47 protein-coding genes and 3 pseudogenes (1 of these 50 cut by a window edge) are annotated in these 46721 nt (G+C 57.3%); 22 read left to right on the top strand and 28 right to left on the bottom strand.

Annotated elements, in window-relative coordinates; all coding sequences use genetic code 11:
* Positions 1–203 precede the first annotated feature (203 nt).
* Positions 204–1025: a class D beta-lactamase gene (gene blaOXA, locus BK658_RS19950; protein WP_259740112.1), complete on the top strand. Its 822-nt coding sequence runs from the start codon at positions 204–206 to the stop codon at positions 1023–1025.
* Positions 1026–1153: 128 nt separating this feature from the next.
* Here the strand turns inward: blaOXA and BK658_RS19945 are convergent, their stop codons facing one another.
* Entirely contained in the window at positions 1154–2053 is a 900-nt protein-coding gene (locus BK658_RS19945) for a LysR family transcriptional regulator (RefSeq protein ID WP_123583772.1), read from the bottom strand.
* A 139-nt stretch (positions 2054–2192) separates the two neighbouring features.
* Here BK658_RS19945 and BK658_RS19940 point away from each other — a divergent pair, with 139 nt between their 5' ends.
* Complete coding sequence (locus BK658_RS19940; protein ID WP_123583771.1) at positions 2193–2807, top strand: FMN-dependent NADH-azoreductase; 615 nt, start codon at positions 2193–2195, stop codon at positions 2805–2807.
* Positions 2808–2936: 129 nt separating this feature from the next.
* Here BK658_RS19940 and BK658_RS19935 read toward each other — a convergent pair whose 3' ends face one another.
* Entirely contained in the window at positions 2937–3743 is an 807-nt protein-coding gene (locus tag BK658_RS19935; RefSeq protein WP_123583770.1) for a helix-turn-helix transcriptional regulator, read from the bottom strand.
* A 96-nt stretch (positions 3744–3839) separates the two neighbouring features.
* Here BK658_RS19935 and BK658_RS19930 point away from each other — a divergent pair, with 96 nt between their 5' ends.
* Positions 3840–4796 (top strand): threonine dehydratase, encoded by a 957-nt coding sequence (locus BK658_RS19930; RefSeq protein WP_123583769.1) that lies wholly within the window; start codon positions 3840–3842, stop codon positions 4794–4796.
* A 40-nt stretch (positions 4797–4836) separates the two neighbouring features.
* Here BK658_RS19930 and BK658_RS19925 read toward each other — a convergent pair whose 3' ends face one another.
* Together BK658_RS19925 and BK658_RS30370 are read right to left on the bottom strand one after the other, a co-directional pair.
* The gene (locus tag BK658_RS19925; protein ID WP_123583768.1) at positions 4837–5997 is read right to left on the bottom strand and encodes an IS30 family transposase; all 1161 of its coding nucleotides are present in this window, start codon (positions 5995–5997) and stop codon (positions 4837–4839) included.
* 252 nt (positions 5998–6249) lie between these two features.
* Entirely contained in the window at positions 6250–7290 is a 1041-nt protein-coding gene (locus BK658_RS30370) for a hypothetical protein (RefSeq protein WP_259740111.1), read from the bottom strand.
* 131 nt (positions 7291–7421) lie between these two features.
* On the opposite strand from BK658_RS30370, the gene BK658_RS19915 reads away from it, so the two are divergent.
* Positions 7422–7982 carry a hypothetical protein gene (locus BK658_RS19915; RefSeq protein ID WP_123583767.1) on the top strand — a complete coding sequence of 187 codons (561 nt, stop codon included), beginning with the start codon at positions 7422–7424 and terminating at the stop codon, positions 7980–7982.
* A 49-nt stretch (positions 7983–8031) separates the two neighbouring features.
* Positions 8032–8382: a hypothetical protein gene (locus BK658_RS19910; protein ID WP_123583766.1), complete on the top strand. Its 351-nt coding sequence runs from the start codon at positions 8032–8034 to the stop codon at positions 8380–8382.
* 280 nt (positions 8383–8662) lie between these two features.
* On the opposite strand, the gene BK658_RS19905 is transcribed toward BK658_RS19910, so the two are convergent.
* The 5 genes and pseudogenes from BK658_RS19905 to BK658_RS19885 form a co-directional block, all read right to left on the bottom strand.
* Positions 8663–9208: a DUF2867 domain-containing protein gene (locus BK658_RS19905; protein ID WP_123583765.1), complete on the bottom strand. Its 546-nt coding sequence runs from the start codon at positions 9206–9208 to the stop codon at positions 8663–8665.
* 408 nt (positions 9209–9616) lie between these two features.
* Positions 9617–9892 (bottom strand): annotated as a pseudogene (locus tag BK658_RS30130) (glutathione S-transferase family protein); the annotation flags it as partial.
* A 109-nt stretch (positions 9893–10001) separates the two neighbouring features.
* Complete coding sequence (locus tag BK658_RS19895; RefSeq protein WP_123583764.1) at positions 10002–11390, bottom strand: heavy metal sensor histidine kinase; 1389 nt, start codon at positions 11388–11390, stop codon at positions 10002–10004.
* Positions 11387–12058: a heavy metal response regulator transcription factor gene (locus BK658_RS19890; RefSeq protein WP_019689699.1), complete on the bottom strand. Its 672-nt coding sequence runs from the start codon at positions 12056–12058 to the stop codon at positions 11387–11389. The genes BK658_RS19895 and BK658_RS19890 overlap by 4 nt, the downstream gene beginning before the upstream one ends.
* Positions 12059–12202: 144 nt before the next feature.
* Positions 12203–12457: a DUF2790 domain-containing protein gene (locus BK658_RS19885; RefSeq protein ID WP_123583763.1), complete on the bottom strand. Its 255-nt coding sequence runs from the start codon at positions 12455–12457 to the stop codon at positions 12203–12205.
* Between the two features lie 290 nt (positions 12458–12747).
* On the opposite strand from BK658_RS19885, the gene BK658_RS19880 reads away from it, so the two are divergent.
* Positions 12748–13062, top strand: a complete 315-nt coding sequence (locus BK658_RS19880; RefSeq protein ID WP_123583762.1) for a DUF3303 domain-containing protein — start codon at positions 12748–12750, stop codon at positions 13060–13062.
* Between the two features lie 46 nt (positions 13063–13108).
* On the opposite strand, the gene BK658_RS19875 is transcribed toward BK658_RS19880, so the two are convergent.
* On the bottom strand, positions 13109–14014 hold the full coding sequence (locus BK658_RS19875) for a LysR family transcriptional regulator (RefSeq protein WP_123583761.1): 906 nt from the start codon (positions 14012–14014) through the stop codon (positions 13109–13111).
* A gap of 121 nt (positions 14015–14135) precedes the next feature.
* Between BK658_RS19875 and BK658_RS19870 the strand changes: the two genes are divergently transcribed.
* Both BK658_RS19870 and BK658_RS19865 read left to right on the top strand, forming a co-directional pair.
* Positions 14136–14576 (top strand): DoxX family protein, encoded by a 441-nt coding sequence (locus tag BK658_RS19870; protein ID WP_123583760.1) that lies wholly within the window; start codon positions 14136–14138, stop codon positions 14574–14576.
* A 75-nt stretch (positions 14577–14651) separates the two neighbouring features.
* Complete coding sequence (locus BK658_RS19865) at positions 14652–15575, top strand: NADP-dependent oxidoreductase (RefSeq protein ID WP_123583759.1); 924 nt, start codon at positions 14652–14654, stop codon at positions 15573–15575.
* A gap of 349 nt (positions 15576–15924) precedes the next feature.
* Here the strand turns inward: BK658_RS19865 and BK658_RS19860 are convergent, their stop codons facing one another.
* On the bottom strand, positions 15925–16716 hold the full coding sequence (locus BK658_RS19860) for a response regulator transcription factor (protein WP_123583758.1): 792 nt from the start codon (positions 16714–16716) through the stop codon (positions 15925–15927).
* Between the two features lie 140 nt (positions 16717–16856).
* On the opposite strand from BK658_RS19860, the gene BK658_RS19855 reads away from it, so the two are divergent.
* Together BK658_RS19855 and BK658_RS19850 are read left to right on the top strand one after the other, a co-directional pair.
* Complete coding sequence (locus tag BK658_RS19855) at positions 16857–17966, top strand: extracellular solute-binding protein (RefSeq protein ID WP_123583757.1); 1110 nt, start codon at positions 16857–16859, stop codon at positions 17964–17966.
* A 158-nt stretch (positions 17967–18124) separates the two neighbouring features.
* Complete coding sequence (locus BK658_RS19850) at positions 18125–18382, top strand: hypothetical protein (RefSeq protein ID WP_123583756.1); 258 nt, start codon at positions 18125–18127, stop codon at positions 18380–18382.
* A 56-nt stretch (positions 18383–18438) separates the two neighbouring features.
* On the opposite strand, the gene BK658_RS19845 is transcribed toward BK658_RS19850, so the two are convergent.
* Positions 18439–18939: a GNAT family N-acetyltransferase gene (locus BK658_RS19845; protein WP_123583755.1), complete on the bottom strand. Its 501-nt coding sequence runs from the start codon at positions 18937–18939 to the stop codon at positions 18439–18441.
* Between the two features lie 171 nt (positions 18940–19110).
* Here BK658_RS19845 and BK658_RS19840 point away from each other — a divergent pair, with 171 nt between their 5' ends.
* The 3 genes from BK658_RS19840 (at position 19111) to BK658_RS19830 (ending at position 23652) form a co-directional block, all read left to right on the top strand.
* Positions 19111–19980 (top strand): AraC family transcriptional regulator, encoded by an 870-nt coding sequence (locus tag BK658_RS19840; protein WP_123583754.1) that lies wholly within the window; start codon positions 19111–19113, stop codon positions 19978–19980.
* Between the two features lie 224 nt (positions 19981–20204).
* Positions 20205–21932, top strand: a complete 1728-nt coding sequence (ggt, locus tag BK658_RS19835) for a gamma-glutamyltransferase (RefSeq protein ID WP_123583753.1) — start codon at positions 20205–20207, stop codon at positions 21930–21932.
* Positions 21933–22122: 190 nt separating this feature from the next.
* Entirely contained in the window at positions 22123–23652 is a 1530-nt protein-coding gene (locus tag BK658_RS19830; protein ID WP_185019863.1) for a sensor domain-containing diguanylate cyclase, read from the top strand.
* 23 nt (positions 23653–23675) lie between these two features.
* Here BK658_RS19830 and BK658_RS19825 read toward each other — a convergent pair whose 3' ends face one another.
* Complete coding sequence (locus tag BK658_RS19825) at positions 23676–24695, bottom strand: SDR family oxidoreductase (RefSeq protein ID WP_123583751.1); 1020 nt, start codon at positions 24693–24695, stop codon at positions 23676–23678.
* Between the two features lie 111 nt (positions 24696–24806).
* Between BK658_RS19825 and BK658_RS19820 the strand changes: the two genes are divergently transcribed.
* Positions 24807–25688: a LysR family transcriptional regulator gene (locus BK658_RS19820; protein WP_123583796.1), complete on the top strand. Its 882-nt coding sequence runs from the start codon at positions 24807–24809 to the stop codon at positions 25686–25688.
* A gap of 316 nt (positions 25689–26004) precedes the next feature.
* A complete protein-coding gene (gene mqo, locus BK658_RS19815) occupies positions 26005–27654 on the top strand; it encodes a malate dehydrogenase (quinone) (RefSeq protein ID WP_123583750.1) in 1650 nt (549 codons plus the stop codon).
* Positions 27655–27978: 324 nt separating this feature from the next.
* Here the strand turns inward: mqo and BK658_RS19810 are convergent, their stop codons facing one another.
* The 4 genes from BK658_RS19810 to BK658_RS19795 form a co-directional block, all read right to left on the bottom strand.
* Positions 27979–28659: a glutathione S-transferase family protein gene (locus BK658_RS19810; RefSeq protein ID WP_123583749.1), complete on the bottom strand. Its 681-nt coding sequence runs from the start codon at positions 28657–28659 to the stop codon at positions 27979–27981.
* 202 nt (positions 28660–28861) lie between these two features.
* Complete coding sequence (locus tag BK658_RS19805) at positions 28862–29071, bottom strand: DUF1059 domain-containing protein (protein WP_054598376.1); 210 nt, start codon at positions 29069–29071, stop codon at positions 28862–28864.
* A gap of 144 nt (positions 29072–29215) precedes the next feature.
* Positions 29216–30067, bottom strand: a complete 852-nt coding sequence (locus BK658_RS19800; protein ID WP_123583748.1) for a CAP domain-containing protein — start codon at positions 30065–30067, stop codon at positions 29216–29218.
* A gap of 95 nt (positions 30068–30162) precedes the next feature.
* Complete coding sequence (locus tag BK658_RS19795) at positions 30163–31620, bottom strand: MFS transporter (RefSeq protein WP_221178614.1); 1458 nt, start codon at positions 31618–31620, stop codon at positions 30163–30165.
* Positions 31621–31761: 141 nt separating this feature from the next.
* Here BK658_RS19795 and BK658_RS19790 point away from each other — a divergent pair, with 141 nt between their 5' ends.
* Complete coding sequence (locus BK658_RS19790) at positions 31762–32745, top strand: LysR family transcriptional regulator (protein WP_123583746.1); 984 nt, start codon at positions 31762–31764, stop codon at positions 32743–32745.
* A 324-nt stretch (positions 32746–33069) separates the two neighbouring features.
* Here BK658_RS19790 and BK658_RS19785 read toward each other — a convergent pair whose 3' ends face one another.
* A complete protein-coding gene (locus BK658_RS19785) occupies positions 33070–33711 on the bottom strand; it encodes an FMN-dependent NADH-azoreductase (protein WP_123583745.1) in 642 nt (213 codons plus the stop codon).
* Between the two features lie 98 nt (positions 33712–33809).
* Between BK658_RS19785 and BK658_RS19780 the strand changes: the two genes are divergently transcribed.
* The 5 genes and pseudogenes from BK658_RS19780 to BK658_RS19765 all read left to right on the top strand — a co-directional run bounded on the left by BK658_RS19780 (position 33810) and on the right by BK658_RS19765 (position 37260).
* A complete protein-coding gene (locus BK658_RS19780; protein ID WP_123583744.1) occupies positions 33810–34664 on the top strand; it encodes a LysR substrate-binding domain-containing protein in 855 nt (284 codons plus the stop codon).
* A gap of 324 nt (positions 34665–34988) precedes the next feature.
* A complete protein-coding gene (locus BK658_RS19775; protein ID WP_123583743.1) occupies positions 34989–35642 on the top strand; it encodes a hypothetical protein in 654 nt (217 codons plus the stop codon).
* Positions 35643–35783: 141 nt separating this feature from the next.
* Positions 35784–36038 carry a hypothetical protein gene (locus BK658_RS29845; protein WP_148049734.1) on the top strand — a complete coding sequence of 85 codons (255 nt, stop codon included), beginning with the start codon at positions 35784–35786 and terminating at the stop codon, positions 36036–36038.
* Between the two features lie 277 nt (positions 36039–36315).
* Positions 36316–36551: pseudogene (locus tag BK658_RS19770) on the top strand (LysE family translocator); the annotation flags it as partial.
* An 85-nt stretch (positions 36552–36636) separates the two neighbouring features.
* Positions 36637–37260, top strand: coding sequence for a glutathione S-transferase family protein (locus BK658_RS19765; RefSeq protein WP_123583742.1), 624 nt, complete (start codon positions 36637–36639; stop codon positions 37258–37260).
* Positions 37261–37308: 48 nt separating this feature from the next.
* On the opposite strand, the pseudogene BK658_RS30835 reads toward BK658_RS19765, so the two are convergent.
* The 9 genes and pseudogenes from BK658_RS30835 to BK658_RS19725 form a co-directional block, all read right to left on the bottom strand.
* Positions 37309–37428 (bottom strand): annotated as a pseudogene (locus BK658_RS30835) (aldo/keto reductase); the annotation flags it as partial.
* 234 nt (positions 37429–37662) lie between these two features.
* Positions 37663–38685 carry a sensor histidine kinase gene (locus BK658_RS19755; protein ID WP_123583741.1) on the bottom strand — a complete coding sequence of 341 codons (1023 nt, stop codon included), beginning with the start codon at positions 38683–38685 and terminating at the stop codon, positions 37663–37665.
* Positions 38686–38694: 9 nt separating this feature from the next.
* Positions 38695–40170, bottom strand: coding sequence for an ATPase domain-containing protein (locus tag BK658_RS19750; RefSeq protein ID WP_123583740.1), 1476 nt, complete (start codon positions 40168–40170; stop codon positions 38695–38697).
* Positions 40167–40601, bottom strand: a complete 435-nt coding sequence (locus tag BK658_RS19745) for a hypothetical protein (RefSeq protein ID WP_259740110.1) — start codon at positions 40599–40601, stop codon at positions 40167–40169. The genes BK658_RS19750 and BK658_RS19745 overlap by 4 nt, the downstream gene beginning before the upstream one ends.
* Before the next feature lie 258 nt (positions 40602–40859).
* Positions 40860–41036, bottom strand: coding sequence for a hypothetical protein (locus tag BK658_RS30045; protein ID WP_185019862.1), 177 nt, complete (start codon positions 41034–41036; stop codon positions 40860–40862).
* Complete coding sequence (locus tag BK658_RS19740) at positions 41033–42031, bottom strand: NADP-dependent oxidoreductase (protein ID WP_123583739.1); 999 nt, start codon at positions 42029–42031, stop codon at positions 41033–41035. Before BK658_RS19740 ends, BK658_RS30045 begins: the two co-directional genes overlap by 4 nt.
* Positions 42032–42099: 68 nt before the next feature.
* Positions 42100–42969, bottom strand: a complete 870-nt coding sequence (locus tag BK658_RS19735; RefSeq protein ID WP_123583738.1) for an alpha/beta fold hydrolase — start codon at positions 42967–42969, stop codon at positions 42100–42102.
* A gap of 84 nt (positions 42970–43053) precedes the next feature.
* Positions 43054–43842: an SDR family NAD(P)-dependent oxidoreductase gene (locus BK658_RS19730; protein ID WP_123583737.1), complete on the bottom strand. Its 789-nt coding sequence runs from the start codon at positions 43840–43842 to the stop codon at positions 43054–43056.
* Between the two features lie 52 nt (positions 43843–43894).
* On the bottom strand, positions 43895–44995 hold the full coding sequence (locus BK658_RS19725) for an alkene reductase (RefSeq protein WP_123583736.1): 1101 nt from the start codon (positions 44993–44995) through the stop codon (positions 43895–43897).
* A gap of 149 nt (positions 44996–45144) precedes the next feature.
* Between BK658_RS19725 and BK658_RS19720 the strand changes: the two genes are divergently transcribed.
* Positions 45145–45732 carry a TetR/AcrR family transcriptional regulator gene (locus tag BK658_RS19720; protein ID WP_185019861.1) on the top strand — a complete coding sequence of 196 codons (588 nt, stop codon included), beginning with the start codon at positions 45145–45147 and terminating at the stop codon, positions 45730–45732.
* 222 nt (positions 45733–45954) lie between these two features.
* Here the strand turns inward: BK658_RS19720 and BK658_RS19715 are convergent, their stop codons facing one another.
* Positions 45955–46721 carry the 3' portion of a helix-turn-helix domain-containing protein gene (locus BK658_RS19715; RefSeq protein WP_123583734.1) on the bottom strand. The gene runs 82 nt beyond the window's last position, so only the last 767 of its 849 coding nucleotides appear in the window; its start codon lies beyond the right edge, outside the window; it ends in the stop codon at positions 45955–45957.

Genomic DNA, 46721 nt, shown 5'->3' with positions numbered 1-46721 from the left:
TCGCGACTCTCAGTTTTCGACGTATTCAGCGCGTTTTCACACAGCCTGGACCCGAAGCTGACATTGATACAGTGCCTGCCGGTAGAATTCGCTCGGACTGATGAGTTGCATCCGCACCAGCGGGCAGGCAACAGTTTTGCCCTACGGTCGCTCAAGGCTTTTGAGAGGGGCTTATGGGGCCGCCTACTAAAGGAATAGAACGCATGTTCATGCGCAGTGTTGCATTGGGTTTATGGATTCTGGGATTCAGCATTTCAGCAGCACAGGCCGGGACTATCTGCACCATCGTGGCAGATGCCAAAAGCGGTGACGTTTTGCAGCAAGAGGGTGATTGCTACCGTCGCGTGACTCCTGCCTCAACATTCAAGATCGCGATAAGCCTGATGGGCTTCGACGCGGCTTTTTTGCGAGACGAACATTTCCCGACCTTGCCATACCATCCCGGTGATCCTGATTGGGGAGGCGCTGCCTGGCTGGAGCCTACAGATGCAGTTCGATGGTTTCAGTATTCTGTGGTGTGGTTCTCTCAACGCGTTACTCATGCGCTTGGAGAGGCAACGGTCAAGCGATATGCCGAAGCATTCGATTACGGGAATACCGACCTGTCCGGTGATCCTGGAAAAAACAATGGCCTTGATCGTGCCTGGATCAGTTCCTCTTTGAAGATTTCCCCTCACGAACAAATCACTTTTTTGAAGAGACTGGTGAATCGCCAATTGCCAGTGAGCCCACATGCCTTTGATATGACGAGTCGGATTTCGCAAATTGCCCAACGGCCCGACGGTTGGAATGTCCACGGCAAAACAGGCACGGCCTTCCCTCGAATGGAGGATGGGAGCAGCGATGAAGCCCACGGATACGGCTGGTTTGTCGGCTGGGCGACAAAGGATGAGCATTCGCTGGTTTTCGCCCGTCTAGCTCAAGACGATCATGCGCAATCCGTACCCGCGGGACTACGAGTGCGCGATGTATTGATGGAGCAATGGCCTCAGCTAGCGAACTCGCTAATGAAAAGAGATGACTGAAACGTGGCGGGGAGGCCGGCCAGATGATTCTCAGATTTATTTTTCATTGCACAACCGGTTCGATTAACCGCATCAGCCCTTTGGCCAATGGGATAACCAAACCGCTGACGTGAGTCGTCTTCGTATCATCACCTGCACAGACGATGGGTCAGGTCATTCAGAAGCCATCGGCCTGCTTTCCCTAAAGAGCGATTTTGCATGTGTGCTGCGTAGATCGTCAGTGTGTCTGGTGTGCGCTGAAGTTCGGCGGCTAACTCAAGCGGCAGGAGGCGTCCTGAAGCCAGATGATCCGCAATCAGATGCTCTGGCATTCGGCACCAACCGAACCCGGCGAGCAAAAAATCCATCCGCCGTGCCAAATCTACAAACCGCCACTGGTGACTGCCCATCACCCCATAGCTAGGACCGTCGGGGGAAACCGGATCGGAAAGTACCAGTTGCACGTAAGGCTTGAGGTCTGCACTTGTTGCCCGACGGCCTAACATAGCCAGGGGATGCCCGCTGGCTATTACTGGCTTCAAGTCGACGCTGAGCAGCGGCAGTGCGACGACATCGTCGGGCACTGTCGGAATCAATGTGCAAAGCGCCAGCGCCGCATCGCCATTGCGCAAGCGGCGCTCTGCGCCGCCTAAGCCTTCTGTAGAAAAACTCACTGCCAGATGCGGAAAAGCCTCACGGATAGCGCGCAGGCTTTCGATGAGCGGTGCGCTAGGGACTAAAGGGTCTATGGCGAGCGCCAACTCCGGCTCAACCCCTGCTGCCGTACTTGAGGCCATTGCTTCAAACTGGGCAGCGCTTGCCAGCACTGCGCGCGCTTGAACCACCAGCACTCTACCGACCTCAGTGAGCGTTGGACGATGGCTGCTCCGATCAAACAGCCTTACACCTTGAACTGACTCAAGTGTGGCAATCGACTGGCTAATGGCAGATTGAGCACGCCGCAGTTGACGTCCTGTTGCCGAGAAACTGCCTGTATCAGCAATGGTTACAAGGATTCGCAACTGATCCAGGCTGAGATTTCCGATCATGACCCATCACTTAAACAGATGGACTCAATCATATTTACATCACTCCTGCGTATAGATCGTATTGGGTAGAGTGTGTCGCACATCGCCTAGAGCGACAACGCAAAACATACCGCCGCCTCACCGCGCAGGAGTTACTTTCATGTCCAGGCTTCTCACCATTGAAACCAGCCCACGTGGAGATGCTTCAATCTCCCGGCAGCTCACTCGCCGATTTGTGGCCGCGTGGGAAGCTGAGCACCCTAGGGGCGCCGTCAAAATACGGGATCTAACGGACACTTCGCTGACGTTCGTGACGGCCCCTTGGTTGCAGGCTTACTTCACCCCGCAAACCCAACATTCGCCTGAAATGAAAGCCGTGTTGCAGCTATCCGATGAGCTTGCGGCCGAGTTGCTGGAAACCGATCACCTGGTTATTTCAACGCCGGTCTACAATTACAACGTCCCTGCGGCGCTCAAGGCGTGGGTGGATCACGTGGTACGTAAAGGCCTGACCCTGGGCTTTGATGGTAAAGGGCTGGTGACCGGTAAAAAGGCAACGGTGCTGCTCGCCTCGGGAGGTGTATACACCAATGACTCCCCGATTAGAGACCGTGACATTGCGACCCACTATTTGAAACTGATCCTGAGCGTCCTGGGTATCACTGATGTCACCTTTATCGCGGCCGGCGGCGCTAAAGCTGTAGATCTCGGAGACATCAGCATGCACGATTTTCTGGATACATTTGATCATCAAATTCAAAAGTCGCTGGTTTAGCCCGATCGGGCTGTAGAAATCGCCGAGGTAATTGCGCAGGTCGCTTAGATCGAGACACTGATCAATGCTGCGCAGAAGGTGATTGGCTGGTTTGCGCTATTGGCCGAACACCTGCACTAACGACCTCAATTATCCACGCAACTGTACCGGACTTAATCCAAGGCGTTGCCTGAACGTGGTTGCCATGTGCGCCTGGGAGTTAAAACCGCAGGTGTGGGCGATCTCTGCCAGGCTTGCTGTCGAATCGCGTATCAGCGCGCGGGCCTTGGCAAGGCGTCGGTCGATCAGGTAACTGTGCGGGCTCTTGCCCGTCGCGTTCTTGAACGCCCGCATGAAATACCCTTCGGACAATCCAAGTAAGCCCGCCATTGCCGGTATGCCCAGCGGCCCGTCGAGGCCAGCGTCAATGAACTCATCGAGCAGACGCATCCGGCTGCCGGTGATAGAGCCTTGGGGTGGCGCCGAGAATGTTTGATCGCCCGTCGCTCGTTCAGCCAATGCGAGTGCCCAAGTCTCCCAATCGTCCTCCACTGAGGCTTGCAACAACGCGCTGCGCATTCGCAGGGCGAGGGTAATGGCCTGCTGATCAATGCGATTGTTGAATGCACTTTCCCCGACCAACGCATTACCGTCGGTGCGCATTACCCGCAGGTATTCACCGCCCATGGGTGACTCGGACAGCACGTCACAGCCGGCGGGGACGAACGCCAGACCGTTGGGCATGGCATCGAAGGGCAGCACTCGGTCGCTGCCAATGGCGTGAAGGCCTCGCTGGCTGTCGAAGGCAAAGCCAATCGCTGCCTGGGGCGCTACATAACGGGTCGCGTAGGCGGCGCCGGGTAATAATTCAATCGCCCATGGCCCTGCCTCGACTCGACGGACCGGTTCGGGGCGGGGCGTTGGCTGAAGGCGGCTTCGATGGCTCATGAATGCCATAGTAGTGAAGCGGGGGCACAAAAGTCAGGTCAGTTTTTTGAAAGCCTGCATGATGCGCTCGTGTCTAGACTGGGCAAAACCTCAGGGAGACGACTCATGCTCAGACTGACTCGCGACGATATCGAACACGCTGCTCACCACGTGTACCAGGTCATGCCCGCTACCGCTCAATACCCTTGGCCCTTGTTGGCCGAGCGCTTGGGTTGCACTGTTTGGGTCAAGCACGAAAACCACACACCTACAGGTGCTTTCAAGGTGCGTGGCGGCATTACCTTCATGCACTGGCTAAAGCGCGAGCACCCGGGCATCAAGGGTATTGTCACCGCCACCCGCGGCAACCATGGCCAGAGCCTGGCGCTGGCAGCCAGTGCTCTGGGGTTGAGGGCGCTGATTGTAGTGCCGGAGGGTAACTCGGTAGAAAAGAACAATGCCATGCGCGCCTTTGGCGGTGAAGTGGTCGAGTGTGGCCGCGATTTCGATGAAGCCCGTGAAGAGGCCGCGCGCCTGGCGCAAGCGCATAGCCTCTATCTGGTGCCGCCGTTCCATGCCGAGTTGGTCAAAGGCGTGGCCACTTATGCGCTGGAGCTGTTCAAGGCTGCGCCGGATCTGGATACGGTCTACGTGCCGATTGGCTGTGGCTCGGGGATTTGTGGGGTGATCGCCGCCCGCGACGCACTTGGCCTGAACACCCGGGTGGTGGGTGTGGTTTCCACTAATGCCGAGGCCGCAAAGTTGTCGTTTGACGCAGGAGCACTATGCGAAACCGCCTCGGCGAATACCTTTGCTGACGGTCTTGCCGTGCGTAAGCCAATTCCAGAAGCCTTTGCCATCTACGCGCAAGGTGCGCAGCGAATCGTATCGGTCAGTGAGGCGCAGATTGCCGAGGCCATGTGCGTGTATTACACCGATACCCACAATCTTGCTGAAGGGGCGGGTGCGGCGGCCCTTGCGGCGCTGATTCAGGAGCGTGAAGCAATGGCTGGAAGAAGGGTGGGGGTGATTCTGTCCGGTGGGAATGTGGACCGATCGGTGTACGCGAGAGTGATTGCGTGAAGTAAGTCGATGGGGTAGATGACCGCTTTTGGCTGTGGATTCAACCGGTCGACGCAACAGATTGGCTAAATCGTTCAGCGGGTGTTTCGTAGTCTAGTGTTTTCCGAGGGCGGCTATTTAGCTGCCTTGCGACTTCATTGAGCGTGGCTTGCGAGTGACCCGCAAGGTCAGTTCCTTTCGGGAAATACTGCCTTAACAACCCGTTGGTGTTCTCATTCGATCCCCGTTGCCAAGGACGATGAGGATCGCAGAAGTAGACCTTGATGTCGGTAGCCACCGTAAAGCGCTTATGGTCAGCCATCTCTTTGCCGCGATCCCACGTCAGCGATTTGTAGAGTTCTTGGGGTAAGTTGCGGGCGTTTTCGGTCAGGGCGCTGATGACCGTCTCACTATCCTTACCGTCCAATTTCACCAGCATTACGTAGCGGGTATGACGCTCAACAAGAGTGGCAATTTGGCTGTTCCTGCTACCGCACAGCAGGTCGCCTTCCCAGTGACCTGGCACCGCCCGATCCTTAGCCGCGGCCGGGCGTTCGCGGATCGACACCGCGTCAGTGATTCGACCGTGATTTTCTTTCTTCTGCGTGTGATGGCGCGAGCGACGCATGGCCCGCGTGCGCCGTAAATGCTCAAGCAACTCCTTCTTCAGAGCCCCGCGAGCCTGTATGAAGAGCGTGCGATAGATCGTCTCGTGTGACACCTGATAGCTCGTATCGTCCGGGTAGGTACGCTTCAACCAACCGGCAATTTGTTCCGGTGACCACTGCAATTGAAGCTTGTCTGCAACAATTTGCGCCACCGTTCGGTTCTCAACAAGTTTGCAAACCTTAGGTCGATGCGCGCGATCCCAGGCAGCCTGATCAGCTCTATTAGCCCGGTAGCATCCTTGGCCACCGTTGCGTCTGATCTCACGACTGATCGTAGAGGCTGCTCGCCCTAGCAGCGCGGCCATGGAACGGATCGAGTTACCTGCCACCACTGCACGCGAAATCTCTTCGCGCTCAGCCAACGTCAGCGCCAATCTGGACCTGCGGCGTACAGCGGGTCTGATACCGCCTGTTTCCGCCAAGATGCGCTGTATCGATGAATGGTTTCGATCAAATAGTTGGGCGATATGCTGGAGAGAGTCGCCTTTCTGCCAATGATCCCACATCAGTTTTTTCTGGCTTTCGGTGTAATAGATCCGAGGTCTCTGCTTCATCTGCAACACTCCTTCTGCTTACACAGAATTTAGTTGTGTTGCGTCGACCGGTTGAATCCACAGTCGATAGCTGTCACTCATCGATAGGCTATCGGCAAAGATTTTTTTCAAAGCCCGGATCCCTGCCACGTCATGCTGTTGCACGAGGCAAGGTTTCTAACTCTGAGGTGCCGCTGCTGCTACAGGGGCCGCGCCTCTGTCAGGGCTAAGGCGGCGTACGTGCGGTGGTCGGCACCCTCAGACCGACCTCTATTAATTTTGCCAGCAGGCCGCGAAACGCTTGCACACCTCAAAGCGCTGATCCAGATCGGCCATGCGTGCCTGATGCGCGCTCAGTGTTTCCTTCAGCAGTTCTCGCTGGGTTCGGTAGTAGTATTCCAGCATTGCATTATTGGTGGACATCGCCTTGCTACGGTCGGCCGTTTCTCTGTCGGGCAGCAGTTCATCGATCTCGGGGGTGTCGAGCAGGCCCAGTCGGTTGGTGTAGTAATCCTTGTACAACTGCAATGAACGGGCCTTGATGCCCCTCATCTCGTTGGCGAACTGCTCCAGGTTCTGGTGATATTCAGTCCAATAGGCATCGGGCAGGCTGAAGCCGAGGCTCTGTTTACGTTCCACCATCGATTTGTCGAGCACTGCTTTCTGGACCGAAGGGGAATCGTCGGCGTTGGGCTTCATTTTCGCGATGACACTGGCGTCGACGATCTGCGCGATCAGTGCTGCACGCTCCGCCGACTGTGGCTGTGCTTCGGCGGGCTTGGGGAAAATCGGGTTGCGGCCGACGCAGGCGGGCAGGCCTTTGTTGGTCAACGCGATCGGCGAGCGCACAACCTTTCCATCGATCTGGCGCAGACGGCTAAGGGTAATCTGGCAACTGCGACCTACGTAGCGGAAGTTCGCTTCGTACTCGCCGCCGCTCTGCGGGGTAAAGTTGAACGCCACGGTGCACACGCTGCCGGTGCTTAAGGTATTGGCTCGCGCGAACAGTTCATGGCCCGGTTGCAGCCGCACTTCCAGATAGGCCTTGGCATCGTCGGGTGCAGCGGCGCTCATGGCCGCCCGTCGCCGGGTATTGGCGGAGAACAGGTTATTGAGCAGCCCCGTAGTCTGGCCGTCGCAGTGTTCGGCATCGAACAAGTCGAGCGTCGAGTTTTCATTGCTGCTGATAAAGCGCAGCTTCGCTGCATCGGGTCCACCGGCATCCGGATAGGAGCCGTTGAAACTGCACCCGCTAAGTAACAGTGCGGCAATACTTACAGCGCCACGCATGCGCCATCGGGGAAAACTGAACATGTTGATGTATCGTCCTTGATGTACAAGTAGGCGAAAGGCCATCATGCTAATAAAGGTAGTCGCCGCCGTCCAGCGCGCTGTCGGCCCTGAATATATTTTGGATTTTGTTCGTCTCCCACCGAGGTAACGGAATGCTTTACTCGCACCACATCTTTGCAATTGGCCTGATCGGGTTGCTGGCCGGTTGCTCGTCAATGCCTGCTGAAATGGCGTTGAATTCGCCCGTTTACAACGCGCAAAACGCTGGTCTGGTGGTCGGCACGCTGCTGGAAGGCGGCCCCTACGGAACCTACCTTGAATTTCGTGATATCAAGAGTGACAAGACTTATGGTTGGGGACCCAAGGATGATTATTCGGCATGGCTGCCCGCCGGTGACTATGAGGTGAGCCGCCTGGGTCACCGCCGCGGGGTAATGGGGGCTTACTCCAAACCGCTGCATTTCACCGTCACCCAAGGGCAGCTCAATTACCTTGGCGAGATGGTTTACGACTGCTCGGCCGTCGCGCAACCGGTTGCGGTATACGGCGTCATGAATTGTGGGTTCCTCGCGCTTGGCGAATGCACCGTCCCTCGCCCCAGCGTGAACGTATGCGTGGTGGACCGCCAGGATCAAGCCATCAGGCATTTTTTGCAGCAACACCCCGAACAAGCCGCTTTACCCGTGCGTAACGCGGTCATGTCGCGGCGCTAGATATCACGCTTGAAAGCGTCTCTACTTGCCTGGGGCATTGCGTGAGTCGATGAGCAAGGCTACCACTGACAGAAAAGCTTGGCAGTTACCCGAACGCTTTCGTGTTCGCTTAATGTTCGAATGGGGCGGCGGTTGCCTTTGGTGTGGAAACATCATTGCCCTGGATAAATTTTCTGTAGGACCTATTGAAGAGAGGCTACTACTCAGCGACGAAGTCCACGCAATGCTTAATGAGCTTTCACAGTGGCATGACACCTCGCTGAACTGGGATTACCCACCTGATCCCGGCCCTTGGAATGCAGACGATTACGCAAGATTTGATGAGGCTGCCGCTAAATTACTGAAATCCATCCAGCAGGAATTGGGTGAAGAATTCGAGGTGGTGTATGAAAAACTTTAGCTTGTCGGTGTGCGCCTTCGACCTAATTCTGATAACGAAAGAAGGATGCAGCAATAGATCGGTATCCCACCTTCGCGACAGACCGCTTCTGGCCGATTGCGGCCTGCCACGAAGGGCAAAAAACGACCCTTTGCCGTCGGTCATGCTTCCCGGAAGCTGTCGTTCAACGCCGAGCTAACAGGCCGCAACCTATGCCGCGCAGCGGCAGTCTTCGGTTGCGGTCCGGGTTGAGGGAAGGGTTAGACCTCAGTTGGCCGCGCATGATGATTTGGACTTTGGCTTACCCCTCCGTCGCCGACGGCCAGCCGATCCGTGCCGCACTACGAAGATTGGACTGAACGACTAAACGATGAAACGGGGCAATGAGAAAAATATAGAGACGACCTAAGCGATTGTGGCAATGAACAACGGTCGACAGAGTCAAGTGACGTTTAGCTCCCGGCGACGACTGACCGGAACACAGAACAGAGAGCCTGAAGTCCAGGTGCTTGTCGTCTTCTCCAAGAACGACTTCAGTTGGACTTGTGCTGTAGATCTTAAAGATGCCGAGTCGGCCCGCTCCGCTCTCCGCATCCAGTGATGCGAGATGCTTAGCTGTCTTGAGGCCGAAACCGGCTACGAGCGCGTCTCGAACCGTCAAGAGGCTGCTGACCCAAGGCGCTTGGTGAGCGAAGATGAACCTCGCCAACAATTCGGGATTGGTTGACGCTCCGGTGGGAAGCTCGATCGAGTAAGCGTCGGCGAGATTCATCGATGCGTAGGCTTTAGCAATCGCCGACTCCGGAGGAAGCGACACAGATGTTGCGTGATGGTGTTCGGTTGACATGTAGGCGGCCTATGGTTCGTTTCTGAGGTCCAAAATTTCAACCACATGATCTGGCATCTCCTGCGGGAGCATTTGCCTAGCACTGTAATTGGCATTTTCTTGGCTATCCGCCCGAATCGGCCTTGTGCCTTCGGACCAGGACTCGCTATCGAGCGATGACTTGAGGCGATATCTGTACTTCACGAAAAAGAACCTCAGGGCTGTCATTTTTTGGCCCTAGATGAGGGTTCGAGTCCGAATCACAGGAAGCGTAGCATTGAATAGCCCCTGGCTTAGTAGACGCAACCGAACGCCCCACTGATCTCCGACGCTTGTTGGTAATCGCCGGCTGCTTTTGGCCGATTGCTGCCCGTCGCCATGGACAGTAATCGACCCAATACAGGACACAAAACTCTCCCGAAACATAGGTCATGGCGTCCCGTTTCTTCCGTGCAGGCGGTAGCCTGGTCGACGACTCAAGCGCTCGTAATAGTCGCTCACGGCAAGAAGGTCTGGATGAGCAAGCGGTGTTTGAAACCACCGATTAACTGATAGGCCGATCGGTATATCGGCGAGAGAAAACTCGTCGCCGTTGACATAGGCCCCGGTTGAGTCTGGCTGTCGATTGAGGATCTACATGTGCTTCGACGACTTGTTGAAATCTGACGCTTGCCAATCGATCCATTGATCCACCCGCGCTTTGGCGCTATCGCCTTGTAGAGCGGGTTGTCCAGAGTCTGCAGTTGGCTGATGTCTGCCTGTCACGAATGACCGGTTGAATCCACAACCCAACGCTGACCAGCAGACACAACAATTACTGTTCCCGTATCGGGAAAAACAGATCGAAACAGGTCACGCCATTCTCGCTGGTGACGCTGTAGCGGCCGCTGTGCAGTTGCATGATCGTGGCGACGATCGAAAGCCCCAGGCCGTTGGACTGGGCCGAGCGCTCGCGTGATGGGTCAACGCGGTAGAAGCGCTCGAATAATCTCGGAAGGTGTTCCGCCGGGATGGTGGTTCCGTAGTTGCGCACGCGCAGATTGATGCCGTCCTCGGACGGTGTGGCCTGGATCAACAGTTCGGAATGAGGTGCGCCATATTTGATCGCATTGGCGCACAGGTTAGCCAAGGCGCGGCGTAGCAACATTGGCTCGGCCCAGATAAGGCCATCGCCCTCCGCGCGGATGGTCATGTCGACGTCTGCGGCCAGGCCTTCAAAGTAATCGGCTACGCGCTCCAGCTCGTCGGCGGCGCCCAGTTCCTGGCGCTGATCACGAGCGCTACCGGGGTCAGTACGCGCGAGAAACAGGATGTTGTCGAGCATGCGTGCCAGGCGTTCGAGTTCTTCGACATTGGAGGCGAGCAACTGCTGGTAATGCTCAACGCTGCGGTTTTGCTGCATGGCGACCTGGGTTTCACCCAGCAAGTTGTTGATGGGCGTGCGCAGTTCGTGGGCCATGTCGGTCGAGACTTGGCTCAGTTGCGCAAAACCCTTGGCGAGTCGCTCAAGCATGGTGTTGAACGAGTCGATCATCGGCAGCAATTCCTTCGGGGCGCCTTGGCCGTCGAGTCGCTCTGTCAGGTTGCCAATGCCGATACCGTGGGCTTGCTGCGCCAGGCGTCTGACGGGCAACAAACCGCGGTGAACCAGGGCATATCCAGCCAGCGCCAAGACTATCGCCGCGAGGCTGGCGAGGATGTAAACGCTGAGACGATAGCTGGCGAGTACCGCGGTTCGTTCGGTCATCAGGCAGCCAATGGTCAGTTTCAGCTTGCCCGAGTCGATACTCGCGGAGATGGCCGCGAAGGGCGTTCCGTTCACGGCGGGTAGATGCTGTACATCGATCAGTGACAGGGATTGCTCGATGGCCACGGGAGTGAGGTCGGGAATATCGATATGACGGGGATTGACCTGCAGTAATGGGGCTTCCCCTGTAACGCCAATAGTGAGTATGTACTCGCGATTGCCCAGCATGTTCTGAAACAACACAGGTTTGGTCCTGATCAGTTCCAGCGTATTGCTGCCATTGAGAAAATTACGCAACTGATCGATGCGGTAGACCAAAGTGGACTCGTCGCGTCGGATCAGTTCGCGCTCAAGATCGCGGTACAGTGCGACGCCGGTGGTGGCCATCAGGGCGAAGGCCAGCAAGGCGAACACCACGGCCAGGCGCAGGGTGAGGGAGTAATGGCGACGGTTCATGGTTGCGTATCGAAGCGGTAGCCAATGCCCCGCACACTGTGGATCAGCTTCAGCTGGAAAGGGTCGTCGATTTTCAGGCGCAGGCGTCTCACCGCTACGTCCACCACGTTGGTGTCGCTGTCAAAGTTCATGTCCCAGACCCGGGAGGCGATCAGTGAACGCGACAGCACCTGATCCTGATGCGTGGCGAACAGGTGCAACAAGGCAAACTCTTTATTTGTCAGTGTCACTCGCACGCCAGCGCGGGTGACGCGGCGTTTGATGACATCAATCTGCAGGTCGGCGATCTGCAGTTGCTCTTCTTCCCGGGTCGGACCCCGGCGGGTCAGGGTGCGCAGGCGTGCGACCAGCTCGGCGAAAGAAAAGGGCTTGATCAGGTAGTCGTCGGCCCCCAGCTCCAGGCCTTTGATTCGGTCGGCGATGTCATCGCGCGCGGTCAGGAACAGTACCGGCGTGTCGGCTTCCTTGCGCAGGCGGCGCAGTACTTCCCAGCCGTCCATTTTCGGCATCATCACATCCAGCACGATGACATCGAAAGGCGTTTCCAGGGCCAGGTATAAACCCTCGACGCCATCGCGGGCCAGGCTGACGGAGTATCCCTGCTCCTGTAGGCCATTGAGTAAGTAATTGCCCGCCTTGGGCTCGTCTTCCACGACAAGGATGTTCATGAGAATGACCTTGGTTCGGTGTCGGTATTCGACCCAAAAAAAACAGGCCTGAAAGCCGAGAGCAGGTCGCGCAATTTTAGCCCAATCATCAGGTTTTGCTGCGTATTGCCTGCTCCCGGACAGTCATGTGCAGATAGCATCCCATCAGTTTTCGTTGGTGCAACGTCCTTGAACCGAATAGTCCAGCACATGCTCCCGACCCTGATGATCCAGGTAATCGAGACGGGCCGGAGTGACGTCGCATTGGTCCGAAATGTCAGTCATGGACAGGACTTTCGCAACGTCCAGGTGGACGAAGAACCCGGTCCTGTCGTGGATCACCGCCGAGGTGTCGCTGGTGCCGGCAAAGGCTGAGCCGGTGGCGAGGAGGGTGGCGAGTCCGAGCGTTAACAGTTTCATGGCAGTATCTCCCTGTCTGAAGTGGGCTGCCTGTTGTTTGGCAGTGAGTTCACGGTAACAAGGCAACTCAAACAGCTGACGAACAGGGCCATTACAAAGTTGTAATGCAATCTTGTCCGAAGCCAAGGCCAAGGCCGATGTGTTGAAGCAGCCTGTCGCTGAGGATGCGGGTCGGTTTTGCAGCACCGGTAGGCGCGAAATCGCACAGTGTCTGCAGGATGGGCGGGCTAGGCGATTGAAGCGAGAAGTTGCATCGAGAACTATCCTTACCTCTCCAGAGGAGGATGGCGATGAAGTACATGATCAGCTGGTTTGAACGGCCACAAGGCTCGCCTGCGGAGTACGAGTGTGCGCAGAAACGGATCCTGGAGGTGTTCGGTCAATGGAAAGCCCCGGACAATTTCAAGATCGAGGTGTTTGTCGTGCGCGTGGGCGAGTGGGGTGGACACATGTTGGTGGACTGCGACGATCCGCTGGCGGTTCACAAGGTTTGCTCGACGTTTCCTGCGTTCGAGTTCCAGGCGCGCCCGGTGGTTGCCGTCGAGGATGCGGTCCGGGTCGAACTCGAAGCAATCGCCTGGCGCGATGGCCTGAAACGCCAGTGATTGTTGCCATTCGGACAACCGGTAAACCCTTTGCTCAACCGGACAGTCACCCGCCCGAGCTTTGTTGAACGAACCGATCAATCAACCACCTTGCGGCGGGGCCTGGCGGCAGATCCGTGCGATAGATGGCGTCAAAGGTATATATCCCGCTTTGGTATTCCGGCATTTTGAGGTGGACGAGTCGGCCAGTATCCAGATCTTCCCGGACCATCGTGATCGGCATGTTTCCCCAGCCAATGCCTTCACGCAGCAACATGTGTTTAGCCCCCAGATCGGCCAGCCTCCACGTGCGGGTACTGAGGACTGCGAAATCCCTGTCTTTTGTCAGGAGCGAACGGTCGGACAGCACAAGCTGGGTGAACTCGCGTCCAGCACCTGGAATATTCGACTCGCTTGAAGCCAGTGGATGATTGGGCGCTGCCACCGGAATCAGCTCAACACTGCCGACCGCAATTCTTTCGATACCATCAATTCCCTCATTCATCGGGCCACTGACACCGACTGACGCGCCGCCGTTGATCACCAGTTGAGTGACGGCGCCGAGCGCCTCCATATGCAAGTGGAGTGCAACCGTAGGAAATTCCTCTCGAAATGATTTGAGTGCGTCCACCACGCGCTCAGCGGGAAGCATCACATCCAGCACGACATGAACTTCAGCTTCGAGCCCCTGAAGCAGGCCTTTTACTTTGGCGCGTAATCCATGAATGCCATTGGCGATGGTTCTGGCTTCGGCCAAAACGGTGCGACCGGCATCGGTGAGCTGGGGTTTACGCGTCGTATGGCGGTCAAACAGCGACACGCCGAGTTGCGTCTCAAGATTGGCGATCGAATAGCTGATGACTGAAGTGGCTCGGTGCAGTTTTCGTGCGGCGGCTGCAAAACTGCCGACCTCGACAACTGTCAGGAACACACGCAGTTGATCGAGAGTGGGAGTGCCCGGGTCTGAGAACATTTCGATTTCCTCGAACGTAATCGTCGAAATTAGTCGGCTATTACGATTGTAGAGTGGGTGGCAGACTTTCCTCAACGCGGCGCTCCATGGTGGATGCGCCCTACTTGATGGAAGAACCACCATGTCCCAATCTGCAGCGACTACTTCCCGCGATACCCATGACCTGTCCAGCTCTGTTGCGACCACCGCCGCGGCGGCATTGGTCGGCCGTGTGCTCCTCAGCGTCATCTTCATCCTCTCGGGCATCTCCAAGCTGAGCGCCCCGGCGATGATGATCGGCTACATCGGTTCGGTGGGTTTGCCGTTCCCGCAACTTGCTCTAGCGTTGGCCATCATCATCGAAATCGGTGGCGGTATTGCGCTGATCGCTGGCTACCGCACCCGTACCGTGGCACTGGTGCTTGCCCTGTTCAGCGTGATCACCGCGCTGGCATTCCATAACAGCCTTGGCGACCAGAACCAGTTCATCCACTTCTTCAAGAACATCGCCATGGCGGGTGGCCTGTTGCAGGTCGTCGCGTTTGGCGCCGGTCGCTTCAGCCTCGACGCCCGTCGTCGCTGAGCCAATGGCGCCGCAGTGGATGAACGCGTGCGGCGCCTCTCGGGGTTATCTTTCGAAATAATCCGAGGATTCACCATGAAAGCCATACGTGTGCATGAATACGGCAACCCGGATGTGCTGCGCCTGGAAGACCTCGCCGACCCGCTTGCGGGCGAGGGCGAGGTGCTGATCGACGTGGAGGGTGCTGGGATCAACCCGATCGATTGGAAGCTTCTTTCGGGCGCCATGAAAGCCTTCATTCCGTTGCCGTTGCCCTACACGCCGGGCTCCGAAGTGGCAGGAACGATTTCCGCGATCGGCAAGGGTGTGAGCGGTTTTGCCGTCGGCGATAAGGTATTTGGTTTCATCGGTCTTGTTGGTGGCTATGCCACAAAGGCTGCCGTCCCGGCAGATCGCTTGGCGCTGAGGCCGCGCAGTCTTTCCGCCCTGCAGGCCAGTGGTGTGGCAGTGGCAGCACTGACGGCCTGGCAAGCATTGCATGAGCATGCGGGGATCAAGGCGGGTCAGCGAGTGCTGATTCAGGGTGCTGCTGGCGGAGTCGGCAGCATGGCCGTGCAAATAGCCAGGCATGCCGGCGCCACGGTCATTGCAACGGCGTCGATCGGTAACCATGGCTATCTGAAAACAATCGGCGCGAATCAGCTGATCGACTACCGTAGCCAGGCCTTCGAGGATGTGGTGACGGATGTGGACATCGAGCTTGACCTGATTGGCGGCGAAACCCAGCGACGTTCCTGGAAGGTATTGAAGCAGGGCGGGGTCCTGGTGTCGCCGGTCAGTGCGCCGGACATGGAATTGGCGAAGGCGCACGGCGTTTCAGCGAAAAACTTCGCCACCCGGGCGGATGGCAAGCAACTCACGGCCATCGCCGAAATGTTTGATGCAGGCCAACTCTCTGTAGAGGTCGAAGTGTTTCCGATCACACAGGTGAAGCAGGCTGTCGAAAAAAGCATGGCCGGGCATCCGCGTGGCAAGATCGTGCTCAATCTTGGCCAGTAAAAGTCAGGCAATAAAAGACCGCTAAAGGCGTAATGCCTGCCAGTTAAGGTGCGCAGCCTGTGGGAGCGGGCTTGCTCGCGAATACGGTGTATCAGTCAACATGGATGTTGAATGTGATGGCCTATTCGCGAGCAAGCTCGCTCCCACAAGGTTTTCGTCATTCAAATCCTTTGGCTAATGCTCTTGGCAAAGACAAGCCCGGCTTCAGCCAATGAGATCGGCACCTGTCGTCAGGACAATTTTTCCAACGTGTGTGCCGGAATCAATCAGCTCGTGAGCGCCGCGCGCATCGCCGCAATGATTGCTTGCATCGCCTGCGCGTTCGAAGATCACGCGACCTACATAAACTTCAATTTGTAGAGAGACTATCCTGTTTGGGCATAAAGAAACGGGCAAATAGTTCGGATTGTGATTTGATATTTAATTTGGCGTAAATATTGCGGCGGTGCACTTTTATCGTTTCTGTCGACAGGGAGAGTTTTCCGGCTATCTCTTTATTGGAGAAACCGCTCAGTAGCAATTTGAGTACGTCACTTTCGCGCGTTGTTATTTGTGTTCCCAGCTGGATAACCGTTTCTGGCCAAACAGGTGGCTCGGTGAGATTTTTTTCTACGTCAATCTCAAAGCACATGCGCTGGTGCATCAATGCAATTACCCATGGCTTGATGATGTCAAGTATTGTTATTTGTTCTTGATTGAAGTGGATGTTGCTACCAAAGGATATACATAACGTTCTGTCGGCGTCGAGCTGGACATTGTACTGCGCTTCATCTACAGAAATGTACTGTGCGAAATATTGATGGTAGTACTCGGTTTTAAGAAAGTACTCCGGCGCAATATCCAGCAGGTGAAAGAAGCCGCTCTGTGGGTTTTCTCGATTGGCTATGTAAAATGGATCCAGCAGATAAAGCCCCTTCACATAGCGATGAACGAATGCGTCTAGCTCTTCTGTATCGGCTACTTCGGGGAGGCTAATAACTTGTACTTGTCGATTGCTGAAAATCAATACAACCCAGTTATCGATCTGCACATATTCATTTAATGTGCGAATGAGTGAACTCCAGAATTCTGGACGGTTCAACTGCATGATCAGCTTTCCAATCGATCGGTGCCAGGCCAGGCTATGAAGGTCGAGTGGCATTTTCTACCCCTTTAGGGTTAGGGATTCGTCGGTCAGAGGTAAGTATTCGTAGGTATTTACTATTCGCTAATGCCCGGTATATTCACTATTCAGGGCTTGGGATGGCCATGAGGGCACATCGTCTTGACAAGGATAGTTGCATGAGAAAATCACCTTTGCGAAGCATTTTTTCAGCCTCGCTTCTCTGTGTAGGGATAAGCACATCTGTGGGGGCTGTAGAGCCTGGGATGTATCTGTATAACTGGTTCGGGTTACTTGCACCGGAGACCCCAAAGGAGTTTGAGCAGGAAACCGGCACCCGCATTCATATGGATGCGTTCGACAGTGCCGAAATCATGCAGAGTAAAGTAATGGCTGGGCGCACGGGGTATGACGTGGTTGTGGCTACCTCCAATGTGTTGCCAAGCCTGATCCAGGCGGGAGTACTTCAGCCGCTGGATCGTAATCAACTGAGTAATTTGTCACATATCGATCCTGATATCTTGTCCCAGGTCGCGGTCAATGATCCTGGCAATCGCTACGCTGTGCCCTATTTATGGGGCACCACCGGCATTGGCTATGACGTTGATAAAGTCAAGGCGGCATTGGGTGAAAATGCTCCGGTGAATAGCTGGGACCTGATCTTCAAAGAAGAAAACATCAGCAAGCTCCAGTCGTGTGGTGTGGCAATGCTTGACTCTCCCAGTGAGATCATTTCGATTGCTTTGCATTACCTTGGGCTCCCTAGCAACAGTAGGAACCCGGATGATTACCAGAAAGCACAAGCCCTGCTGTTGAAAATCCGTCCCTACGTCCTCTATTTCGACTCATCCAGAATCGACTCTGACCTGGCGGATGGCAATATTTGTGCAGTTGTGGGATGGGCTAATGGCGCCCTTGCTGCGCAGGCCATAAACGAGAAGACCCACACTGGACGCAAGATTGCCTACAGCCTTCCTCGCGAGGGCGCGCTGGTATGGTCGGAAAATCTGGTTCTGCTAAAAAACGCACCTCACCCGAAGGAAGGGTTGGCGTTTATTAATTATATGTTGCGACCAGAAGTTATTGCCAAGACCTCAAACCACACTCTGTACCCTAACGCTAATAAAGATGCCACTGAGTTTGTCGAGCGGAAGCTGGCAGATAATCCTTGGGTTTACCCGGATCAAAAGACGATTGCTACACTTATTCCACTTGAGCCACTGCCACTGCCATTGAAGTTGGAGCGTGTCCGCACCCGAGTTTGGAGCAAAGTGAAGACTGGCATTTGATCTGGCTGGAGTGTTGTCTTTATTGAAGAGTTGCTTCTGCTTCCTGCGATAGCCAGCGTTTATTTAAAATGCTGGTCATCACGTAGGGAGCAGGGGCTGCCTTTATCAGCCGACTTACTAAAGGGTTGTCACAGCAGTTCCAGGGAAGGAGAAAAGTCATGCGCCAAGGTGATTGCCAATGCTACGTGGAGTCGGACGAATACAAAGCCTACAAGGAAATTGAAGAACAGATCGCCCATTGCACGCCCGAACAAGCCTGGGCCATGTATTACGTCTCGGCCGGAGTGGTACGTCAAAACATCGCCCTGGCGGTGACGGAGCACATCGCCAGGGGTAACAAGGCACTGCTGGTTGAGTTTCCCGAACTTGCACCGGCTGCTACGGGTCATGTGTTGCCTGCGCGGTCTCTTGGCTGACTTGCATCAGCCCTGAAGGCGCCCGTTCTACAGGTATTGGCCAATCATTCACTGATCTAAATCGAAAGGCCAAACCGATAATCGTGCGCTGTCCCTTCTTGCCGAAAGGCATGTTCGATCGAGAAGCCACACCGTTCGAGTACTTTTGCCGAGCCGATATTGCCAGCGTATACGTTGGCAACCAGTTGTTTAAGGTTCCAATGCAGCTGTGCCTCCTGAATCAGATGCTTCACCGCCAGCGTTGCCAGTCCCTGTCCGCAAGCTCTTTGAGCAATCCGATAGCCGACTTCTGCCGAGCGCTCGGCTATGTCGATGCTTTTCAGGTTCGCTCGACCGACTATATTTCCGTCAGGATCTTCGATGACAAAAGGGTGCCAGGTTCCGGCGGCAAAATCGGATAAATAAGCCGTAATATGGTCGGTGACGCCCTGCACCGAGTAAAAAGCCGAATCGCGTGCGTCAATGTGGCGCTCAAACCAGTCGCGATTGTCCTGTTCAAACGTCAGTAATGCCTCAGCATCAGTACTTTGCAGGGTACGAATTCTGATGGGCTTCATAAGGTCGCTCCTTTTTCTGTCACCGAGGGCAACGCCTTCCGTGTGGTCGCCTGATCGTAAAGCGATGCAGCTTTACTGGCTACCCAAGCGCTTTGAGCAAACGCGGCTAGGCGCATTCACGCCGGCATAGTCGATCCTGTCGCCTACCGTACTTCCCGGAGCCTTTAGCCAGTGTCTGACATGTCGACCAACGCCGCCTATGCGAAACGCTTCAATGCCGTACTCGCCTACATCGACGCCAACCTCGAAGGTGTCCTTTCGGTGAAGGCGTTGAGCCGCGTGGCGAACTTTTCGGAGTTTCACTTCCATCGACAATTCACTGCGTTCGTGGGCGTGCCTGTCTCACGTTATGTGCAACTGATGCGGCTACGACGCGCGGCGCATCGCCTGGCCTCCGTCGCGGATCATTCGGTGCTGGACGCCGCACTCGGTGCGGGCTTTGAAAGTCCCGAGGCATTTTGCAGGGCGTTCAGGCGGGCGTTCGGTATGACGCCGAGTGCGTTCAGGAAGCAACCGAACTGGCAGGTCTGGGGGGCGGTGTTTGCAATTCCTCATTTTTCCAGGAGCATCATCATGCAGGTACGAATCGTAGAATTTTCTGAAGTCAGGGTCGCGGCGCTTGAACACCGTGGGCCAGCCGGGCTCGTCGATGAGAGCGTGCGCAAGTTCATCGAGTGGCGTATGCAGAGCGGACAGTCGCCGGTGGCATCGAGTCGGACTTTTGGCATTCCCTACGGCAACCCCGATACGACACCGCCGGAAGAATTCCGCTTCGCAATCTGCGGCGAGATTCACGAGGCAGTGGCGCCGAATGAGTTTGGCGTGCGCGAGATCGTCATTCCTGGCGGCCGCTGCGTGGTGGTGCGACACGTGGGCTCGACGGATCATATCGGCGAAACGATCTATCCGATTTACCGCGACTGGCTGCCTGGCAGCGGTGAGGAGCTCCGTGACCAACCGCTGTACTTCGATTACCTGAGTGCTTATCCCGAGACACCGCACGATCAGTGGCAGACCGATATTTATATTCCGTTGCAATAGCGGTTGTGGAGCACGTTGCTTTCGACCTGGAGCTGTCGTCGGCGAATGTCTGGTCAGGGTCGGTAGTGTTGAAAAAGTCGACTCTTCGGTAGGCAGCAGGGGCGATAGCCCCTTTGTGAAGATTTGCCGGCTCGGGAATGCCAAAACTGTCCTACAGTTTGTGGGGCGTCGCCATCCGATACGACGTCCCCCTTCCCACAAAACAAAAACAAGAGAATCGACTTATGACATTCGAGCCCCTTGCCAAATCGCTGATAGCGACAGCACTCGCTATTGGCTGCGCCTGCGCACAGGCCGCTTCGCAAGCCCCGGTCGCCGCCGAAAACGGCATGGTGGTCACCGCCCAGCGTCTGGCCACCCACGTTGGCGTCGACGTCCTCAAGGACGGCGGCAACGCAGTTGATGCAGCGGTCGCGGTCGGCTATGCGCTGGCGGTGGTTTACCCCGCGGCAGGCAACATCGGTGGCGGTGGGTTCATGACTATCCAGCTGGCCGATGGCCGCAAGACTTTCCTCGATTTCCGCGAGAAGGCGCCTTTGGCGGCCACCGCGAACATGTACCTCGACAAGGATGGCAACGTTGTCCCGGACCTGAGTTCGAAAGGACATCTGGCCGTCGGCGTGCCGGGAACGGTATCGGGGATGGAACTGGCGCTGAAAAAATACGGCACGATGAAGCGTGCCGATGTCATTGCCCCGGCCATCAAGTACGCCGAGGACGGCTTCGTGCTTGAGCAGGGCGATGTCGACCTGCTCGATACCGCCACCGACCAGTTCAAGAAAGATATTCACGACTCGGGCGCGATCTTCCTGAGCAATGGCGAGCCGCTTCAGGTGGGCCAGAAACTGGTGCAAAAAGACCTGGCCAAGACGCTGCGGGAAATTTCCAGCAAAGGTGCTGACGGCTTCTACAAGGGTTGGGTTGCCCAGGCCATCGTCGACTCAAGCAAGGCCGGCAAGGGCCTCATCACTCAGGCTGACCTCGACAAGTATCAGACCCGCGAGCTGGCGCCGATCGAGTGCGACTACCGTGGCTACCACGTCGTCTCTGCGCCACCGCCAAGTTCGGGCGGGGTGATTATTTGCGAGATCATGAACATCCTCGAAGGCTACCCGATGCCAAGCCTGGGCTTTCACTCGGCGCAGGGGCTGCACTATCAGATCGAGGCCATGCGCCACGCCTATGTCGACCGCAACAGCTATCTGGGCGACCCCGATTTCGTCAAGAACCCGATAGCCCATCTGCTGGACAAAGCGTATGCGGAAAAGCTACGTGGGGCCATCGACCCGCAAAAAGCCGGTATCTCTCGCGATATCAAACCTGGAGTAGCGCCACACGAGGGCAACAACACCACGCATTACTCGATCGTCGACAAGTGGGGTAACGCGGTCTCGGTGACCTATACCCTCAACGATTGGTTTGGGGCAGGGGTCATGGCCAGCAAGACCGGCATCATGCTCAACGACGAAATGGACGATTTCACCTCCAAGGTGGGCGTGCCCAATATGTACGGTCTGGTGCAAGGTGAAGCGAACGCGATCGCTCCAGGCAAAGCACCGCTGTCGTCGATGAGCCCGACCATCGTCACCAAGGACGGCAAGACAGTGATGGTCGTCGGCACGCCGGGAGGCAGCCGGATTATCACCGCGACCTTGCTGACCATCCTCAATGTGATCGACTACGGAATGAATATTCAGGAAGCGGTCGATGCGCCGCGATTCCACCAGCAGTGGTTGCCTGAAGAGACCAATCTCGAAGCCTTCGCGGTCAGCCCGGACACCCGGAAAATCCTCGAAAGCTGGGGGCAGAAGTTCATTGGTCCGCAGGACGCCAACCATCTTGCGGCGATATTGGTCGGCGCGCCGGCACTCGGCGCAAAACCGGTCGGCAAGAACCGCTTCTATGGTGCGAACGATCCGCGGCGTAACACCGGACTGTCGCTGGGTTATTGAGTGAGCGGCGGAGCCCTGTTTCAGGGCTCCGCTGAATGGCGGCTAACTCACCGCTTCGAAGCAACGCAAGCGGTCTTTGGTATGGAAGAAAGATGGCCAATAGCTTTCATTTCAGTCATTTGTACCGCTCGAAGGCGTTTATACTGCGCGGGCTTTTGATAAATGTGCGCTCAACCGCCTGGGTACTCACTTGAAACGCGACCTTCGACTTGCCACTTTGCTGACCTCCCTGGTGTGTGTATCCGTGGTGGTGCTGACTGCCTGGCAGATCTGGACAGCCCGTGAGAACACCCTGAGTGACATCGAAACCGACACGTTGAATTTGACCAATGCGCTCAACACGTACACCGAGGGCACGTTCAAGCAAAGTGAAGTGGTATTGCTGGGGCTGACCGACAGGATCGAGAAAGACGGCACCGGCCCGGAGCAGCTCGAGCGCCTGCGAGTACTGGTTGCTCAGGAGATGAAGGCGCTGACGCAATTGAACAGCGTGGCGCTGTATGACGCTCAGGGGAACTGGATATTCTCGACCAACAAGCATGTTTCACCCAACAGCAACCACGCTGATCGAGCGTTCTTCAAGCATCACCGCGACAATCCGGACCGCGGCATCTTCATCGGTCCGGCGATTCTCAGTCGTGCCACTGGCGTTTGGGTGATTTCGGTCAGTCGACGAATCGATCATCCGGATGGAAGTTTTGCCGGGGTGATCGCCGCCACCTTGAGTCTCGAGCACTTCCTCAAGCTCTATCGAACCATTCAAGTGGGGCAGTTCGGCGCGATTAGCCTGACTTCATCCGAAGGGCGTCTTCTGGTGAGGTATCCCTTCCAGGAGCAGGACATCGGGCGTGACCTATCACCGGCACCGATATTTTCCGAGTACCTGCGCAAGATGTCGTCAGGCACCGTGGATTTTGCTTCAAAAGTCGATGGTGTCCCTCGAATCTACGCGTTCACCAGAAGTGATCAATATCCCCTCGTCACGACGGTTGCGGTGGGCCAGGACGAGGCCATGCACGCGTGGTGGAGCCAGACCAGGCAATCGGTTGCGGTGGTGATGGTGTTGCTGGGACTCCTGATTACGCTTGGGCGTAGATTGATTGCCGACATCAGTCATCGTATTCGGGCAGAGGCAGAGCTGCGAACCACCCAGACTACGCTGATCGAGCTTAACCAGACGCTGGAAGTTCTGGCCAGCGAGGACAAGCTGACCGGTCTTGCCAATCGCCGGCACTTCGATCAGTTTCTGGACATCGAATTCAAGCGCGCCAAGCGCCTGCGAAGTCCTCTGTCGCTGATCCTGATCGATGTGGATTTTTTCAAGCGTTACAACGATCACTATGGGCATCTCGCCGGCGACGAATGCCTGCGCATCATCAGCCAGTCGATCAAGCAGTGCGTGCGCCGTCCAGCTGACATGACCGCCCGCTACGGCGGTGAAGAAATCGCTGTGGTGATGCCCAACACAGACGAGTCGGGCGCCCGTTCGGTTGCCGAGGCCATTCTCCTGGGCATTGCTCACGCGCGACTTGAACACCTGTCGAGCCCTTTCGGTAGCGTGACCGCCAGCCTGGGACTGGCGACTTTTACCACCTACGATAGCGACCATGATGAAAAGTCGCTGATCGATCTGGCCGACCGCGCACTGTATTTGGCAAAGTCCCAGGGCAGAAATCGCTTGAGTGTCGCCGCCGTTGGTCTGCAAGGTGAATCTGCTTAATCCGCGATGGCGCTGGTGCAGTGCTAGCGTTTTTCAAACCAGCCATGATTGCGGTACCAGGCCAGCGTATCGGTAAGGGTCTGTTCGACAGGGCGAAACCGCAGGCCAAGCTCCTGTTCGCTCTTCTGAGGGTTGAAATGCGTGCGCCCGGCTTCACGCACCATCAAGCGCACGGTCGCCTTGCTCAGCAGAATCGGCTTGCCGGTCAGGCGCGCATAGAGCTCTTGCGTAAAAGCCAGCGCGTGCAGTAGTGACAGCGGCAATTGTCGTAGCGGCGTCTTGACGCCCGCGATCTTGCCCAGCAAGGGCACCAACTCAGCCATCGTCATGTGGCGTCCCGCGGCCAGGTAGCGTTCGCCACGTCGCCCATGCTGCGCTGCGGCGATTTGCGCCAATGCCACATCGCGGGCATCGACGACAGAAAAACTGCCGGGAACCAGGCCGGGCAGCTTATTGCGCACGACGTCGTTGAGTAATTGCCCCGAGGAAGTCGGGCCAATATCGGCAGGGCCCCACATCCAGCCAGGCAGGACCATGCAGGCATCCAGGTCGGGATGATCTTCCAGGAACGACAACACGACACGGTCGGCGAGGATCTTGCTGCGATAGTAGTCATCCGCATCGGCTTCGTTGCGCAGGCACGTCTCATCGATCGATGTGCCGGGAGCACCATCGAGCACGGCAATCGAAGAGGTGTGGATGAAGCGGCGGACACCGGTAGCGTAGGCGTGCTCAAGCAGACGCTGTGTGCCTGTCACGTTGATCCTTTCGAGTTCCTCCCAGTGGCTGCCGCCCTTGTAGTTGTCGCGAAAGAACGCTGCCGTGTGAAACACCGTATCGCAGCCTTGCATCGACGCGGCGAAGGCATCGACATCGGCCATGTCACCCACGACCAGTCTCACGCCCTGAAGATCTTTGAACTGTTGTTCGCCTTTGGCTCTTGAACGAACCAGGGCCTTGACCTCGTAGCCATCGGCGACCAGTTCACGCACAAGGTTGTTGCCCAGCAAACCGGTTGCGCCGGTGACGAATGTACTGCGCATGTTTCATCCCTTCATTGACTAAGGCGGATAGATATACCGTTGCCGTCACTCCCGAAAAACAGCGACTGCTGCATAATGGTTTTGCACATTTGCAAAGCAGCGGGCATGTACATGAGTTCAGAAGCGAATTGGGACGATCTGCGTCTGTTGTTGGCAGTCTCGCGAAGGGGCAGCTTTCTTCAGGCTGGCCAATTGCTGGGTATCGCGGCGTCGACGGTGTCCCGACGGATCACTCAGCTTGAGAGTTCACTCGGCGAGCCACTCGTCGAGCGCGGAGTTGAAGGATGCTGGTTGACCTCGCGGGGCCAATCCCTTGTTGAAGTTGCCCTGGCCGCGGAGGAGGGCTTGAGGCGTCAGGCCGCTGCCGGCGCGTCGGTATTACCAACGGAGCTTTGCGGCAGTGTCCTGGTCAGTGTCGGCGAAGGATTTTCGTCTTGTGTGCTGGAGGCCTCGCATCGCTTTACGTCTGCGCATCCGCGTTGCTCGGTGGAATTGCTGGTCACCGCCGACTTTCACAAGATCGTCCGCGGCGTAGCGGATATCGCTATCCGCACAGCGCACCTGGGCGAGCCGTCGCTGGTTTATCGCCCCATGGGCAAGCTCGCTTATGCTGTCTTCGCCGATGCGGCTTATCTGAAGCGCTTTCCAGCGGCGGCTCCAGCCACCGCGGTGAATATCGCCTTGCTCCCGCCGCTGGACATGTTGCCGCAAATGCGTGCGGCACGGGCCGCGGGGCTGGAACGTGCGCAGATCAGAGTGAATTCGTTCGCAGCACAGATCGAAGCGGTAAGGCGAGGGATGGGGGTTGCCGTGTTGCCGCGCATTTTGGCAAAGGACCTGATCGCCGTGTTTCCGGATATCCAGCTGCCGGATATGGAGGTCTATCTGGTGACCCGGCCTCAAGCATTGAAACAGGCCCACATCAAAAGTTTTTTTGCCATTTTGGAACAAGTGCTGCGCGAAGCCCTTTGTGTCGAACGCGTCGAACAGTGAGAAAATTTTGCGTCTTCGTCGATTTGGCAGACCTGAGGTAGAATGTCGCGCTATGGACGCTCTTTTGTTCATTTCTGCGTCCGATAATTTAAAAACAGAATTAGTGTCACCCAAGTAGCTGAAGCCAATGACTAATAAGAAGTCAGCGCGGGAGGGGCCTAAACGTGAGACCGATAGTGTCTGTCGGTCTTATATGTCCACCCATCAGTCTTTCTGAGTACGGTGTTCGACGGCATGCGGCATTGCATGCGGTGAGCCCGGGCAGCTCATGATCAAGAGTGGTGGATGGATGGCGTTCTATCCTAGGTATTACTGAATGTTAAAAAAAGTGAACACGGGGCTACTCGGCTTGGCCATGTCGATGGTCCTTATGCCCTTGCACGCAGCTGAGACAAAGAAAGTCGATGTGCTCCTCATTGGCGGGGGCATCATGAGTTCGACCTTGGGTGTCTATCTCAATGAACTCGAGCCTGGCATGTCCATGGAGATGGTTGAACGTCTCGATGGCGTCGCCGAGGAAAGCTCGAACGGCTGGAACAACGCCGGGACCGGTCACTCTGCCTTGGCCGAGTTGAACTACACGCCAGAAGACAAGAATGGCAAGGTCGAGATTCCGAAAGCCGTTGAAATTAATGAAGGCTTCCAGATCACGCGTCAATTCTGGGCCTGGCAGGTCAAGAATGGTGTCTTGAAGAACCCCCATTCGTTCATCAACTCCACTCCGCACATGAGCTTTGTGTGGGGCGATGACAACATCAAGTTCTTGAAGAAGCGCTACGAAGCCCTTCAGGCGAGCCCGCTGTTCGCCGGCATGCAGTACTCGGAAGACCCGGCGCAGATCAAGAAATGGGTCCCGCTGATGATGGAAGGCCGTGACCCTAATCAAAAGGTTGCGGCGACCTGGACTCCGATTGGTACGGACGTGAACTTCGGCGAGATTACCCGCCAGTTCGTCGGCTATCTGCAAACCAAGCCGAACTTCTCGCTGAAGCTTTCGAGCGAAGTGGAAGATATCAAGCGCAATGAAGATGGCAGCTGGCGCGTTTCCTACAAGAACCTGAAAGACGGTACGGAAACCCAGACCGACGCCAAGTTCGTGTTCATCGGCGCGGGCGGTGGTGCACTGCATCTGCTGCAGAAGTCGGGCATCCCTGAAGCACAAGAGTATGCAGGTTTCCCTGTCGGCGGCTCGTTCCTGGTGACCGATAACCCGGCAATCGCTGAACAGCACATGGCGAAGGCCTACGGCAAGGCGTCGGTTGGTGCACCGCCAATGTCGGTTCCGCACCTGGATACCCGCGTGCTGGATGGTAAGCGTGTCATCCTGTTTGGCCCATTCGCGACCTTCTCCACGAAGTTCCTGAAAGAAGGTTCCTACTTTGACCTGCTGACCAGCACGACCACGCACAACTTCTGGCCTATGACCAAGGTGGGCATCGAGCAGTACCCACTGGTTGAATACCTGGCCGGCCAGCTGATGCTGTCGGACGAAGACCGCATGAATGCCCTGAAGGAATACTTCCCGAACGCCAAGAAGGAAGACTGGCGCCTGTGGCAAGCCGGCCAGCGCGTTCAGATCATCAAGCGTGATGAAGAGAAGGGTGGCGTCCTGAAACTGGGCACCGAGCTTGTCAGCTCCCAGGACGGCAGCATTGCCGGTCTGCTGGGCGCATCGCCAGGTGCGTCCACCGCGGCTCCGATCATGCTGGGCGTGCTTGAGAAGATCTTCAAGGACAAGGTCGCGACCCCTGCCTGGCAGGAAAAGCTGCACCAGATCATCCCGAGCTACGGTACCAAGCTGAACGACAGTCCTGAGCGTGTTTACCAGGAATGGACCTACACCAGTCAAGTCCTGCAACTTGACCCACCCCCTGTGATTGGCAAGGCAGCAGCTGCGCAAACAGCCGCTCCTGCTCAAGCGCAACCACAGAAAGAAAGCAATCCAGCGACTGATATGGCCCTGTAAAACGAAGCCCCGCCAAACACTGTTTGGCGGGGCTTGCGTGCTGGACCGATCAGAAACGATAAAGCCCGGACTCGTGCCGGGCTTTATCGTTTCTGGAATTTGTTCCGGACAAAAAAGAGCCTCAAAGCTCTTTGATGGGGAGGAAGTAGAGCCCAGAGGCTCAAGATGCACATGAAGCAAGTGGTGAGCTTGGTAGGGGTTCAGATCACTCATCACCTACGCACCTGTTGGAGCATTTAACAGGTGCGCAGAACTATCCTAGGAAGGTGGGAGCGTGCGCTCAAGTACCGTTAGTCGAGTGTCGCCGGGGCTTGTACCGGGGCGTCAAGTGATGTCCGGTGCCTGGAGAAACCGTTTGGGGATGGCTTCCACAAACGGGTAGAGCGAAAAGTACGGCCGGGCTTCGTCGATGACTCGCTGGACCGACGGTCTGCGCGTCAACCGGTCGAAATAGGCACTCAAATGCTTGAATTCGCTCGGGAACGGCACGAGCGTGCTGGCATAGAAAAGCGCCGGGGTTGCGGCGCAATCGGCCAGGCTGAAGTCTTGACCGGCCATCCAGATTCGCGACGCCATTCGATGGTCGAGCATGGCGTAGGCCGTCTCCAGCATGGACCGTTGTTTGCTCAAATCAGCGTTGGTGCTGTGCAGGCGATCACTGACAATCTGTTGCAGCGGCCCCTGCACATAGTTGTCGAAAAAGCGGTCCCAGAGACGCACCTCCAGTGCGGTCTCCCAATCGTTCGGAATCAACCGTTGCACACCCGGATAGTAGTGATCCAGGTACTCGATGATGATCGTGGCCTCTGGCAGGGCGCGCTGGCGCAGGTGGTCACTGATGACCGGGAACTTGACCAGTGGCCAGAGGGATTGAAGCTCCGCACGGTCTGCATCGTCTCCCAGGTTGATGATCCGCTTTTCGAATTCGGTAGCGTTTTCGTAAAGCGCGATCAGCACTTTGTGGCAGTACGACGACAGCGGATGGTAGTAAAGAGTCAGCGACATCTTTCAACTCCTCAGTGGTATTGCCCCTCATCATAGTCGCTGGAATGACGGCTCGAAGGGGAACACTGGTCGCCACGACAGAACCGGCAGTTGAGTGGGTTGAGCGAGGCGGGCGACAGGCTTCGATAGACGCGTTAGAACTGCGGGGCTCATCAATATGAGCCCCGCAGACGATTCTGAATCCCCCGTCAAGCCTTCTGCATCAAGCGCGTCGGGCTTCTAGCGGCGGCGTGCCATCGTGAAACATGGTCTTCAGTTGAGCGCGCAGCTCTGGCGAATCGACATGCTTGTGAACACTGACCGCATGCTGCGCGGCGGCATCCAGCAATTCTTTTTCGGAATCGGCGGACAGTGCGACAGAACACTTGATTCCGCTTGGAAATTCACGGCAATCGATATATTTACGCGACATGATGTTCTCCTTCATACGAAGGCAGGCCTGCGCCTGCGTGAACGGACCGCTCGACACGTCACGCAGCCCATCGAACACGAATGCGCGTCGCATCGAGTGTGGTAATCCACACAGTATAGGTCGATCGCCGGATCGCCAAAGTACTTACGGCGTACCGAACATCGCCGTCCAGTAAATGCCCGCATCACTCTTCGGATCAACCGCATACGCCGCGCCCAGCTCGCGGAACTGCGGGTTCATCAGGTTGGCGCAGTGACCGGGGCTGGCCAGCCAGCCATCGATCACTTTGCGCACGGTGTCTTGCCCGGCGGCGATGTTCTCGCCGATCTGCTGGCCGGCATAGCCTGCCAGTTCGGCCCGATCCCCTGGTGTGCGGCCATCGCGGCCCTTGTGGTCGAAGAAGTTTTGATTGGCCATGGCCTGGGTGTGCGCCTGGGCGGCTGTCGCCAGCGTGGCGTTCCAGGCCAGCGGTTGGGTGGCGGCAAAGGATTGAGCGCCGCACTGGCGCGTTTGCTTGCGGGCGCTGTTGATCATCTCGAGCAGCTTCTGTCCCTCGGCCTGCCAGTCGCCCAGGCGGCCGACCAACAATGGGCGCGCGAGCACAATGCGCCACGTAGTTCCTTCGTGGCTCACGCCGATATCGACGAATTGCGGGTCCAGCACAACCTGGCAAAAGCTCTCCCGTACAGCCTTCATGGCCGATGGCGCATCTCGCGGGCCGGACAACGTGATCGCCTGTACGCTGACCATCGGATAGGCCGTACGCGTCAGCGCCTGCTGCAGGTCGCCGATATTGTTGCCGGGCAGGATCAGGCGCGGATCGGCCGCCAGCGGTGGCAGCTCTTGAGACACCAGGCTGGCGCAGCGCTGAACCTGGCTGCGGTAGGTGTTGATCGACTCGACCAGCTGCGATTCTTCGGTTGCCACGGCAGTGGCGGCGAACACCAGCCCCAGCGACAACGTGGCAAGACGCATAACGGATGACAGGACGCGCATGAAACTCTCCCTTGAGCTGACTGCGTCCATGATGCGCGAATTAGCCCCACCCAGCGCAATGCCTTTTTAGGCTGGAGCTGATTTTGTTTTTCGCGTCATGAGACGTCCCCAGGCAGTGTAGAGCGCATTGCCAGAGCACGGCTTCCCTGCGCGATAACGAGCGCAGCGGCGATCAGCGCCAGGGCGACGGCGAAGGTGATCCGCATACCGCTGGCAACGGCCTCGGGACGCGCCGCGGTGATGCCGTTTGTCGCCGATGCGAGCACGAACACTGCACCCAACGCGGACGCGCCAGTGATCAGCCCCAGATTTCTCGACAGGTTGAGCATGCCGGAGATCACGCCGCGCTGGTCCGGGCGAATATCGCTCATGACCGCAGTGTTGTTGGCCGTCTGGAACAAGGCGTAGCCGATGGTGATGACAACCATCGGGGCGATGTAGCCGAGGATCCCGAGCGTCTCCGGTATCAGCGAGAGCATGAAGCAACCGCTCGCCACTGCGATGAGCCCAAAGACGGTCATGCGTTGCGCGCCAAAACGGTCCGTAAGACGACCTGCGGGCACCCCGGTCAGCGCCGCGAAAATCGGCCCGACCGACAAGGCCAGCCCGACAAAAGCGGCGTTAAGCCCTAGGGCATGCGAGAGATAAAACGGTCCGACCACCAGCGTCGCCATCATTACCGTCGAGACGAGCGCGCTCATGGCGAGGCTCCCGCTCAGCACGGGATCGCGGAACATCGCCAATCGAATCAACGGTGAGGCAACTCGCGCTTCGGCGAGCACGAAGAGGCCGACGCCGAAGGCTGCCGCCACCAGCAGGGCCACATTGAGTGGATCGAAACTGCCGCGCCCAATCGTCATGGCCAGCGCATAAGCCGCGAGCGTCAGCGTCAGCAGCAATGTGCCCAACGGGTCGAAGCCGGCGCGCTCGGGCTTCGGCGCTTGGCGATCGGCGGGCAGGTAACGATGCGCGAGCAGAAACGTCAGGATGCCCAACGGTACGCTAATCAGAAAGATCGCCTGCCAGCCAAGGCCGGCGATCAGCACGCCGCCGAGCGACGGCCCCAGCGCGGTGCCAATCGCAGACATCGTCCCGAGCAAGCCCATGGCGCTACCGGTCTTTGCCTTCGAAACCGTCTCGCCGACAAAGGCCATGGTCAGGGCCATCATGATGGCCGCGCCGAGACCTTGCAGCGCCCGGGCGGCAATCAACAGCCAGAGCGTGGGCGCGACGCTGCACAGGGCCGAGGCCAGCGTGAACAAGAAAATGCCGGCCAGTAGCAGCCGTCGACGGCCGGTGATGTCGCCGAGGCGTCCGACGCTGACGATCAGGGTGGTGATGGCGAGGAGGTAAGCGAGGACGATCCACTGGACTTCCTGGAAGGAGGCGTTGAACGCCTGTGCCAACGTCGGCAAGCCGACATTGGCGATGCTGGTGCCGAGCGAGGACAGCAACATGGATAACGAAAGGCTGGCGAGCGCCCACCGAACCGAAGGTACTCGTGGTGCGCTGCCGGCGACGGCCTCATCTCGTGCTGCACTGATTGGCTTCATCATGTTCCCTTTGTTTGGCGACTTCCGAAACGGAGCTGTCAGAAATCTACGCTGGCGCATAACATGGCGGAAGACGCAGCATTTGCACTTTATCCGTGCGTTTGACGCCTTGTCACCCTCACGCCATTCCAGGGGCGATCCATGTCGACACCTGATCTCAACTTGCTGGTCACCCTTGATGTGCTGCTCGCAGAGGGCAGCGTGGCGCGCGCCGCAAAGCGCTTGCGGCTTAGCCCGTCGGCGATGAGCCGGGCACTGGCGCGACTGCGTGAAACGACAGGCGATCCGCTGTTGGTCAGGGCCGGACGCGGCCTTGTGCCCACGCCGAGAGCGCTCGAACTGCGCGAGCAGGTCAGTCAGCTGGTGCAGGATGCGGAGGCGGTTCTGCGTCCGGCCGAAACGCTCGATCTCAAACAGTTGGTCCGCACGTTCACGCTGCGCACCAGTGAAGGTTTTGTGGAGAGTTTCGGCGCACAACTGATTGCACGCGTCGGCGAGGAAGCCCCCGGCGTGCGGCTGCGGTTCGTGCAGAAGCCCGATAAAGACAGCACGCCACTTCGCGACGGGAGCGTCGATCTGGAAACGGGTGTGGTGGGGAAGAGTGAAGGCCCTGAGGTGCGTACGCAGGCACTGTTCAGGGACCGTTTCATTGGCGTTGTGCGAAAGGGGCATCCGCTAAGCCAGGGTGAAATCACGCCCGCCCGTTACGCGGCGGGCAGGCACATTTACGTTTCCCGGCGGGGGCTCGACAAGGGGCCTATCGACGAGGCCCTGAAATCGCTGGAGCTTGCACGGGAAGTGGTGACCATCGTCGCCGGCTTTTCGACCGCGCTGGCGCTCGCCCGGGCCAGCGACCTGATCACCAGCGTTCCGCAGCGGCACACCGAAAACCTGCGCGTCGGCATGCACAGCTTTGCGCTTCCATTCAGCCTGCCGACGTTCACCGTCTCAATGCTCTGGCATCCACGGCTGGATGCCGACCTGGCACATCGGTGGTTGCGTGGCTGCCTTCGGGAGGTGTGCGCGCAGCCAAGCAATGAGGGCGCTGTGGACGTGAGCGCGGTTGAAGAGGGGACCGGTCTTGCACCAGCGGATACGAAAAAGCCCGCACAAGGCGGGCTTTGAAAATCGAGTAGGTGGCCGGCGCTGGTCCCCGGCTTACAAGGTTTATCAGGCCTCTCACAGAATCGCACGGGAACAAAAATATGCTTTTCTGCTTCACACGGCATAAGGGCTGGATCTCAGCGCGGAGATCTTTCTAACCGTGTACCCTTCGGAACGCGCCCCACGTTTCCTTGCTATCCTCTTGCGCATCAGTCTGCGTCTTCACCTACAGTTTCAGAATAGCAAAAACTCCAAAGCGCTGGCCGGGCTTTTTTAGACCGATTGTGCTCAAGGAGGAGAGCGGCAGGATGGAAAAATGCTATCGCCAGCCAGCCCCCTGAAGCGTCAGCGACAAATACTGTCCGCCAGTCTCCTGGCCTGCTGAGTCGCGGCCTCACGCGCGCCGCGATCAACGTCTTCGCCCAGGATGGTTTTCTCCACGATCACCGAATGCACATCGGTCACGCCGACAAATTTCAGCCAGGCTTCAACATAGGGCTTCTGAAAGTCGAAGCGCGTTGCCGGCGTGATCGACTGCGCCGAAAAATCCAGACCACGGGCATACATCACCACAGCGGTTTTGTTGAGCAGCATGCCTTCAAGGCCGCGCTCCGCATCAAAGCTGAACAGGATGTCTTTCTGCGACACCAGGTCGATGAAGTGCTTGAGTTTGTACGGGATGCTGAAGTTCCACAGCGGTACGGACAGCACTAGCACATCCGAGCGGTGCAGGTGATCTGCCAACTCTTTCAACGTGTTCCAGGCGTCTTGTTGTGTGGCGGTCAAGGGCGTGCCATTGAGCCCGGCGTATTTGGCCTCCATTGCCAGATCATCGAATTCCGGTAACGCCATGTTCCAAAGATCGAGCGTGATGATTTCGGTGTCTGGGGCGTGTTCTTGATAACGCGCAATAAAGCTGCGGGCGACTTCGAGGGAGGCCGAACGCTGCTTGCGTGGAGAACATTCAATATGCAGAAGAGTAGTCATGGCACGCCTTGAGTGGTGGGGGCAGGTGGCGCATTGCAACATAGCTGGATTTGAAATATAAATCGTAAATACATACGCCATTGATCACGAATAAAACTATGTTCGATACGCTGCTGCTCAAGACATTTGTCACTGTCGTCGATGAAGAAGGCTTCAGCCGTGCAGCCCAGAAGCTGCACCTCACTCAGTCTGCGGTCAGTGGCCACGTGCGGCGATTGGAAGAGCAGATTGGTAAACCGCTGTTGACGCGTACCACCCGCTCCCAGCAATTGACTCCCGATGGCGAACGCCTGGTTTCTTATGCGCGCACGATCCTTGTGCTGAACCGTGATGCCTGGGCAGAACTGACGCGCACGCCGTTTCACGGACGGCTGCGGATCGGGGTGTCCGAGGATTTTGTCGAATCGCGGTTATTGCGTACTTTTCAGGATTTCGCGGCGCAGTACCCAGGGATGGAGATCGACGTGCAGGTGGGTATTCCTGGCACGTTGCTGAACCTGATGAAGCAAGGCCATCTGGAACTGGTCATCGGCTCTTTATGCGAAACCAGCGAAGCGGGGCTGTTGCTGTGGCAAGAACCGCTGGTGTGGGCCTGGTCGGCGCAACCGGTTACCCGGTTACCGGCGCCGTTGCCGCTGGCCCTGTTTCCCGAGCCGTGCCCTTATCGAGAGATAGCACTGACGCGGCTGGCCCAGGCGGGGATCGCCCAACGCACGGCGATGTTATGCAGCAGCGCTGCCGGGTTGCGTGCGGCGGCGCTTGCAGGCTTCGCAGTCGCACCCATGCCACTCAGCCAGTTGGGGCAAGGACTGGTGTCGCTTGGGGCCGAACAAGGGTTACCGGATTTGCCGGATGTGCAATTTCGGTTGTTCACCTCTCCTGAAGCGGATCAGGCGATTGCGGCAGCGATCACTCAGCTCATTGTGGAGTATTGCTCCACGCGGAGGGCTTGAGCGTCTTCATGAAGGGCCGTTGTCGACCGGTTGAATCCACAACCCAAAGCGGTCATTCGCGACAGGCAGTAATCGGCCAAAAGCGGCCGATTGGGGAGCAGCTATACTCCGGTTGCAGCACGCCATCCGCTTACCCCTGAGCCCAATGCTTTTCTTTTTTTCAATTGGTTAGAAGCGTCAGGCGCCTGCTACGGGGGATTTAAAGGGGCCTGATCACAGTTGCATGCCTTTCAGCGGTCGTTCTTCGAACAGGACTCACTTCGAATATCCGGCTCGGCCAGTCGAAGCTGGTTATGAAAACCGAGAATAAGCAGGGAGCATGTTATGGCTATCACCCTCATTTTGGGCTGCGATCAAGATGACTTCAACGCACGGCATGATGGCTCCTGCGAGGGCATTTCCTTTTATTTCTGCATGCGCGCGCTCGACCTGGGTCCGGTACCAGGACTTGCCGACCTGTTGCAACAGCGGAATATCGGTCGGAAGGTTGAGCGAATCATGGCTCTGCAGGACCAGATCTGTGATGGCCTCATTAGTTCCGGCACCTATGAAACCGGCATTGACGGCCAGCCGATCAGCGACCCCAGAGGTGGCAACCTTCCCGGCATTCGCAACCAGGGCAAGGCCATCCAGGAGTTTCATAACCTGTACTCACAGGAGGCACAGACCCTGGGTTGCAAGTCGATTGGAACCTTGTCTTCCTTCTTCGAGGGAGGCTTCGTCCAGTTGCTGACGCACACCATCGAGCTGTTGGTTCGCAGCAGGCGTGGCGCGGCCCTGATCGCCATGCAAAGCGCTACGCCCCACTCTGTGGCGCTTGCCTATGACGGTAGCGATCTCTATTTCTTCGATCCCAATTCTGGCGTTCACACATTGACGAACCTCGTCTCGGCAGCTACGGAACTGGATAGCCACCTGACGACCCGCTATGCAGTCCCCTCCTGCGTTCACGCCAATATGTTCAAGTTGAACCACTGAACGGGTCATGCGCACGTCCTGCTGTCGACGAACTTCCGAGTGAAAGGTTGGGGATAGTTCCATTTGATGGGCAAACTGGCCGCTCCTGGCCGATTTCTGCCTGTCACCACCGGTTGAATCCACAGCCAGAAGCGGTCAGTGGTGGAACTGAACAACCGGCAGCACAACCCTCATATAAAAAGAATATGCACGCCAGAAATCAGCGACGTGATTGGTATTTCTCACAATACTGCCCCGCTATTTTTTGCGCTGCCGCCAGTTGGGATTTGGATAGTTTTAGAGCTTAGCGAAATGGATAGAAGCGGATTACGCCTGAATGATAGCGTTCTGCAATTGATCTTATCTGATGCCTGGAGCCAGGGGCGAGTAGCCAAATCTAAAGTGGCAAGCATGTAAGTGTCGACGGCTCTGGCTGTAGCTTTAAAAAATAGGCAGAGTCGTCCGTTTTTGGGTCGATTTCGGTCAGTCGCGACAGGCGGCTCCCGGCCGAAAGCCCTCATCCATAATGCACGCGGCTGACTGCGTCAGAGTGTTTGGATGCGCTATTGGGGCAAGCCATTGCTCACGTTGAAGTCAAACGTATTCCCAGGGAGCGGATACCCAGTAATGCGACCGCTGTATGACGTTTTGTCAGTCAATCTGTATCTAACGTTCCCCCTTTGACCGCCCTACTATCACGGCCTTGGTCTTTGCGGTTCCCTATGCGTATGACGCGCTGCGCCTCGGCGGCGCACGCTATCTGCTCTACCTTGCCTGGCAAGCGGTCAAACCCAACACGCTGACCACGGCAGCATGCTGGCGCAATCCATCGTGCTTGGCTTTACGCAGATCGCCATTAGCGTGAGCGTCAACGCGCTGATTGCCGTCATGGCTGGCTCCATCGCGACATTTCTCGCCAGCAGGCCCCTGTGCATCGCGCCAGGCGCGCTAGAAAAAGATCCGAGCGGGTTATCGAAAGCCCCTGACCAACCACCCTGAACGGTAAGGACATGAAATGTTGCGCATATTGGGTAAGGCATCGTCGATCAATGTACGAAAGGTACTCTGGGCATGCGCCGAGATCGAAATCCCCTTTGAGCGGGAGGATTGGGGTTCTGGCTTCAAGTCGACGCGCACGCCCAAATTCATTTCGCTGAACCCCAACGCAATGGTGCCGGTGATTCTGGACGACGACTTCGTGCTCTGGGAGTCAAACTCGATCATTCGGTACTTGGCGTCTCGCTATAACGGAGGTCATTTTTACCCGGTCCAACCAAGAGCAAGAGCGCGGGTGGACCAATGGATAGACTGGCAAGCGTCGGACCTCAACAAATCGTGGACGTATGCCTTCATGTCGTTGGTCAGGCATTCGCCTGAACATAAGGACAGCAGAGCCTTGGCAGCCGCTTGCAGCCTGTGGTCAAGGCACATGGAGATCCTGAATCGACAACTCGAATCAACAGGAGCCTACGTCTGTGAAGACGGGTTTTCTCTCGCAGACATACCGATAGGCCTGTCGGTTAACCGGTGGTTTGAAACACCGCTCGATCATCCAGACTTTCCTGCCGTAAGTGCCTATTACGAACGGTTGAGTCGTCGACCTGGCTACCTCCTGCATGGAAGAAACGGGACTCCGTAAAAGTTCAGCATGGTGTCAGGCGGCGCCAGGGACATTTGTTCCCATGCCCTACGGCAGAAACGGCCGAATTTCGTCGATTTCCGCCGTGTCAAAGCGCAACTCCGAGGCTGCAATCAGCCCGTATACTTGTGCGGGAAGGCGGGCACCGACAATGGCGCCCGTCACTATTACTCCAGCCGGCACCATGTGCCACCAGCCTTGAAAGCGCTCATCGAATTCATCAGAGCGGGTGACTTGCGAACCTGATTCAGAACCATCGCGACCGGCAGCTATGGGTTGTGGACTCAACCGGTCGCGACAGGCAGAAAACGGCCAAAAGCGGACCTTTACTTCTCGCCAATCGACAACCAGCTTGATCCAAATGCAAGTAGCAGTTTTCTGTCGACTAGCTTCAAAGAGGTGTCAAAGGCTCATCAACGGCAAAGTCACCACAAACTCACTACCCTTACTACTTCCCTCGCTCATACCGGTGACCTTGCCACCGTGTGCTTCGACCAGCTCCCGAACTACGGTCAACCCAATGCCCAAGCCGGCCCCGTTGAAACATATGGCGTGCTCGTCTTGAACATATGGGTCAAAAATGAAAGGAAGTGCCTTGGCCGAAATGCCGATTCCATTGTCGGAGATACTTATTCTCAAAACGTCGGCCTCTACCGTTACAGACAATTCGATTCTGCCGTCGACCGGAGTGTATTTGGCTGCATTAGCCAGTAGATTATGGAGAATCTGGGCGAGGCGTCCTGGGTCACCATTCACCATTAAGCGACCCTCGGGAAGATGGAAGTCGAAATGCTGCTTTTGCGCGATTATCACAGGACCACACACATCAATAGCGTCACGCAGAATTTGCATCATGTCGACATCGCGGCGATTGATTCGCAGCTTGCCAGTGCTGGCGCGGGAGACGTCGAGTAGATCGTCGACCAGCTGTGAAATATGCTGTACCTGGCTCTCGATCAACTCACGCATCCGCGGTAGCTGATCGCTAGGCAGTCGTACCATACGCTCTGCAATCATGCTGATGGGTGTTAGAGGGTTTCGCAGCTCGTGGGCCACCATCGCCAGTACGCTTTTCTGCTGACTCAGTGCGCGCTCGGCTGCCGCCTGAAGGTCTTGAGCGCTTAGTGCGGCGATGACCAGCTGCGCGTTAGCCTCGCGCAGTTCCTGGTACAAACGCTGCTCTTCCAGGCGAGGGGGTGTTTTCGCGTCAGATTGCGCCAGGAGTATCGCCAGTACCAACTGCTGATTGGCCTCAATAACTTGCTCTACCTGCTGGGTATCCACCAGCCGGCTGCTTGCGTCGCTCAACTGTTTTTGCAGTGCTGCTAATATGGCACGTGCTTCAACAGTTTTCCGGCCTAGCAGGAAGAGTTCGTGCGCGGCACTGGCCACCTCACGCTCATTCTTGCCATTGGTTTCACTCATGAGTCGAGCTCAAACATGTTTATCTCCTGCGCGTACCGCTCCTGAACGCTGTTTTGTTGGTCGACCACCCAGTAGCCCCTCTTGATCTGGCAGCATTTCGCCAATCTGTAGGCCGTTGTCATCAATATGGTACTGGCGCAACTTATCGGAGTGGGCGCTGGCGCGTACCTTGACCACGGCCATGATCCGCAACAAGCGGCTTTCTACTTCAATATAGCGTTGGACGATGATCGCGTCGGTAAGAAACGCCGTGCCGTAAGGACTGAAACGCAGGTCGGTGTAGCGGTCTTCCAGCTCCGAGGTCATCAACACGCTGACCCCGACGCTCGTTAAAGCAGTGACCATACGCGACAGCGACTCACGAAAGTCTTCGCGAAAGGTCGGGGCGAGCGCTAATTCAAAGCCCGACAACGAATCGATCACCACACGGGTGGCTTTCAACCGGCTGATTTCGCTCAACAACAAGTGCACGATTTCGTCGATGGACAGGTCCGGTGTGCGACTGTCCACCAGCCCGACCTGTCCGTTCTGAATCAGGCCCGCCAGGGTGGCGTTCTGGGAATGATTGGGCCGTTGCTCGAATACTGCGATCACGCCGGTTTCACCATTGCGTGCGCCTTCGGCCAGGAAGGTGGTCGCCAGAATGCTTTTGCCCGAGCCCGATGGTCCGGCCACCAGCAAGGAATAGCCACGGGGCAGGCCGCCGCCGAGCATCTCGTCGAGCTGCGGCACGCCCATTTTCAGGCGTTTGCTCGGAAATTCCAGCGGCGCTTCGACCGGGTTGATAGCGGCAGGGGCAAAAACCTTGATCCCCGACGTCGCAATACGGAAGGTGTGCAGCCCCGGCAGCGTTGGCTGGCCGCGCATCTTCATGATTTCCAACTTGCGCACCATGGAGTTGCGCTGAACACTCTGGCGCAGCCAGATCAGGCCGTCGGCCACGGTGAAAATCGGGTTGGTGTCGGTCTCGGTGAAATACTCGCCAATCAGGAAGGTTGTCGCCTGCCAGGTAGTCATCAACATGCCCAGTTGCTGAACGAACTGCGGCAGGTTGTTGTTGGGGTTGTTCTCGGTCTGGCTGGCGAGCACCACGGAGCGGAACGAATCGACGAACACCAGCGCCGGTGAGTGAGCCTCGACCTCGCTGACGATACGCCGCAGCACCTCGTCCAGATTGCCGGCCAACGTGTCGTTGGCCAGGTTGATGTAGCGAATCGACTGGTTGATCGCTTCACTGTCGAAAAAATCGAATTGTTGCTGATACCGCAGCATCTTCAGCGGCGGCTCGCCCAGCACGGTAAAGAACAGCGCCGGACGTTCAGGCGTTGCCAGGGCGAACATCATCTGATGCGCCAAGGTGGTCTTGCCGCACCCGGGAGGACCGGCAATCAGGTTGAACGAAAACTCCGGCAATCCTCCGCCCAGCACCTCGTCCAGCCCTGGCACGCCGGTAGCCAAGCGGTTGATAGTCACTTTGGTGCTCATGGCGAATTTTCCTGCGAAGGGGTGTCGCTCAAAGAAGGTTCCCACACGCCACGAAGTAAACGTGCGGTGAGCGAGGGCCCGATCAGTGTGGTTAGCAGCTCGTAGAACGTGGTCAGTAGCACTTCGCCGAAAAACAGCGCATCGGCTTCGCTTTGCTCAACGAGTACGAATGTGAGGGCCGTCAGATCCATGCCGGCCGGCAATCTGTCCCAGATAACGGCTAATCGTGGATGAGCAGAGGCGCACACGTGGAGGCTGCGGCGGTAAAGCGCGGCCCCCCCTTGCTGGCCAATGATGGGCGTAAGGGCTGCGTCAATATCTTGCAAGGTTGAAATGATCGCGTGAGCGGTCTTTGTAATGTCAGCGTTGGGGCCAACGCGGTGCGTCAGAGAAGCTACGATCTGACGGCTCTCTTCGCTTAGCATGGACATGACTGACAATTATCTGATGGACTGAGCCTGATGGTACACCCTAGAGCGAGCTATCGAGACTCAATCGGACGCAGCATTGCAATTGCGGTCTTTTACGGTGGTGAATGGGTCTGCTTCGGTTGGTGGATTGCTGCCCCTCGCGACGGACGGCATTCGGCTGTGGATTCAACCGATACTGCCACTCTCAGATAGCGAGTTGGCGTTTGCGGTAGTTGGAGCTAGCCATGCTCGCACCCCCTCCATGCAACCCGTTTCGTCCTACTGCTCAAGCATCAAACTGCGCCAAACGATCACTGGCGGTTCAACAGACACAACGTCCGGTTGCAGCTCTTCCTGTTTCTGCAACTCTGGCGAAGTCACCCCGGATGATGACTGCTGAAGCGGTAAACGTTGCGCAGCCTCTGCGGTCGACTCATCGATAGGCGGCGTAGTCATTTGATCGTAACAACGACCTTGCCCTTGGCTCGTCCCTGCTCGACGTACTTCAATGCCTCTGCCGTAGAGTCAAAGGTGAAGGCGCGGTCAACCACAGGTTTGATGATTCCGGCCTCGATGAGCGCGGTGATTTGTTGCAGTTGGGCGCCATTGGCCCGCATGAACACGAACGCGTAGCTGACGTCCTGCTTGCGTGCCTTGCGCCGAATACCGAGGCTCAGCAGGCGCATGACTTGCTTCAATGGCCAGGACAACCCTTGCTCCTGCGCGAACTGCGCAGTGGGTGGCCCTGAGATGGAAATGAGTTGGCCGCCGGGCTTGAGGACCTTGAGTGACTTCTCCAGTACGTCCGCGCCGAGGCTGTTCAACACCACGTCGTAGTCGTGCAAGACACTTTCGAAGTTCTGCTGTGTGTAGTCGATCACCAGGTCGGCCCCCAGCGCCTTCACCCATTCGACATTCGCGGTGCTGGTAGTGGTCGCGACAAAGGCGCCGAGGTGTTTGGCAAGTTGGATGGCGAGGGTGCCGACACCGCCGGAGCCGGCGTGGATCAGCACTTTCTGGCCCTTTTTCAGTTGGGCGGTTTCGACCAGCACTTGCCAGGCGGTCAGTGCGACCAAGGGGATGGACGCGGCTTGTGCCATGTTGGTATTGGCAGGTTTCAGGGCGATCGCGTTTTCGTTTACGGCGATCAATTGAGCGAACGTCCCGATCCGCGCTTCGGGCGGGCGAGCGTAGACTTCATCTCCCGGTTTGAAGCGTTTCACTTGCGAGCCAACCTCAACCACGACGCCCGCCAGGTCATTGCCCAGTACCAGCGGAAATGAATAGGGCAGGATCAGTTTGAATTCGCCTTTGCTGATCTTCGAATCCAGCTGGTTGACGCTGCTGGCGTGTACCTCAATCAAGACGTCGTGGGCGCCCACCGCGGGGGCGGGCGCTTCGCCAATGCGCCCGGTGTTCTTGCCATAGCGATCAATTAAAAATGCCTTCATCGTTGTGCGGCTCTTGTCGGTTGGAATGAGGGTGGGCGGAGCGTTTGCGGCGTTGCTGCGCCGCGTTATCAGGCATCGAGGAACGCCAGTGCCTTGGTCACAAAGTCAGCGTAGTGCTGGAAAATGCCGCCGTGCCCGGCATCTTCATAAATGAACAGTTGTGCGTTGGGAATGCGGTTGGCCAGCGCAATCGAGTTAACGCTGGGCACCATGATGTCGTTGTCGCCGTTGACGATCAGCGTCGGCATCCACAAGCGCCCGAGGTCTTGTGGTGCCTGTTTGCCCCACGCGGTGATGGCTTTCAACTGCCGTAGGAAAGCGCTGGGCGTCGGGCCTTTGTCGCGATTTTTTTTGCGCTCTTTCAAGCGTTGCAAATACTGCGATGCGGCTCGACGGCCATTGGGCGTCGAGGTAAAGAACAGGTAGAACTTGGGATCTCGCAAGGTCAGCAAGCCCTTGATCATCAATGGCCACGTCAGCGAACCGACCTTGTCGATACCGGTGCCGCCGGCCGGCCCGGTTCCGGTGAGAATCAATCGGCGTACCAATTCGGGCGCCTTCAGGGCGATGTCCTGAGCGACGAAGCCGCCGAGTGAAAAACCGAGCACGTCAACTGTCTCGAAACCCAGCGCACGTATCAGCTGGATGGCATCGTCAGCCATTTCGCCGACCGTCAGTGGCGCGGTTCCACCAGAGCCGCCGATGCCGCGATAGTCGGTGGCAATGACGCGCCGTGTTTGTGCCAGGCCATCGATGATCCCGGGGTCGAAGTTGTCCAGCACCGCGCCCCAATGGTTGAACAGTACGAGGGGCACGTCGGTCTTGGGGCCGGTGTCGCGATAGGCGAAGGGAATGCCGTTGACCGTGATCGACTGGTTCGCCGCGTTGATGAACGACGTCTGCGAACCCGAGGGGGTATTTGTCTTCGTTGGATTCATTTCTACTCCGAACAGCGGGCCGGATTCGATGCAGCGTCTGGCGCGCCTGCATCGAATCCGGCGCGAATGCTCGCTACCAAAAGATCATTGTTGAGTGTGGTAGCGCTGGGCAACCGCAGACTGGCGGATTTGCCCCAGCAGGCCCTGACGTGCGCTCTGCAGGTCATCCCAGCGTTCAGCTTCTTGCAGCGGCGGGATCGTCACCGGTTCGCGACGATCGAAACCGACCAGTGCGGCATCCACCAGATCGTCCACTTCCATGATTTCGTTCAAGGTGTTGATGTCGACGCCGGAGCGATCCCAGATCTCCGTGCGGGTGGCCGCCGGCAGCACGGCCTGCACGTACACGCCCTGAGGCGAAAGTTCCAGGCTCAGGCCTTGGGAAAGGAATAGCACAAACGCCTTGGTCGCACCGTAGACCGACATGCCGAACTCCGGCGCAAGACCCACCACCGAACCGATGTTGATGATCGCACCGTCGCCTGCTTTGGCCAGGCGTGGGGCGATGGCACTGGCGAGCCGCACCAGCGCCGTGGTGTTGAGGGCGACCAGTTGCGCAACGCTGTCGGTGCTTTGGTCGATGAAGTTGCCGGACAGAGCGGCGCCAGCGTTATTAACGAGGATGCCGATACGGGCGTCGTCGCGCAGGCGGGACTCAACGGTTGTCAGATCGCCGAGTTGGGTCAGATCCGCCGAAATCACGTCGATGGAGACGTCGTGTTCGCTGCGCAACCGGGCTGCAAGTGCGTCCAGGCGTGCCTGGTCTCGGGCGACTATTACCAGGTCGTGACCGCGTTGGGCGAAGCGTTCGGCGTAGGCGGCGCCAATGCCGGTGGAGGCGCCAGTGATGAGAACAGTAGGGCGAGTGCTCATGGGGTCATCTCTCTTTCAGTGTGTGAAAACAGAAAACGCGGTCATTGATTGCTCAGCTTGCGGTGGCGCTCGATTCAGCCAACGTCGGGTAGTCGATGTAGCCTGCCGAGCCGCCGCCATAGAGGGTGGCAGGATTGAAGACGGACAACGGCGCGCCACGCTTGAGGCGCTCCACCAGATCCGGGTTGCCAATGAACGGACGACCGAACGCGATCAGATCGGCCTGGTCTTCGGCGAGCCGCGAAGTCGCCAGGTCCAGGTCATAGCCGTTGTTGGCGATGTAGGTGTTTTTGAAGCGCTGGCGCAGGGCGCCGAAATCGAATGGCGCCACGTCACGCGGGCCACCGGTCGCGCCTTCGACCACGTGCAGATAAACGACGCCGAGGGCGTCGAGTTGATCGACGACGTAATCGAATTGCGCCTGCGGATCGCTGCTGGAAACGCCATTGGCCGGCGACACTGGCGACAAGCGCACACCGGTGCGATCCACGCCGATTTCATTGACGACGGCTGCCGTCACTTCGAGCAACAGACGCGCACGATTTTCAATCGAACCGCCGTAAGCATCGGTGCGCAAGTTGGCGCTGTCCTTGAGGAATTGATCCAGCAAATAGCCGTTTGCGCCGTGAATCTCCACGCCATCGAACCCGGCGGCGACAGCGTTTGCCGCGGCCCGGCGGAAATCGGAGACGATCCCCGGTAGTTCGCTGAGGTCCAGTGCGCGCGGCTCGCAGACGTCTTCAAAGCGGTTGTTGACGAATACTTTTGTGGCGGCTCGCAGCGCAGAAGGGGCCACGGGTGCGGCGCCGTTTTCTTGCAGATCAACGTGCGACACACGGCCGACATGCCACAGTTGCAGGAAGATTTTTCCGCCCTTGGCGTGGACGGCATCGGTCACTTTGCGCCAGCCATCTATCTGCGCCTGCGTGTAGATCCCGGGGGTGTCCTGATAGCCCTGACCCTGTTGGGAAATCTGCGTGGCTTCGCTGATCAGCAAACCTGCGCTTGCGCGTTGGCTGTAATAGGTGGCCGCGAACTCGCTTGGCACAAAGCCTTCGCCTGCGCGGTTGCGTGTCAGTGGCGCGAGGACGACACGGTTCGACAGCGTGAGGGCGCCAAGCGTGTAAGGGGTGAACAGATTCTGGTCGGTCATTTGGTATCTCTTCCGTGCCCGTTGATGGAGATCGGTTGTGCGTGCAATTAGGATGATGATCGAAATCTAAACTGTCAACAATTTTGATTATGACCGACATCTATGTATCATTGGGCGCATGATTTCCCAGTGGACATGAGGTATTGCACGTGAGAGTGACCAAGGCCCAGGCGCAGGCCAATCGGGAGCACATCGTTGAAACGGCCTCTGAGCTGTTCCGTGAGCGCGGCTTCGACGGCGTCGGTGTGTCGGATCTCATGGCGGCTGCCGGTTTCACCCATGGAGGTTTCTACAAGCATTTCGGTTCGAAGGCCGACCTGATGGCCGAAGCCTCGGCCAGCAGCCTTTCCAAATCGCTGGCAGGTGCTGAATCGCTCGATGTTCCGGGCTTCATTGACGTCTATGTGACGAGGGAGCATCGGGACAGACGTGGCAGCGGTTGCACCATGGCCGCGTTGTGTGGCGACGCGGCGCGTCAATCGGATGATTTGAAAGCGACATTTGCCGAAGGGATCGAGCACACCCTGCAAACACTGGGGGACAAATATCCGACCAGGCCGGATGCCGCGCCGGGTGAGGGGAGAAAGAAAATGATCGACCTGCTGTCTCGTGCTGTCGGTGCGATTATTTTGTCGCGTGCCTGCCCGGATGATTCCGTGCTGGCGGATGAGATCCTTGAGGTGTGCCGCGCTGAAATGTTTGCTTCGTTGCCGGTCGATGAAGTGGAAGCGGTGTAGAGGGGCGGCTCATTCAAAGCATGGTTTTCGGTAGCACTTCGACTTTGATGCTCGGACCCGAAAATCAACTTTGGGGTGTGGATTCAACCGGTCGATGCTTTGGCGGGCGCCTTTGTATGGGTCGGCACTGGACGAAGCAATCGGTTCATCGTGATCAGTTCGGCACCTGGAGTTCCGATGACGGTGCGAGTGAGGTAAGTCCGCCTGGGGGGAAGGGGAGACTCACCCCGCATCAGAGTCCTGCGACAGAGCCGTTTGCGCCTGGACATATTTTGCGGGTGACAGACCGACCATCCGGGTGAAGTCCCTGATGAAGTGTGCCTGATCAAAATAACCCAGCTTGAGCGCGAGATCCGTCCCTGGTCTGGCTTCGCCGCTCTGCAGCAGGGTCAGTGCTTCATGTAACCGGTATCGGGCAATCACCCACTTCGGACTTACGCCAACGTAATGGGCAAAGAGGCGTTGTAACTGCCGCTCGCTAACACCGGACACCTCACTGAGTTGTGCCACTGTTGTCAGCCTGTTGTCTGACGCGATTTGGGCAATGAGGTCATTGAGCAGTTGTACACGCTCATCGGGTTGCGGCAAGCAGCGACACAGCAACGCTTCTGATTGCTCGCACAGGCTCGCCATCCCCGGACATTCGATGTGCTCGGCCAACCTGTCGACCACCGCCCCAAAAACTTCAGAGGCCGGGATTGATCGGTTGGCCAACCGGCTGACAGGTCCGCCCAGAAATGGCTGGAATGCAGCGGGACGAAACTTGATTCCAAACGCCCAGCTATTGCCAGACAGCGTCTTGCTGAAGCGGGAACGGCGGGGTCCCCACACATGGACCTGACCCCTTTCCACAACGAGATGCACATTGGGGTGAGGCAGGGTTTCCTGTTGCTGTGCAGGCTGATCACTGAGATTCCAGCTGACATGCCAATAATGTTCAACCCATGCCGCCAACTGGACTGAGGGGGCCTCGCGAATGTGAGTGAACT

The organism is Pseudomonas brassicacearum, from assembly GCF_003732175.1.
Lineage (GTDB): Bacteria > Pseudomonadota > Gammaproteobacteria > Pseudomonadales > Pseudomonadaceae > Aquipseudomonas > Aquipseudomonas brassicacearum_G.
The sequence above is the reverse complement of the archived record's forward strand: the minus strand, read 5'-3'. Positions and strand labels throughout refer to the sequence as shown.

Bases quoted from the DNA above. Each gene is read 5' to 3' on its own strand.
- BK658_RS19865 (WP_123583759.1), top strand. From the start codon at position 14,652: ATGAAAGCCATACGTGTGCATGAATACGGCAACCCGGATGTGCTGCGC.
- BK658_RS30370 (WP_259740111.1), bottom strand. From the start codon at position 7,290: ATGTTCAGTTTTCCCCGATGGCGCATGCGTGGCGCTGTAAGTATTGCC.
- BK658_RS19910 (WP_123583766.1), top strand. From the start codon at position 8,032: ATGAGCAAGGCTACCACTGACAGAAAAGCTTGGCAGTTACCCGAACGC.
- BK658_RS19740 (WP_123583739.1), bottom strand. From the start codon at position 42,031: ATGAAGGCATTTTTAATTGATCGCTATGGCAAGAACACCGGGCGCATT.
- BK658_RS19855 (WP_123583757.1), top strand. From the start codon at position 16,857: ATGAGAAAATCACCTTTGCGAAGCATTTTTTCAGCCTCGCTTCTCTGT.
- BK658_RS19785 (WP_123583745.1), bottom strand. From the start codon at position 33,711: ATGACTACTCTTCTGCATATTGAATGTTCTCCACGCAAGCAGCGTTCG.
- BK658_RS19940 (WP_123583771.1), top strand. From the start codon at position 2,193: ATGTCCAGGCTTCTCACCATTGAAACCAGCCCACGTGGAGATGCTTCA.
- BK658_RS19780 (WP_123583744.1), top strand. From the start codon at position 33,810: ATGTTCGATACGCTGCTGCTCAAGACATTTGTCACTGTCGTCGATGAA.
- BK658_RS19790 (WP_123583746.1), top strand. From the start codon at position 31,762: ATGTCGACACCTGATCTCAACTTGCTGGTCACCCTTGATGTGCTGCTC.
- BK658_RS19735 (WP_123583738.1), bottom strand. From the start codon at position 42,969: ATGAATCCAACGAAGACAAATACCCCCTCGGGTTCGCAGACGTCGTTC.
- BK658_RS19805 (WP_054598376.1), bottom strand. From the start codon at position 29,071: ATGTCGCGTAAATATATCGATTGCCGTGAATTTCCAAGCGGAATCAAG.
- BK658_RS19880 (WP_123583762.1), top strand. From the start codon at position 12,748: ATGAAGTACATGATCAGCTGGTTTGAACGGCCACAAGGCTCGCCTGCG.
- BK658_RS19885 (WP_123583763.1), bottom strand. From the start codon at position 12,457: ATGAAACTGTTAACGCTCGGACTCGCCACCCTCCTCGCCACCGGCTCA.
- BK658_RS19820 (WP_123583796.1), top strand. From the start codon at position 24,807: ATGAGTTCAGAAGCGAATTGGGACGATCTGCGTCTGTTGTTGGCAGTC.
- BK658_RS30045 (WP_185019862.1), bottom strand. From the start codon at position 41,036: ATGACTACGCCGCCTATCGATGAGTCGACCGCAGAGGCTGCGCAACGT.
- BK658_RS19875 (WP_123583761.1), bottom strand. From the start codon at position 14,014: ATGTTCTCAGACCCGGGCACTCCCACTCTCGATCAACTGCGTGTGTTC.
- BK658_RS19915 (WP_123583767.1), top strand. From the start codon at position 7,422: ATGCTTTACTCGCACCACATCTTTGCAATTGGCCTGATCGGGTTGCTG.
- BK658_RS19890 (WP_019689699.1), bottom strand. From the start codon at position 12,058: ATGAACATCCTTGTCGTGGAAGACGAGCCCAAGGCGGGCAATTACTTA.
- BK658_RS19850 (WP_123583756.1), top strand. From the start codon at position 18,125: ATGCGCCAAGGTGATTGCCAATGCTACGTGGAGTCGGACGAATACAAA.
- BK658_RS19795 (WP_221178614.1), bottom strand. From the start codon at position 31,620: ATGAAGCCAATCAGTGCAGCACGAGATGAGGCCGTCGCCGGCAGCGCA.
- BK658_RS19895 (WP_123583764.1), bottom strand. From the start codon at position 11,390: ATGAACCGTCGCCATTACTCCCTCACCCTGCGCCTGGCCGTGGTGTTC.
- BK658_RS19930 (WP_123583769.1), top strand. From the start codon at position 3,840: ATGCTCAGACTGACTCGCGACGATATCGAACACGCTGCTCACCACGTG.
- BK658_RS19810 (WP_123583749.1), bottom strand. From the start codon at position 28,659: ATGTCGCTGACTCTTTACTACCATCCGCTGTCGTCGTACTGCCACAAA.
- BK658_RS19825 (WP_123583751.1), bottom strand. From the start codon at position 24,695: ATGCGCAGTACATTCGTCACCGGCGCAACCGGTTTGCTGGGCAACAAC.
- BK658_RS19935 (WP_123583770.1), bottom strand. From the start codon at position 3,743: ATGGCATTCATGAGCCATCGAAGCCGCCTTCAGCCAACGCCCCGCCCC.
- BK658_RS19725 (WP_123583736.1), bottom strand. From the start codon at position 44,995: ATGACCGACCAGAATCTGTTCACCCCTTACACGCTTGGCGCCCTCACG.
- BK658_RS19945 (WP_123583772.1), bottom strand. From the start codon at position 2,053: ATGATCGGAAATCTCAGCCTGGATCAGTTGCGAATCCTTGTAACCATT.
- mqo (WP_123583750.1), top strand. From the start codon at position 26,005: ATGTTAAAAAAAGTGAACACGGGGCTACTCGGCTTGGCCATGTCGATG.
- BK658_RS19870 (WP_123583760.1), top strand. From the start codon at position 14,136: ATGTCCCAATCTGCAGCGACTACTTCCCGCGATACCCATGACCTGTCC.
- BK658_RS19800 (WP_123583748.1), bottom strand. From the start codon at position 30,067: ATGCGCGTCCTGTCATCCGTTATGCGTCTTGCCACGTTGTCGCTGGGG.
- BK658_RS19745 (WP_259740110.1), bottom strand. From the start codon at position 40,601: ATGTCCATGCTAAGCGAAGAGAGCCGTCAGATCGTAGCTTCTCTGACG.
- BK658_RS19750 (WP_123583740.1), bottom strand. From the start codon at position 40,170: ATGAGCACCAAAGTGACTATCAACCGCTTGGCTACCGGCGTGCCAGGG.
- BK658_RS19905 (WP_123583765.1), bottom strand. From the start codon at position 9,208: ATGTCAACCGAACACCATCACGCAACATCTGTGTCGCTTCCTCCGGAG.
- BK658_RS19730 (WP_123583737.1), bottom strand. From the start codon at position 43,842: ATGAGCACTCGCCCTACTGTTCTCATCACTGGCGCCTCCACCGGCATT.
- BK658_RS19775 (WP_123583743.1), top strand. From the start codon at position 34,989: ATGGCTATCACCCTCATTTTGGGCTGCGATCAAGATGACTTCAACGCA.
- ggt (WP_123583753.1), top strand. From the start codon at position 20,205: ATGACATTCGAGCCCCTTGCCAAATCGCTGATAGCGACAGCACTCGCT.
- BK658_RS19755 (WP_123583741.1), bottom strand. From the start codon at position 38,685: ATGAGTGAAACCAATGGCAAGAATGAGCGTGAGGTGGCCAGTGCCGCG.
- blaOXA (WP_259740112.1), top strand. From the start codon at position 204: ATGTTCATGCGCAGTGTTGCATTGGGTTTATGGATTCTGGGATTCAGC.
- BK658_RS19845 (WP_123583755.1), bottom strand. From the start codon at position 18,939: ATGAAGCCCATCAGAATTCGTACCCTGCAAAGTACTGATGCTGAGGCA.
- BK658_RS19925 (WP_123583768.1), bottom strand. From the start codon at position 5,997: ATGAAGCAGAGACCTCGGATCTATTACACCGAAAGCCAGAAAAAACTG.
- BK658_RS19860 (WP_123583758.1), bottom strand. From the start codon at position 16,716: ATGCCACTCGACCTTCATAGCCTGGCCTGGCACCGATCGATTGGAAAG.
- BK658_RS19765 (WP_123583742.1), top strand. From the start codon at position 36,637: ATGTTGCGCATATTGGGTAAGGCATCGTCGATCAATGTACGAAAGGTA.